45 protein-coding genes, 4 tRNA genes and 1 pseudogene are annotated in these 48,239 nt (G+C 60.4%); 12 read left to right on the top strand and 38 right to left on the bottom strand.

The window, feature by feature from the left end:
* The 17 genes from ECTHA_RS19500 to ECTHA_RS0108535 all read right to left on the bottom strand — a co-directional run.
* A partial coding sequence (locus tag ECTHA_RS19500) for a GTP-binding protein (protein WP_244875623.1) occupies positions 1-212 on the bottom strand: 212 nt, incomplete at its 3' end.
* Positions 213-264: 52 nt separating this feature from the next.
* A complete protein-coding gene (gene fusA / locus ECTHA_RS0108610) occupies positions 265-2,364 on the bottom strand; it encodes an elongation factor G (protein ID WP_025282229.1) in 2,100 nt (699 codons plus the stop codon).
* 41 nt (positions 2,365-2,405) lie between these two features.
* Positions 2,406-2,873 (bottom strand): 30S ribosomal protein S7, encoded by a 468-nt coding sequence (gene rpsG, locus ECTHA_RS0108605; protein ID WP_025282230.1) that lies wholly within the window; start codon positions 2,871-2,873, stop codon positions 2,406-2,408.
* Between the two features lie 21 nt (positions 2,874-2,894).
* Positions 2,895-3,272: a 30S ribosomal protein S12 gene (rpsL, locus tag ECTHA_RS0108600; RefSeq protein ID WP_008933192.1), complete on the bottom strand. Its 378-nt coding sequence runs from the start codon at positions 3,270-3,272 to the stop codon at positions 2,895-2,897.
* A gap of 125 nt (positions 3,273-3,397) precedes the next feature.
* Positions 3,398-7,645, bottom strand: coding sequence for a DNA-directed RNA polymerase subunit beta' (gene rpoC / locus ECTHA_RS0108595; protein WP_025282231.1), 4,248 nt, complete (start codon positions 7,643-7,645; stop codon positions 3,398-3,400).
* 1 nt (position 7,646) lies between these two features.
* Entirely contained in the window at positions 7,647-11,729 is a 4,083-nt protein-coding gene (rpoB, locus tag ECTHA_RS0108590; RefSeq protein ID WP_025282232.1) for a DNA-directed RNA polymerase subunit beta, read from the bottom strand.
* Positions 11,730-11,878: 149 nt separating this feature from the next.
* Complete coding sequence (gene rplL / locus ECTHA_RS0108585) at positions 11,879-12,256, bottom strand: 50S ribosomal protein L7/L12 (protein ID WP_025282233.1); 378 nt, start codon at positions 12,254-12,256, stop codon at positions 11,879-11,881.
* 48 nt (positions 12,257-12,304) lie between these two features.
* A complete protein-coding gene (rplJ, locus tag ECTHA_RS0108580) occupies positions 12,305-12,829 on the bottom strand; it encodes a 50S ribosomal protein L10 (RefSeq protein ID WP_025282234.1) in 525 nt (174 codons plus the stop codon).
* 246 nt (positions 12,830-13,075) lie between these two features.
* Complete coding sequence (gene rplA / locus ECTHA_RS0108575; protein ID WP_025282235.1) at positions 13,076-13,771, bottom strand: 50S ribosomal protein L1; 696 nt, start codon at positions 13,769-13,771, stop codon at positions 13,076-13,078.
* Between the two features lies 1 nt (position 13,772).
* Entirely contained in the window at positions 13,773-14,204 is a 432-nt protein-coding gene (gene rplK / locus ECTHA_RS0108570) for a 50S ribosomal protein L11 (RefSeq protein ID WP_025282236.1), read from the bottom strand.
* Positions 14,205-14,345: 141 nt separating this feature from the next.
* On the bottom strand, positions 14,346-14,879 hold the full coding sequence (gene nusG / locus ECTHA_RS0108565) for a transcription termination/antitermination protein NusG (RefSeq protein WP_025282237.1): 534 nt from the start codon (positions 14,877-14,879) through the stop codon (positions 14,346-14,348).
* Between the two features lie 17 nt (positions 14,880-14,896).
* Positions 14,897-15,268 (bottom strand): preprotein translocase subunit SecE, encoded by a 372-nt coding sequence (gene secE / locus ECTHA_RS0108560; protein ID WP_025282238.1) that lies wholly within the window; start codon positions 15,266-15,268, stop codon positions 14,897-14,899.
* Positions 15,269-15,310: 42 nt separating this feature from the next.
* Positions 15,311-15,386 (bottom strand) — tRNA-Trp (locus ECTHA_RS0108555).
* Between the two features lie 122 nt (positions 15,387-15,508).
* Positions 15,509-16,699, bottom strand: coding sequence for an elongation factor Tu (tuf, locus tag ECTHA_RS0108550; protein WP_026623654.1), 1,191 nt, complete (start codon positions 16,697-16,699; stop codon positions 15,509-15,511).
* 65 nt (positions 16,700-16,764) lie between these two features.
* Positions 16,765-16,840: transfer RNA gene (locus tag ECTHA_RS0108545), tRNA-Thr, on the bottom strand.
* Between the two features lie 46 nt (positions 16,841-16,886).
* Positions 16,887-16,960, bottom strand: a tRNA-Gly gene (locus ECTHA_RS0108540).
* Positions 16,961-17,152: 192 nt separating this feature from the next.
* Positions 17,153-17,237: transfer RNA gene (locus ECTHA_RS0108535), tRNA-Tyr, on the bottom strand.
* Between the two features lie 143 nt (positions 17,238-17,380).
* Between ECTHA_RS0108535 and ECTHA_RS0108530 the strand changes: the two genes are divergently transcribed.
* The 3 genes from ECTHA_RS0108530 (at position 17,381) to ECTHA_RS0108520 (ending at position 20,032) form a co-directional block, all read left to right on the top strand.
* Complete coding sequence (locus tag ECTHA_RS0108530) at positions 17,381-18,712, top strand: UDP-glucose dehydrogenase family protein (protein WP_025282239.1); 1,332 nt, start codon at positions 17,381-17,383, stop codon at positions 18,710-18,712.
* A 5-nt stretch (positions 18,713-18,717) separates the two neighbouring features.
* Positions 18,718-19,704: a UDP-glucose 4-epimerase GalE gene (gene galE / locus ECTHA_RS0108525; RefSeq protein ID WP_025282240.1), complete on the top strand. Its 987-nt coding sequence runs from the start codon at positions 18,718-18,720 to the stop codon at positions 19,702-19,704.
* Positions 19,705-19,831: 127 nt separating this feature from the next.
* A complete protein-coding gene (locus tag ECTHA_RS0108520; RefSeq protein ID WP_025282241.1) occupies positions 19,832-20,032 on the top strand; it encodes a hypothetical protein in 201 nt (66 codons plus the stop codon).
* Positions 20,033-20,116: 84 nt separating this feature from the next.
* Here ECTHA_RS0108520 and ECTHA_RS0108515 read toward each other — a convergent pair whose 3' ends face one another.
* The 3 genes from ECTHA_RS0108515 to ECTHA_RS19495 form a co-directional block, all read right to left on the bottom strand.
* Entirely contained in the window at positions 20,117-20,899 is a 783-nt protein-coding gene (locus ECTHA_RS0108515) for a S1C family serine protease (RefSeq protein WP_026623653.1), read from the bottom strand.
* A gap of 86 nt (positions 20,900-20,985) precedes the next feature.
* The gene (locus ECTHA_RS0108510; protein ID WP_025282242.1) at positions 20,986-21,393 is read right to left on the bottom strand and encodes a DUF2442 domain-containing protein; all 408 of its coding nucleotides are present in this window, start codon (positions 21,391-21,393) and stop codon (positions 20,986-20,988) included.
* The gene (locus ECTHA_RS19495; RefSeq protein ID WP_084306883.1) at positions 21,380-21,628 is read right to left on the bottom strand and encodes a DUF4160 domain-containing protein; all 249 of its coding nucleotides are present in this window, start codon (positions 21,626-21,628) and stop codon (positions 21,380-21,382) included. Before ECTHA_RS19495 ends, ECTHA_RS0108510 begins: the two co-directional genes overlap by 14 nt.
* Before the next feature lie 83 nt (positions 21,629-21,711).
* On the opposite strand from ECTHA_RS19495, the gene ECTHA_RS0108500 reads away from it, so the two are divergent.
* On the top strand, positions 21,712-23,298 hold the full coding sequence (locus tag ECTHA_RS0108500) for an acyl-CoA ligase (AMP-forming), exosortase A system-associated (RefSeq protein WP_025282244.1): 1,587 nt from the start codon (positions 21,712-21,714) through the stop codon (positions 23,296-23,298).
* Between the two features lie 99 nt (positions 23,299-23,397).
* Here the strand turns inward: ECTHA_RS0108500 and ECTHA_RS17755 are convergent, their stop codons facing one another.
* A complete protein-coding gene (locus tag ECTHA_RS17755) occupies positions 23,398-24,006 on the bottom strand; it encodes an RES family NAD+ phosphorylase (RefSeq protein WP_158407583.1) in 609 nt (202 codons plus the stop codon).
* A 66-nt stretch (positions 24,007-24,072) separates the two neighbouring features.
* Positions 24,073-24,735 (bottom strand): hypothetical protein, encoded by a 663-nt coding sequence (locus ECTHA_RS0108490; protein WP_128571964.1) that lies wholly within the window; start codon positions 24,733-24,735, stop codon positions 24,073-24,075.
* Positions 24,736-24,851: 116 nt separating this feature from the next.
* On the opposite strand from ECTHA_RS0108490, the gene ECTHA_RS20555 reads away from it, so the two are divergent.
* From ECTHA_RS20555 to ECTHA_RS0108470, 3 genes are all read left to right on the top strand, one after another.
* Entirely contained in the window at positions 24,852-24,974 is a 123-nt protein-coding gene (locus tag ECTHA_RS20555; RefSeq protein ID WP_275259724.1) for a hypothetical protein, read from the top strand.
* 59 nt (positions 24,975-25,033) lie between these two features.
* Entirely contained in the window at positions 25,034-26,278 is a 1,245-nt protein-coding gene (locus ECTHA_RS0108480; protein ID WP_025282877.1) for a pyridoxal-dependent decarboxylase, exosortase A system-associated, read from the top strand.
* Between the two features lie 78 nt (positions 26,279-26,356).
* Entirely contained in the window at positions 26,357-26,677 is a 321-nt protein-coding gene (locus tag ECTHA_RS0108470) for a nucleotidyltransferase family protein (RefSeq protein ID WP_025282876.1), read from the top strand.
* Position 26,678: 1 nt separating this feature from the next.
* On the opposite strand, the gene ECTHA_RS0108465 is transcribed toward ECTHA_RS0108470, so the two are convergent.
* The 3 genes from ECTHA_RS0108465 to ECTHA_RS0108460 are packed head-to-tail and all read right to left on the bottom strand — an operon-like array spanning position 26,679 to position 28,816.
* Entirely contained in the window at positions 26,679-28,235 is a 1,557-nt protein-coding gene (locus ECTHA_RS0108465; RefSeq protein ID WP_025282875.1) for an ATP-binding protein, read from the bottom strand.
* Positions 28,236-28,278: 43 nt separating this feature from the next.
* Entirely contained in the window at positions 28,279-28,563 is a 285-nt protein-coding gene (locus ECTHA_RS19490; protein WP_084306879.1) for a Txe/YoeB family addiction module toxin, read from the bottom strand.
* On the bottom strand, positions 28,544-28,816 hold the full coding sequence (locus ECTHA_RS0108460) for a type II toxin-antitoxin system Phd/YefM family antitoxin (RefSeq protein WP_025282874.1): 273 nt from the start codon (positions 28,814-28,816) through the stop codon (positions 28,544-28,546). The genes ECTHA_RS19490 and ECTHA_RS0108460 overlap by 20 nt, the downstream gene beginning before the upstream one ends.
* Before the next feature lie 260 nt (positions 28,817-29,076).
* Between ECTHA_RS0108460 and ECTHA_RS0108455 the strand changes: the two genes are divergently transcribed.
* Together ECTHA_RS0108455 and ECTHA_RS0108450 are read left to right on the top strand one after the other, a co-directional pair.
* Positions 29,077-29,301 (top strand): antitoxin MazE family protein, encoded by a 225-nt coding sequence (locus ECTHA_RS0108455; RefSeq protein ID WP_025282580.1) that lies wholly within the window; start codon positions 29,077-29,079, stop codon positions 29,299-29,301.
* Positions 29,302-29,315: 14 nt separating this feature from the next.
* Complete coding sequence (locus tag ECTHA_RS0108450; RefSeq protein ID WP_425305685.1) at positions 29,316-29,624, top strand: type II toxin-antitoxin system PemK/MazF family toxin; 309 nt, start codon at positions 29,316-29,318, stop codon at positions 29,622-29,624.
* A 240-nt stretch (positions 29,625-29,864) separates the two neighbouring features.
* Here ECTHA_RS0108450 and ECTHA_RS0108445 read toward each other — a convergent pair whose 3' ends face one another.
* Together ECTHA_RS0108445 and ECTHA_RS0108440 are read right to left on the bottom strand one after the other, a co-directional pair.
* Positions 29,865-31,430: an ATP-binding protein gene (locus tag ECTHA_RS0108445; protein ID WP_025282582.1), complete on the bottom strand. Its 1,566-nt coding sequence runs from the start codon at positions 31,428-31,430 to the stop codon at positions 29,865-29,867.
* A 126-nt stretch (positions 31,431-31,556) separates the two neighbouring features.
* Entirely contained in the window at positions 31,557-31,784 is a 228-nt protein-coding gene (locus tag ECTHA_RS0108440) for a ribbon-helix-helix protein, CopG family (protein WP_025282583.1), read from the bottom strand.
* Positions 31,785-32,130: 346 nt separating this feature from the next.
* Between ECTHA_RS0108440 and ECTHA_RS17750 the strand changes: the two genes are divergently transcribed.
* Positions 32,131-33,501, top strand: a complete 1,371-nt coding sequence (locus ECTHA_RS17750; protein WP_025282585.1) for a HipA domain-containing protein — start codon at positions 32,131-32,133, stop codon at positions 33,499-33,501.
* Between the two features lie 20 nt (positions 33,502-33,521).
* On the opposite strand, the gene ECTHA_RS0108425 is transcribed toward ECTHA_RS17750, so the two are convergent.
* The 7 genes from ECTHA_RS0108425 to ECTHA_RS17735 form a co-directional block, all read right to left on the bottom strand.
* Positions 33,522-35,084 carry an ATP-binding protein gene (locus ECTHA_RS0108425; protein WP_025282586.1) on the bottom strand — a complete coding sequence of 521 codons (1,563 nt, stop codon included), beginning with the start codon at positions 35,082-35,084 and terminating at the stop codon, positions 33,522-33,524.
* 186 nt (positions 35,085-35,270) lie between these two features.
* Positions 35,271-36,083 carry a VPLPA-CTERM sorting domain-containing protein gene (locus tag ECTHA_RS0108420; RefSeq protein WP_026623651.1) on the bottom strand — a complete coding sequence of 271 codons (813 nt, stop codon included), beginning with the start codon at positions 36,081-36,083 and terminating at the stop codon, positions 35,271-35,273.
* Positions 36,084-36,734: 651 nt separating this feature from the next.
* Positions 36,735-37,835: a nucleotidyltransferase domain-containing protein gene (locus ECTHA_RS17745; protein ID WP_025280407.1), complete on the bottom strand. Its 1,101-nt coding sequence runs from the start codon at positions 37,833-37,835 to the stop codon at positions 36,735-36,737.
* On the bottom strand, positions 37,835-38,731 hold the full coding sequence (locus ECTHA_RS19475; RefSeq protein WP_128571828.1) for an HprK-related kinase A: 897 nt from the start codon (positions 38,729-38,731) through the stop codon (positions 37,835-37,837). The genes ECTHA_RS17745 and ECTHA_RS19475 overlap by 1 nt, the downstream gene beginning before the upstream one ends.
* A gap of 38 nt (positions 38,732-38,769) precedes the next feature.
* A complete protein-coding gene (locus ECTHA_RS19910) occupies positions 38,770-39,096 on the bottom strand; it encodes a hypothetical protein (protein WP_128571829.1) in 327 nt (108 codons plus the stop codon).
* 81 nt (positions 39,097-39,177) lie between these two features.
* On the bottom strand, positions 39,178-39,789 hold the full coding sequence (locus tag ECTHA_RS0108405) for a hypothetical protein (protein WP_025282268.1): 612 nt from the start codon (positions 39,787-39,789) through the stop codon (positions 39,178-39,180).
* Between the two features lie 531 nt (positions 39,790-40,320).
* Positions 40,321-41,763 (bottom strand): VanZ family protein, encoded by a 1,443-nt coding sequence (locus tag ECTHA_RS17735; protein WP_051582628.1) that lies wholly within the window; start codon positions 41,761-41,763, stop codon positions 40,321-40,323.
* Positions 41,764-41,968: 205 nt separating this feature from the next.
* Between ECTHA_RS17735 and ECTHA_RS19905 the strand changes: the two genes are divergently transcribed.
* Positions 41,969-44,746, top strand: coding sequence for a chondroitinase-B domain-containing protein (locus ECTHA_RS19905; RefSeq protein WP_156946829.1), 2,778 nt, complete (start codon positions 41,969-41,971; stop codon positions 44,744-44,746).
* A gap of 88 nt (positions 44,747-44,834) precedes the next feature.
* Positions 44,835-45,833, top strand: a complete 999-nt coding sequence (locus ECTHA_RS0108385; protein WP_051582627.1) for a glycosyltransferase — start codon at positions 44,835-44,837, stop codon at positions 45,831-45,833.
* Positions 45,834-45,907: 74 nt separating this feature from the next.
* Here ECTHA_RS0108385 and ECTHA_RS19470 read toward each other — a convergent pair whose 3' ends face one another.
* From ECTHA_RS19470 to ECTHA_RS20045, 4 genes and pseudogenes are all read right to left on the bottom strand, one after another.
* Entirely contained in the window at positions 45,908-47,047 is a 1,140-nt protein-coding gene (locus ECTHA_RS19470; protein WP_084306873.1) for a sugar-transfer associated ATP-grasp domain-containing protein, read from the bottom strand.
* Between the two features lie 148 nt (positions 47,048-47,195).
* The gene (gene tnpA / locus ECTHA_RS0108380) at positions 47,196-47,627 is read right to left on the bottom strand and encodes an IS200/IS605 family transposase (protein ID WP_025281648.1); all 432 of its coding nucleotides are present in this window, start codon (positions 47,625-47,627) and stop codon (positions 47,196-47,198) included.
* Between the two features lie 170 nt (positions 47,628-47,797).
* Positions 47,798-48,007: a hypothetical protein gene (locus ECTHA_RS17720; protein WP_025281226.1), complete on the bottom strand. Its 210-nt coding sequence runs from the start codon at positions 48,005-48,007 to the stop codon at positions 47,798-47,800.
* A pseudogene (locus ECTHA_RS20045) lies at positions 48,004-48,239 on the bottom strand (AAA family ATPase); the annotation flags it as partial. The gene ECTHA_RS17720 and the pseudogene ECTHA_RS20045, both read right to left, overlap by 4 nt.

The following is a 48,239-nucleotide window of genomic DNA, read 5'->3' as shown; positions in this document are numbered from 1 at the left end:
TCGTATTCCACGTGTGCCGTCGCAATGGTGATACCACGGGCCCGCTCTTCCGGGGCATTATCAATCTGGTCGTAAGCACGGGACTCACCACCAAACTTCTTGGCCTGGCACACCGTCAGTGCTGCCGTCAGCGTGGTCTTGCCATGGTCAACGTGACCAATCGTCCCCACATTCACGTGCGGCTTTTTACGCTCGAACTTTTCCTTCGACACCTTTCTACCCCTTCAAAGAATTCAAATCTGGCTGGGCCACAATGGCCCTGGATCAGGACGCCTTCTTGATGACGGCTTCAGCCACGCTGGCAGGCGCTTCCGCGTACTTGCAGAACTCCATCGAGTACACGGCGCGGCCCTGAGTGGCGGAACGCAGATCGGTGGAATAACCGAACATTTCGGCCAGTGGCACCTCAGCACGCACGATCTTGCCGGCGGGGGCATCATCCATGCCCTGCACCAGACCACGACGACGGTTCAGGTCGCCCATCACATCGCCCATGTACTCTTCCGGCGTCACCACTTCCACCTTCATCATCGGCTCGAGCAGCACGGGATTCGCCTTGGCAGCACCTTCCTTGAACGCCATGGAGCCGGCGATCTTGAACGCGGACTCGGAGGAGTCCACGTCGTGGTAGGAACCATCAAACAGCGTCGCCTTGAAGTCCACCAGCGGGAAGCCACCCACGACACCGTTCTTGCAGGCCTCCTGGATTCCCTTATCCACTGCCGGGATATATTCCTTGGGCACCACGCCACCCACGATGGCGTTCACAAAGGCATAACCTTCGCCGGGCTCCTGAGGCTCAATGCGGATCCAGACATGGCCGTACTGACCGCGACCACCTGACTGGCGAACGAACTTGCCTTCCTGCTCCACCTGCTTGCGAATGGTTTCGCGGTAGGCCACCTGCGGCTTGCCCACATTGGCCTCAACCTTGAACTCACGCTTCATGCGGTCAACGATGATGTCCAGGTGCAGCTCGCCCATTCCGGAGATGATGGTCTGACCGGATTCCTCGTCAGTCCGCACGCGGAAGGACGGGTCCTCCTGAGCCAGCTTGCCCAGGGCCACGCCCATCTTCTCCTGGTCTGCCTTGGTCTTGGGCTCCACGGCCACCGAGATCACAGGCTCGGGGAATTCCATGCGCTCCAGCGTGATGACGCTGTCCATGGCGCACAGGGTTTCACCCGTGGTTACATCCTTCAGGCCCACGGCCGCAGCGATGTCACCGGCACGCACTTCCTTGATCTCCTCGCGGGAGTTGGAGTGCATCTGCACGATACGACCAATGCGCTCGCGCTTGCCCTTCACGGGGTTGTACACGGTGTCACCGGACTGCACCACACCGGAGTACACCCGGAAGAAGGTCAACGTACCCACAAACGGGTCGGTGGCAATCTTGAACGCCAGAGCGGCAAAGGGCTCATCGTCGGTGGAATGACGCAGGGCCTCGGTCTCGTTGGCATCATCCAGGTGACCCTTGATGGCCAGCACGTCCGTCGGCGACGGCATGTATTCCACGATGGCATCCAGCATGGCCTGCACGCCCTTGTTCTTGAAGGCAGAACCACACAGGGCGGGCACGATTTCGTTGTTCAGGGTGCGCTTGCGCAAACCCTGCTTGAGCTCCTCGGTGCTCAGCTCGCCATCGTTGAGATACTTCTCCATCAGCTCTTCGGAGGACTCAGCCGCTGCTTCCACCAGATGCTCGCGCCAGGTCTGGCAGTCGTCCTGCATCTCGGCGGGAATGTCCTTTTCCTGGAAGGTCATGCCATGGTTATCCGTGTCCCAGTAGATGGCCTTCATCTTGACCAGGTCCACCACACCTTCAAAGGCATCCTCGGCACCGATAGGGAGCTGCAGCGGCACGGGATTGCCGGCCAGGCGATCCTTGATCTGCTTCACCACGCGCAGGAAGTCGGCACCGGGGCGGTCCATCTTGTTGACGAACGCCATGCGCGGTACCTGGTACTTGTTGGCCTGGCGCCACACGGTCTCGGACTGGGGCTCCACACCACCCACGGCACAGAACACGGCGCAGGCGCCGTCCAGCACACGCAGACTCCGCTCCACTTCAATCGTGAAGTCCACGTGCCCGGGGGTATCGATGATATTGATGCGATGCTCCGGGAACTGCTTTTCCATACCCGGCCAGAAGCAGGTGGTCGCCGCAGAGGTGATGGTGATACCACGCTCCTGCTCCTGCTCCATCCAGTCCATGGTGGCGGCACCGTCGTGCACCTCACCGAGCTTATGGGACACACCGGTATAGAACAGAATCCGCTCCGTGGTGGTCGTCTTGCCGGCGTCGATGTGCGCCATGATACCGATATTGCGGTAGCGCTCGATGGGAGTTTTGCGTGCCACTGTAGAAATACCTCGAAGAATCTATTGCCTATGCCGCCGTCTTACCAGCGGTAATGCGAGAAGGCCTTGTTGGCTTCAGCCATGCGGTGCGTGTCTTCACGCTTCTTGACGGCCGAGCCCTTGCTGTCGGACGCATCCATCAATTCACCCGCCAGCTTCAGGGCCATGGACTTCTCACCGCGCTTGCGGGAGGCATCCACGATCCAGCGCATGGCCAGGGCGTTCTGGCGAACCGCACGAACTTCAACCGGGACCTGGTAGGTTGCGCCACCTACACGACGGGACTTCACCTCGACGCGGGGGCGCACGTTATCGAGCGCCGTCTCGAGCACTTCCAGGCCATCGCCTTTCTTGCTTTCAATCTGAGTCAGGGCGCCATACAGAACCCGCTCAGCCACGGACTTCTTGCCATCACGCATCACCGTATTGATGAACTTGGCAAGCAGTTCGCTCTTGTACTTGGGGTCGGGAAGGATATGACGTTTGGGAGCTTCGGATCTTCTTGACATGGTCTTATCTCAACAGGCCGCTTAGGCCTTCTTGGGACGCTTCGCGCCGTACTTGGAGCGAGCCTGCTTCCGATTTTGCACACCCTGGGTATCCAGGCTGCCGCGAACCGTGTGATAACGCACACCGGGCAAGTCCTTCACACGACCGCCGCGGATCAGCACCACGGAGTGCTCCTGGAGGTTATGGCCTTCACCGCCGATATAGCTGGACACTTCGTAACCATTGGTCAGGCGCACACGAGCCACCTTACGCAACGCAGAGTTCGGCTTTTTCGGCGTCGTGGTGTACACGCGGGTGCAGACACCACGCTTCTGCGGACAGGCCTCAAGGGCCGGCACATTGCTCTTTTCCGTCGGGCGCTTGCGGGGCTTGCGCACTAACTGGTTAATTGTTGCCATGAAAGCTTTTCTCCTAGCCCAAAAACAACGACAGGCCGGACCCAACCGGCCTGTCGAGGGTGCGATATGTTAGGCAGACTCAAGGCCCCTGTCAAGCAGGGGACTTGAGTCCGTGGGATTGGTGGTTATTCCTGCGACGGCTGATCACTGGAAGACGGCGGATTCTGATCCGTCTCCGAGGTGCTGGCCTCCGGATCGGCCGGCGTCTCCTCCGGGGCTTCGCTGGGCGAAGGCATCCCCAGGTTCAGCCCTTCACCGTAGCGACGGCGACGGCGTTCCTTGTGATACGCCAGCCCCGATCCCGCCGGGATCAGACGACCGACGATGACGTTTTCCTTCAAGCCACGCAAGTCGTCCCGCGCACCGCGCACGGCGGACTCGGTCAGCACGCGCGTGGTCTCCTGGAAGGAGGCTGCGGAGATGAAGGACTCCGTCACCAGCGAGGCCTTGGTAATTCCCAGCAGCACGCGCTCGTAGAGCGGCGCCTGCTTGTCGGGGCCCAGACGCTCGACCTCTTCCAGCACCCGGGAACGGTCCACCTGCTCGCCGGTGAGGAAACGCCCATCGCCAGGATAGGTGATGTCCACCTTGCGCAGCATCTGGCGGATGATCACCTCGATGTGCTTGTCGTTGATCTTCACGCCCTGCAGGCGGTACACGTCCTGGATCTCCTTGGCCATGTACTCGGCCAAAGGCGTGACGCCCAGCAGGCGCAGGATGTCGTGAGGATTGGGTTCGCCCTCGGCGATCACTTCCCCTTTCTCCACATGCTCACCCTCGAACACGCTCACCTGACGCCACTTGGGAATCAGCTCCTCATGGTTCTCACCGGTCTTCTCCTCGGTGATGATCAGGCGCTGCTTGCCCTTGGTGTCCTTGCCGAAGCTGACAGTACCGGAGCGCTCTGCCAGGATGGCTGGCTCCTTGGGCTTTCTGGCCTCAAAGAGGTCGGCCACCCGGGGCAGACCACCGGTGATGTCACGGGTCTTGGAGGACTCCTGCGGAATACGTGCCACCACGTCGCCCACTTCCACCGCGGCACCATCCTCCAGGTTCACGATGGAATTGGCCGGCAGCACATACTGCGCGGGGATATCCGTGCCCGCCAGGCACAGATCCCGGCCGTCGGGCCCCACCAGCTTCACGGTAGGCCTCAGGTCCTTGCCGGCAGAGCCCCGGGACTTGGGATCAATGATCACCGTGGAGGTCAGACCGGTCACCTCGTCCACCTGCTTGTTGACCGTCACACCCTCCGTGAACTCATGCAAGCGGATGGTACCGGCCACCTCGGTGATGATCGGGTGGGTATGGGGGTCCCAGGTGGCCACTTCCTGACCCGCCTCGACCGCTTCGCCATCCCCTACCAGAATCACGGCACCATAGGGCAGCTTGTAGCGCTCGCGCTCACGACCGGCCTCATCGATCACGCCGATCTCACCGGAACGGGATACTGCGACCAGGTTCTGGTTCTTGTTTTCCACCGTCTTGATGTTGTGCAGACGGATGGAGCCCTTGGACTTCACGGCGATGTTGCTGGCCGCAGCGGTCCGGCTGGCGGCACCCCCGATGTGGAAGGTACGCATGGTCAACTGGGTGCCCGGCTCACCGATGGACTGGGCCGCAATGACCCCCACCGCCTCGCCGATGTTCACCTGATGACCGCGGGCCAGATCACGTCCGTAGCACTTGGCACAAATCCCGTGACGGGTCTCGCAGGTGATGGCGGAACGCACCACCACCTCGTCCACGCCGGCCGCCTCCATGGCATCCACCCGGGCCTCGTCCAGCAGCGTACCCCGGGGCATGATCACCGACCCATCCAGGGCCAGCACGTCCAGGGCCGTAACGCGCCCCAGCACCCGCTCGCGCAGCGGCTCGACCACATCACCCCCTTCGATGATGGGCTTCATGACGATACCCTCTTCGGTACCGCAGTCCTCCTCCGTGACCACCAGGTCCTGAGAGACGTCCACCAGGCGGCGGGTCAGATAACCGGAGTTGGCGGTCTTGAGTGCGGTGTCCGCCAGACCCTTACGTGCACCGTGGGTGGAGATGAAGTACTGCAGCACGTTCAGCCCCTCACGGAAGTTCGCCGTGATGGGTGTCTCGATGATGGAACCGTCCGGCTTGGCCATCAGGCCACGCATCCCCGCCAGCTGACGGATCTGGGCGGCGGAACCACGTGCGCCGGAATCGGCCATCATGAAGATGGAGTTGAACGAGGGCTGACGCTGGGTGTTGCCCTCGGCATCCACCACCTCGTCGCTGCCCAGTTTTTCCATCATGGCCTTGGAAACCTGATCGTTGGTGTGCGACCAGATATCCACCACCTTGTTGTAGCGCTCACCCTTGGTCACCAGACCCGAGGAATACTGCTCCTCGATGTCCTTCACCTGGGCCTCGGCCGCGGCCAGGATCCCCACCTTCTCATCGGGGATGACCATGTCGTTGATACCGAACGATACGCCGCCCCGGGTGGAGTACTTGAAGCCGGTGTACATCAGCTGGTCAGCGAAGATCACCGTTTCCTTCAGCCCCACACGACGGTAGCAGGCGTTGATCAGGCCCGAGATGGCTTTCTTGGACAGGTCACGGTTCACCAGTTCGAAGGGCATGCCCGGGGGCAGGATCAGCGATAGCAAGGACCGACCCACGGTGGTGTCATAGCGGGTCAAGGATTCCTCATGTTCACCGGCCTCGTTGACCGTCACCTCGCGGATACGCACCTGCACCCTGGCGTGAATGTCCACGCAGCCGTTCTCATAGGCGCGATGCACCTCGTCCACGTCGGAGAAGCGCATGCCCTCGCCCTTGGCGTTGATGCGCTCGCGGGACATGTAATACAGGCCCAGCACGATGTCCTGGGACGGCACGATGATGGGCTCGCCATTGGCCGGGGACAGGATGTTGTTGGTGGACATCATCAGGGCGCGGGCTTCCAGCTGCGCCTCCAGCGACAGGGGCACGTGCACGGCCATCTGGTCGCCATCGAAGTCGGCGTTGAAGGCGGCACACACCAGCGGGTGCAGCTGGATGGCCTTGCCCTCGATGAGCACCGGCTCAAACGCCTGGATGCCCAGACGGTGCAGCGTGGGCGCCCGGTTGAGCATGACCGGGTGTTCGCGGATCACCTCATCCAGGATATCCCAGACCTCCGGACCTTCCCGCTCCACCAGCTTCTTGGCCGCCTTGATGGTGGTGGCCAGACCGCGACGGTGCAGCTTGCCGAAGATGAAGGGCTTGAACAGCTCCAGGGCCATCTTCTTGGGCAGACCGCACTGGTGCAGGCGCAGGGTGGGACCCACCACGATGACCGAACGGCCCGAGTAGTCCACGCGCTTGCCCAGCAGGTTCTGCCGGAAACGGCCCTGCTTGCCCTTGATCATGTCGGCCAGGGACTTCAGCGGGCGCTTGTTGGTGCCGGTGATGGCCCGACCGCGACGGCCGTTGTCCAGCAGCGCGTCCACGGACTCCTGCAGCATGCGCTTTTCGTTGCGCACGATGATGTCCGGGGCGTTCAGTTCCAGCAGCCGCTTGAGGCGGTTGTTGCGGTTGATCACCCGGCGGTACAGATCGTTCAGGTCGGAAGTGGCGAAGCGGCCACCATCCAGGGGCACCAGGGGGCGCAGATCCGGCGGCAGCACCGGCAGCACTTCCAGGATCATCCACTCCGGCTTGTTGCCCGACTCCAGGAACGACTCGATCAGCTTCAGGCGCTTGGCCAGACGCTTGATCTTGGTGTCGGAGTTGGTCTCGCGCACTTCCGTGCGCATGCGGGTGGCCTCGGCCTGCAGGTCGATGGAACGCAGCAGCTCGAACACGGCCTCGGCGCCCATGCGGGCGTCGAACTCATCGCCATGCTCCTCGATGGCCTCCAGGTACTGCTCATCGCTGAGCAGCTGATTGCGCTCCAGGGTGGTCATCCCCGGATCCACCACCACAAAGGCCTCGAAGTACAGCACCCGCTCGATATCGCGCAGGGTCATGTCCATGAGCAGACCGATGCGGGAGGGCAGGCTCTTGAGGAACCAGATATGCGCCACCGGGCTGGCCAGCTCGATGTGGCCCATGCGCTCGCGGCGCACTTTGGTCTGGGTCACTTCCACGCCGCACTTCTCGCACACCACGCCGCGGTGCTTGAGGCGCTTGTACTTGCCGCACAGGCACTCGTAGTCCTTGATGGGACCAAAGATCTTGGCGCAGAACAGGCCATCCCGCTCCGGCTTGAAAGTGCGGTAATTGATGGTCTCCGGCTTCTTCACCTCGCCGAACGACCAGGACCGGATCATCTCCGGCGATGCCAGCGCGATCCGGATGGCGTCGAACTCCTCCACCTGGCCCTGCTGCTTGAAGAGATTGAGAAGATCTTTCATATCAGTCCTGCTCCAGTTCGATATTGATGGCCAGCGAACGGATCTCCTTCATGAGCACATTGAAGGACTCAGGGATGTTCGCCTCCATCCGGTGATCGCCATCGACAATGTTCTTGTACATCTTGTTGCGTCCCTGAACATCGTCGGACTTCACAGTGAGCATTTCCTGCAGGGTGTAAGCGGCGCCATAGGCCTGCAGCGCCCAGACTTCCATCTCACCGAAACGCTGACCACCAAACTGCGCCTTGCCACCCAGCGGCTGCTGGGTCACCAGGCTGTAGGGGCCTGTGGAACGGGCATGCATCTTGTCATCCACCAGGTGGTTGAGCTTGAGGATGTGCATGTAACCCACGGTCACCGGGCGATCAAAAGACTCGCCCGTGCGCCCGTCAAACAGCGTGGCCTGACCCGACTCGGGCAGATCCGCCAGCTTGAGCATGGCCTTGATCTCATGCTCATGGGCACCATCGAACACCGGCGTTGCCATGGGCACACCATTCTTCAGGTTGCCCGCCAGCTCCAGGATCTCTTCATCGCTCAGCTGGGACAGGTCTTCCTTGCGGTTGTCCGGATCATGGTTGTACATCTGATCCAGGAACTGGCGCAGCTCGTCCACCTTCGCCTTGGCCTCCACCATTTGGCCGATCTTCTTGCCCAGACCCTTGGCAGCCCAGCCCAGGTGGGTTTCCAGCACCTGACCCACGTTCATGCGAGACGGCACACCCAGGGGGTTGAGGACGATATCCATAGGGGTGCCGTCCTCGGTGAAGGGCATGTCCTCGGTGGGCACGATCATGGAGACCACACCCTTGTTACCGTGACGACCCGCCATCTTGTCACCCGGCTGCATGCGACGCTTCACGGCCACATACACCTTGACCATCTTGAGCACGCCCGGTGCCAGGTCGTCACCGGCAGTGAGCTTGTCCTTCTGCTCCTTGAAGCGCTTTTCGAAGGCATCATGCTGGGCCTTGAGGGCATCGGCCATCAGCTCCAGCTGCTCGTTCACCTCTTCGCTGCGCATGCGGATCTCGAACCACTTCTCCCGGGGCAACTCCCCCAGGTAGGAACGGGTCACCTTGACGCCATCCTTCAGACCACCGGGACCACCCGCGGCCAGTTTGCCGCTGAGCAGTTTTTCCACGCGATCGTAGATGTCGTCCTCGTAGATGCGCAGCTGGTCCTTCAGGTCCTTGCGCACCGACTCCAGGGCGGCCTCTTCGATCTGCAGGGCCCGCTTGTCCTTCTCCACACCGTCACGGGTGAAGACGCGCACATCGATGACCGTGCCATCGATACCGGACGCAACGCGCAGACTGGTGTCCTTCACGTCCGAAGCCTTTTCACCGAAGATGGCTCTCAGCAGCTTTTCCTCGGGGGTGAGCTGGGTTTCACCCTTGGGCGTGACCTTGCCCACCAGGATATCGCCCGGATTCACCTCAGCGCCCACGTACACGATGCCGGACTCATCCAGCTTGGACAGCAGGCTCTCCGACACGTTGGGAATATCGGCACTGATCTCTTCCGGACCCAGCTTGGTATCCCGGGCCACGCAGGTCAGCTCCTCGATATGGATGGAGGTAAAGCGATCCTCTTCCACCACCCGCTCGGAGATGAGGATGGAGTCCTCGAAGTTGTAGCCGTTCCAGGGCATGAAGGCCACCAGCATGTTCTGACCCAGGGCCAGTTCACCCAGATCCGTGGAGGACCCGTCGGCCAGCACGTCGCCGCGGGCGATGGTGTCGCCCACGCGCACCAGCGGACTCTGGTTGATGCAGGTGTTCTGGTTGGAACGGGTGTACTTGGTGAAGTTGTAGATATCCACACCCGGCTCGCCGGCCTCGGTCTCGTCATCGTTGACGCGCACCACCACGCGCGCGGCGTCCACGGAGTCCACCACACCGCCACGGCGGGCGACGATGGAGGAGCCGGAGTCGATGGCCACGGTGCGCTCGATGCCGGTACCCACCACCGGGGTCTCGGCACGCAGGCAGGGCACGGCCTGGCGCTGCATGTTGGAACCCATGAGGGCGCGGTTGGCGTCATCGTGTTCCAGGAACGGGATCAGCGCTGCCGCCACCGAGACGATCTGCTTGGGCGAGATGTCCACGCACTGGATCTTGTCCGGCGTCGACATGGTGAACTCGTTCTGGTAACGGCAGGACACCAGTTCGTCCACCAGGCGGCCTTCCTCATCCAGGGCCACGTTGGCCTGGGCGATCACATAGTTGCCTTCCTCGATGGCCGACAGGAACAGGATCTCCTCGGTCACCTTGCCGTCCACCACGCGTCGGTACGGGGTCTCCAGGAACCCGAAGCGATTGGTGCGGGCGTACACGGCCAGGGAGTTGATCAGACCGATGTTCGGACCTTCCGGCGTCTCGATGGGGCAGACCCGACCATAGTGGGTCGGGTGCACGTCGCGCACCTCGAAGCCGGCACGCTCACGGGTGAGGCCACCCGGTCCCAGGGCCGAGATACGACGCTTGTGAGTCACCTCGGAGAGCGGGTTGTTCTGATCCATGAACTGGGACAGCTGGCTGGAACCGAAGAACTCCTTCACCGCCGCCGCCACGGGCTTGGCGTTGATGAGTTCCTGGGGCATCAGGCCCTCGCTCTCCGCCACGCTCAGGCGCTCCTTCACGGCCCGCTCCACGCGCACCAGGCCGACGCGGAAGACGTTCTCCGCCATCTCGCCCACACTGCGCACACGGCGATTACCCAGGTGATCGATATCATCCACATGACCGTTGCCGTTGCGGATGTCGATGAGCACCTTGAGCACATCCAGGATGTCCTCGTTGTTCAGCACGCCCGGCCCGGTCTCTTCCTCCCGGCCCACTCGGCGGTTGAACTTCATGCGGCCCACGGGCGACAGATCGTAACGATCCTCGCTGAAGAACAGATTGTTGAACAGGGTCTCGGCCGCTTCCTTGGTGGGCGGCTCGCCAGGGCGCATCATGCGATAGATTTCCACCTGCGCTTCCAGCTGGGAGCGGGTGGTATCGATGTTCAGGGTGCTGGAGATGTACGGGCCATGATCCAGCTCGTTGGTGTAGAGCGTGCGGAAGCTCTTCATGCCGGAGCGGCGCACCTTCTCCAGCAGATCGGCGGTGAGTTCCTCGTTGGCATTGGCGATGACCTCGCCACTGTCCTCGTCCACCACAGCATGAGCCAGAATCTTGCCAATCAGGGAATCGGCCGGCACCTGCAGGGAGTTGAGGCCGGCCTCCTCCATCTTGCGCACATGGCGAGCCGTGATGCGACGACCCGACTCCACCAGCAAATCATCGCCCAGATGGATATCGAATGCGGCGGTTTCACCGCGCAGACGCGCGGGCACCAGCTCCATCTCGAAGCCGTCGGTGAGCACGCGGTATTCGGTGGTCTCGAAGAAGGTGGAAAGAATCTCCTCCGTCTCCAGACCCAGCGCACGCAACAGCACCGTAGCCGGCAGCTTGCGGCGGCGGTCGATGCGCACGTAAATGGAATCCTTGGGGTCAAACTCGAAGTCCAGCCAGGACCCGCGATACGGGATCACCCGGGCATTGAACAGGAGCTTGCCGGAACTGTGGGTCTTGCCCTTGTCATGGTCAAAGAACACACCGGGGGAACGGTGCAACTGAGACACGATCACGCGCTCGGTACCGTTCACCACGAAGGTGCCGTTCTCGGTCATGAGCGGCAGTTCACCCATGTAGACTTCCTGCTCCTTGATGTCCTTGACGACACGGGAGCCCGCCGGGGCATCCTTGTCGTAAATCACCAGGCGCAGCAGCACACGCAGGGGCGCGGCATAATTCATGCCCCGCAGCTGACATTCCTTGACGTCGAACACGGGGTCGCCCAACCGGTAGCTGACATACTCCAGCTCCACGGAGCCGGAATAGCTCACAATCGGAAAGACCGACTTGAAAGCGGCGTGCAGACCCACCTCCTCGCGCCCGGCCTCGGGGTCGCGCATCTGGAGGAACTGCCGATAGGAATCAATCTGCGTGGCCAACAGATAGGGGACCTCAAGGATCTGGGGCCGTTTGCCGAAGTCCTTGCGGATTCGCTTTTTCTCGGTGTAGCTATAAGCCATTGTGATTCCTCACACTAGAATCGACAGAATCGACACGCCACTCACACGAACCGGTGAGCTGGGACAAGCAGAAAGAGGCCGGCGGTGCATCACCGCCAGCCCCTGTACTGACAGGACCTGGTCTTTCAACAAAGGACCAGACCAACGCCTTATTTCAGTTCGACAGTGGCGCCGGCTTCTTCCAGTTCCTTCTTCATCTTCTCGGCGTCGTCCTTGTTGGCACCTTCCTTGATGGTGGCCGGAGCGGATTCCACCATGTCCTTGGCCTCCTTCAGGCCCAGGCCGGTGAGGCCGCGCACGACCTTGATCACGCCAACCTTGTTGGAGCCGAAGCTGGACATCACCACGTCGAACTCATCCTTGACTTCTTCAGCGGCTTCGCCAGCGGCAGCGGCGGCCGGAGCAGCAGCGACGGCGGCTGCGGCGGAAACGCCGAACTTCTCTTCCATCGCGGAGATCAGGTCAACGATCTCCAGGACAGTCATGTTGCCAATGCTTTCCAGGATGTCTTCTTTCGAAACTGCCATGATTTAACTCCTAAGAGGGTGCAATACCCGATTCAGTTCAATTTTGGGTCAGGCGGCGGCCTGCTTCTGGTCCCGGATGGCGGCCACGGTACGAACCAGCTTGCCAGGCACTTCATTGACAGTGCGAGCAAACTTGTCGAGCGGGGCTTTCATCGTCGCCATGAGCATGCTGATGGCCTGATCGCGGGTCGGCATGCTGGCCAGGCGTTCAAGTTCCGCCGGTCCCAGCAATTGCCCGCTCACGGACACCATCTTGCACTCAAGCTTCTTGTGGTCCTTGGAGAAGTCCTTGACCAGACGAGCGGCTGCACCAGGATCTTCCTGGGAGAAAGCGATGATGAGCGGACCCACCATACCTTCCTGCATGCACTCGAAATCGGTCCCCTGAACCGCGCGGCGGGCCAGGGAGTTCTTCACCACCCGCAGGTAGACACCGGTGTCCCGCGCCTTCTGGCGCAGTTCGGTCATCTCCGCAACGGACAGTCCACGGTATTCGGCAGCCACAGCCGAATGTGCTTGAGCGGCCACCGCGGCGACCTCAGAGACAATCGCTTTCTTGTCTTCGAGATTCAGTGCCACGGATTACCTACCTCCTGTCTGACGACGGGGGCTTCACTACGCCTCCGACGCTGTGTGATAAAGCCGAGGAAAAATTCCCCGACCCCTTTCACGGCGTACCCTCAGCAGGAAGAACCTGAATCGGGAGACACCGTCTGCGCAGGCGAGACCGTTGTCCCATTAAGTGCCAGGCCTCCCCGGCACACCTGCGGTCTTGGACGGATGCCGGCAACCGCCGGCAGTCCTACCCAAACTTCAAAATCAGATGGACAGACTTCCCTGGTCCACGGGAACACCCGGGCCCATGGTGGTGGAGACCGTCACCTTCTTCATATACACACCCTTGGCAGCAGACGGCTTGGCCTTTTGCAGATCGCTCAACAGCGCATTGAGGTTTTCCTCCAGCGCCTGAGGCTCAAAGCCCACCTTGCCAATGGTGCAATGAATGATACCGGCCTTGTCCGTGCGGTAACGCACCTGACCTGCCTTGGCATTCTTCACTGCCGTGGCCACATCGGTGCTCACGGTGCCGACCTTGGGGTTCGGCATCAGGCCGCGCGGGCCCAGGATCTGACCCAACTGACCCACCACGCGCATGGCGTCGGGGCTGGCGATGGCCACATCGAAATCCAGATTGCCGGCCTTCACCTGCTCGGCCAGGTCGTCCATGCCGACAATATCGGCACCGGCTTCCCGGGCGGCATCAGCGTTGGCGCCCTGGGTGAACACGGCCACGCGCACGGACTTGCCGGTGCCGTTGGGCAGCACGGTGGAACCACGCACCACCTGGTCGGACTTACGGGGGTCAACGCCCAGGTTCACGCTCACATCCACAGACTCTGCGAACTTGGCGGAAGCCGTGTCCTTGAGGATCTGCAGGGCGTCATTCAGGGGATAGAACTTGCCGGGCTCCACTTTCTCGCGGATGGCCCGCATGCGCTTGCTCAGTTTAGCCATCTTAGAGGCCCTCCACGTCAAGGCCCATGGCACGGGCACTTCCAGCGATGGTGCGAACAGCGGCATCCATATCGGCGGCGGTCAGGTCAGGCCACTTGGTCTTGGCGATCTCTTCCACCTGCTCGCGGGTGACCTTGCCCACCTTGGCGGTGTTGGGGGTCGCGGAGCCGCTCTTGATACCGGCAGCCTTCTTCAGCAACACGGCCGCGGGCGGCGTCTTGGTGATGAAGGTGAAGCTGCGGTCGGAATACACGGTGATGACCACGGGAATCGGCAGACCCGGTTCCACGTCCTGCGTCTGGGCGTTGAACGCCTTGCAGAACTCCATGATATTCACGCCGCGCTGACCCAGCGCCGGGCCCACCGGAGGACTGGGATTGGCCTTGCCGGCCGCCACCTGAAGCTTGATGTAAGCTTCAATCTTCTTAGCCATGGTATGAACTCCTGAGTATGGGTATTAGCGCCTTTCGGCTCCCCTGGGGAAAAGCGGCAAATCCCGGGTCACGCCCGGGATTTGCCGCCATTCAAGGATTTGATCGCCGGCACGCCTGCCAGCATCCCGATCATTGCCTGATCAGGTCTTCTCCACCTGATGGAACTCAAGCTCCACCGGCGTGGAGCGACCGAAGATCTGCACAGCCACCAGCAGACGACTCTTGTCGTAGTTGACCTCTTCCACCACGCCATTGAAGTCGTTGAACGGACCATCGGTCACACGCACCACCTCGCCGGCCTCGAACAACACCTTCGGGCGCGGCTTGTCGACCCCCTCCTGCATGCGCTGGAGAATGGTTTCGGCCTCTTTTTCGGTGATGGGGGAAGGCTTGTCCTGACTGGCACCGATGAAACCAAGGACCTTGGGCACACTCTTGACCAAGTGCCAGCTGTCCTCGTCCATCTCCATCTGCACCAGCACATAGCCGGGGAAGAACTTGCGCTCGCTCTTGCGCTTTTGCCCATCGCGCATCTCCACCACTTCTTCAGTGGGCACGAGGATCTCGCCGAACTTGTCTTCCATGCCCATCCGGTTGACCCGCTCCCGCAGGGAGCGCTTCACCTGGTTCTCAAAACCGGAGTACGCATGTACGACATACCAACGCAGGGCCATCTTGACTTCCTAATCGCTCAACGGATGAATTCACGGATCGACCAGCCGAGCAGCATGTCGATCAGCCACAGGAAGATCGCAACCAGGATGGTGATCGCAATAACAACCAGGGCGGTCTGGAGGGTCTCGGTCCGCGAGGGCCAGACCATCTTGCGCACTTCCGTGCGGGCATCCGTCAGGAAGGCGGCCAGAGTACGACCCTTGGCCGTCGTAAAAATGATACCCACCGAAACGGCGGCGAAGGCCAGCAGGCCCAACACGCGCAGCAGGGTGGACTGATCCGCAAACCAGTAAAAGCCGGTGACGCCCGCCACCAGCAGCCCGACGGCCGCCAGCAGTTTGACGGTGTCGAAGCCGGCACCTTCTACTTCTTCCGCTTTACCTGCCATGGGATAAAGTGACCCGATTGCAACCTGAAGGGTTGCTAGAAATGGCAGGCCAGGAGGGACTTGAACCCCCAACCTGCGGTTTTGGAGACCGCTGCTCTGCCAATTGAGCTACTGGCCTGTAACAAACAGGTACGAGAGGGAGGATACAGGGACTGAGGAGCAAACGCCAGAGGCGCAGCCCCTCAATTCTTCAAATCACCCGCAGGTACCACCTACAGCACGACATGAGTCGTGAACTACTTACTCGATGATCTTGGCAACCACGCCGGCGCCGACGGTACGGCCACCTTCGCGAATTGCAAAACGCAGACCGTCTTCCATAGCGATCGGCGCAATCAGCGACACCGTCATCTTGACGTTGTCACCCGGCATCACCATCTCGACACCTTCAGGCAGATCACAGGAACCGGTCACGTCAGTGGTCCGGAAATAGAACTGCGGACGATAGCCATTGAAGAACGGCGTGTGACGACCACCCTCATCCTTGGACAGCACGTACACCTCAGCTTCAAACTTGGTGTGCGGCGTAATCGAACCGGGCTTGCACAGCACCTGACCACGCTCGACCTCGTCACGCTTGGTACCACGCAGCAGAACACCCACGTTGTCACCCGCCTGACCCTGATCCAGCAGCTTGCGGAACATCTCAACGCCGGTCACGGTGGTCTTCTTGGTGTCGTGGATACCCACGATCGCCACTTCGTCGCCCACCTTGCAGATGCCGCGCTCGATACGGCCCGTCACCACGGTGCCACGACCGGAAATGGAGAACACGTCTTCCACAGGCATCAGGAACGCACCATCCACGGCACGCTCGGGCTCAGGAATGTAGGTGTCCAGGGCCTCGATCAGCTTGTCGATGGCCGGCACGCCAATCTCGGAAGTATCACCTTCCAGCGCCTTCAGCGCGGAACCGGTGATGATCGGGGTGTCGTCACCAGGGAACTCGTAGCTGGACAGCAGATCGCGGACTTCCATCTCCACCAGTTCCAGCAGCTCCGGATCGTCAACCATGTCGGCCTTGTTCATGAACACCACAATGCACGGCACGCCCACCTGGCGGGCCAGCAGGATGTGCTCACGGGTCTGGGGCATCGGGCCATCAGCCGCAGACACCACCAGGATGGCGCCGTCCATCTGCGCCGCACCCGTGATCATGTTCTTCACATAGTCCGCGTGACCGGGGCAGTCCACGTGGGCGTAGTGACGCACGTCGGACTCGTATTCCACGTGCGCCGTCGCAATGGTGATACCACGGGCCCGCTCTTCCGGGGCATTATCAATCTGGTCGTAAGCACGGGACTCACCACCAAACTTCTTGGCCTGGCACACCGTCAGTGCTGCCGTCAGCGTGGTCTTGCCATGGTCAACGTGACCAATCGTCCCCACATTCACGTGCGGCTTTTTACGCTCGAACTTTTCCTTCGACATGGTCTAGCACCCCGGCTGATGTTCTACTTAACAGGGCCTTGAGAGCCCAGCACTGTACTGAAAGATGGAGCCCATGACCGGACTTGAACCGGTGACCTCTTCCTTACCAAGGAAGTGCTCTACCGCCTGAGCTACATGGGCAAAAACACAAAGGCGCGCCAAGCGCTGCCGAAACTTCTACTCGAACTGGAGCGGGTGATGGGAATCGAACCCACATCATCAGCTTGGAAGGCTGAGGTTCTACCGTTGAACTACACCCGCAAAAACCGCCGCCCCGGATGCGCTACCCTGAGCCATCCGAACCTGGCCGCTCAGCCCCCGGCCAACCAGCCGATGCGATGGGGCCCGGGAAGCCAACCCTGCAAGCATAACGCTCAAAACCCAAAACCGCCATATTGCAACGCCGCCGATGAAAGCCCTTGCTGTGGGCCGTGATCGACGCCGTACTGAATCTGGTGGAGGGGGAAGGATTCGAACCTTCGAAGGCTGAGCCAGCAGATTTACAGTCTGCCCCCTTTGACCGCTCGGGAACCCCTCCAGATGCGAAGGCCGGTATTATTCTTATCCAGCCCCCGCCTGTCAACCACCTTTTGCGCTTAATGATCATGACACGGGCTTTTGCTACGATCCCGGACTGACAACCATCCACCATCTCGGAACGAACCAGAGGATTTCACACCAATGAAGGTCACCATCTACGGATCCGGCTACGTGGGCCTGGTTACGGGCGCCTGCCTGGCGGAAGTGGGCAACCAGGTCCTGTGCGTGGACATCGATCAGGACAAGATCGCCCGCCTCAACCGGGGCGAGATCCCCATCTACGAGCCGGGCCTGGAGGACATGGTGGCCGATAACGTGCAGTCAGGCCGCCTGGCATTCACCACCGACGCCGCCGAGGGCGTGCGTCACGGCCTGTTCCAGTTCATCGCCGTGGGCACCCCCCCGGACGAGGACGGCTCCGCGGACCTGAGTCATGTGCTGGCGGTGGCCCGCACCGTGGCCGAGCATATGGATGAATACCGTACCGTGGTGACCAAATCCACCGTCCCCGTCGGCACCTCCGACAAGGTGCACGAGGCCATGGCCACCACCCTGCAGGGTCGCAACGCGCAGATCGACTTCGACGTGGTTTCCAATCCGGAATTCCTCAAGGAAGGCGCCGCGGTGGATGACTTCATGAAGCCCGACCGCATCATCGTCGGCACCGACAACCCACGCACCGGCGAGCTGATGCGTGCGCTCTACGGCCCCTTCAACCGCAATCATGACCGGGTCATGGTCATGGACATCCGCTCCGCAGAGCTGACCAAGTACGCCGCTAACGCCATGCTGGCCACCAAGATCAGCTTCATGAACGAGCTGGCCAACCTGGCCGAGGCCCTGGACGCCGACATCGAGCACGTGCGCCAGGGGATCGGCTCCGACCCACGCATTGGCTACCACTTCATCTACCCCGGCTGCGGCTATGGTGGCTCGTGCTTCCCCAAGGACGTGAAGGCCCTGGAGCGCACTGCCCGCCAGGTGGGTTTCAAGGCCCAACTGCTCACCGCCGTGGAGGACGTGAACGAACGCCAGAAAGAGCGCCTGTTCCAGAAGATTCACACCCACTTCAACGGCGACCTCAAGGGTCGCACCATCGCCCTGTGGGGCCTGGCCTTCAAGCCCAACACCGACGACATGCGCGAGGCCTCCAGCCGCATGCTCATGGAGGCCCTGTGGGCCGCCGGCGCCCGGGTGCGCGCCCACGACCCGGTGGCCATGGAAGAATGCACCCGCATCTATGGCCAGCGCGACGACCTGGTGCTGTGCGATCACCACGAGCAAACCCTGGAAGGCGCCGACGCCCTGGCCATCGTCACCGAATGGAATGTCTTCCGCAGCCCGGATTTCGAGTTGATCCGCAAGCAGCTCAAGGAACCGGCCATCTTCGACGGCCGCAACCTGTACGAGCCCAAGCACATGGAAGACATGGGTTTTGCTTACTATGCCATCGGGCGCGGGAGAAAGGGCTGAACCACATGGAAAAAAAAGGCATCCTCGTCACCGGCGGCGCCGGCTACATCGGCGCCCACGTGGCCCTCATGCTTGCCGAGGCCGGTGAGCGCGTCGTTGTCCTGGACAACCTCTCCACCGGCTTTGCCGAGTCCGTCATCCAGTCCGACCTCATCATCGGCGACATGGCCGACACCCCCCTGGTGTCCAGCCTGCTGCGCGAACACGACATCGACACGGTGATGCACTTTGCCGCCCACACCATCGTGCCGGAATCCGTGGCCGACCCACTCAAGTACTACCGCAACAACACCTGCGGCACCCGCAACCTTCTGCAATGCTGCCAGGAGGCCGGCATCAAGCACTTCGTCTTCTCCTCCACCGCCGCCGTCTACGGCATCCCCACCGACGGCGTCGCCCGGGAAGACACCCCCAACGCCCCCATCAACCCCTACGGCACCTCGAAACTCATGAGCGAATGGATGCTCAGGGACCTGTCCACCGCCAGCCCGATGCGTCATGTAGCGCTGCGCTACTTCAACGTGGCCGGCTCCGACCCGGAAGGGCGCATCGGCCAGTCCACGGAAAAGGCCACCCTGCTCATCAAGGTGGCCTGCGAGGCGGCGGTGGGCAAGCGTTCTCATATCTCCGTGTTCGGCACCGACTATCCCACCCCCGATGGCACCGGCGTGCGCGACTACATCCACGTGACGGATCTGGCCGCCGCCCATCTCAAGGCCCTGGATTACCTGCGCGGCGGCGGCGCCTCCGACACCTTCAACGTGGGCTACGGCCACGGCCTGAGCGTGCGCCAGGTGCTGGATACGGTGCAACGGCTCAACGGCAAGCCCCTGGACATCCGCGAAGAGCCCCGCCGCGCCGGCGACCCCCCAAGCCTGGTGGCCGCCGCCGAGCGCATCCGCGCGGTGCTGGGCTGGGAACCGCAGCACGATGACCTGGAATTCATCGTGCGCACCTCACTGGAATGGGAGCGCAAACTGGCCGACCGATAATCCCATGCCCCGGTGCCTGACCTGAGTCAGCTTTTCCCCATTCCCCGCTTGCGAGGGCGGGCCTGCCTCACGAAAAGCCCCTACCATAGCCACGACACCAACAACCAATAACGGGGATCACCACACCATGGATACACTTCTCAACATCCTGGGCACCCTCATCGGGCTGGCCGGCCTCATCGTCTGCGCCGCCGTGGGCGGCACCTGGTTCATGGGCGAATACTATTTGATGGGTCTGGAACTCCTGGTGGTCCTCACCGGCGGCGTTGCCCTCATGGTGGCGGCCGTGCTGTTCAAGGTGCAGGTGCTGGTGATGCGGTCGTTCTGAGCCCTTCGCGGGCGGGCGCATGCCACAAGCCGGCAATGTGGTCGCGCTCCGCCCCCCTCGCTGGCAGGCCAGCGAACGGGCACGTTAAAGCCCCGCCTCCCGCAACAACTCCCGCACATAATTCCCCGGGATGGCATAACTGATCCCACTGGGCCGATCCAGCGCCCGCTCACGCCCCTCCTTCACGAACACCATATTCAGCACCCCGATCACCTCACCCGTCTGCGGCCGATACAGAGGACTGCCGCTGTTCCCGGGGTAGGCCGTGGCATCCAGCTGAAACACGGTGTAAGGATCCCGCAACCGACGGATCATGGCCGGATCCAGGTTCTGGGTGGAACGCACGGGCATGGCAATGGGCGTGATGGCCGAAACGATCCCCGTGTGGGTCGCCGGCACCAGCCCCAGCACCGCACCAATGGGAAAACCGGTCAAGGCCACGGTCTCACCCTCTCGCAACCGGTCGGAATCCCCCACCCGCAGCGCCGGCAACCCGCGCCCCTCAAAGCGCAGCAAGGTCAGATCCCGCAGGGGATCGGAGGCCACCCGCCGCGCCTGGCGCATCTCTCCCGAATCCCCCCGCCCGGGAATGAAGATGGCCAGATGCTCCCGATTTTCAGAATCCAGCATGTGCGGAATCACATGATCATTGGTGATCACATGCCGCCCATCCCCCACCACGAACCCGGTACCCAGCAACTGCGCCCGGGGCGAGCGCGTAGGCTGAAACGTCCCCACCCCCACCACCGACGGCTTGATCTTCTCGATGGTATCCGCCAGCTCTGAAGCCCCCACCGACGCCAGCGGCACCCACCAAAGCGCCCAAAACAACACCACCCCTAAACCAATCCGACTCAACGCACGCATCCCAAACCTCCCACGCCCTGACGGGCAAATGTCCGTCTGCTTAACGAAACGACCTGAAGCCTCTCCACACGCTGAGCTCCGAGTCTTCAAGCATGTTTACGGGGCCGCCCACCAAGCTTTCCGTTTTCCCTTGAAGTGCTGGCTTTGCGATCCGTGCGGGCCTTTCCCCCCTGCGCCCCTAACTGCTGAGCCATCCACCGACGGGATCCGAATACGCCTTGCAGGATGGAAGGCACGTAGACATCCGCGTCCAATCGGGGCCAATGCAGCCCCAAACCGGACGGAGTAATCTCTATCTCACTCAACGCCTCCGCCGTCGCGCCGGACAATCCCTCGGCCAAATGCGGGGGGAAAGTGATTTCGACGCCAGTTTGCAGTGAAACAATGACTCGATCGCGCTGTTCGTCGTAGCGGGCCATCACGGCATGACCGGTCTGCCGAAGCGCGGTCATCCTGCCGTTGGCCTGCTCGATGTCCTGGTCAGTCATCACCATGAATTTGCCTCCACTGGCCACACAGGGCCTCTTTGTGCTGATCCAGTACCTTGCTGATACGCCTGACCTCATGGCCGGGAAAACCATGATTTTCCCTCAGCTCTGTATAACCACCCGAGCACCCAAGCACGAACACGGCCTCTCCCTGAGAGCCGATGACGTGCACATGGGCAGGCCTGTGGTCCGCCGGATAAATCACAACTCGTAGACCATCAAAACGCAAGACGGTGGGCATACGCCAAGACTAGCATAAACCTAAGCGGATAGGATTTAAGCCACACGCTGACACACCCCCCGCCCATCGGTTATAAACACCCCATGGACAACACCTACCTCCTCCACCAGCTCCTGCAGGCCTCCGCCCACCGCACGCCCGACGCGCCGGCGGTCACCTACGGCAAACACACGCAGGACTACGCCACCGCCACACAAGCGGCACAAAGCTTCGCCCATGGGCTTCAAGCATTGGGACTGGAACGGGGCGAACGGGTGGGCATCTTCCTGGAAAAGCGGCTGGAAACGGTGAGTGCCATCTTTGGCACCAGCGCCGCCGGCGGGGTATTCGTCCCCGTCAACCCGGTGCTCAAGGCCGACCAGGTGGCCTACATCCTGCGACACTGCAACGTGCGCGTACTGGTCACCTCCCCGGCCCGCTTCAATGCCCTGAAGGAAGCCCTGGAACACTGCCACGACCTGCGCCATATCATCCTTACCGACACCCCCGCGGACGAACACACCCTCCCCGGAGCCGCCGTTCATGGCTGGGCATCGCTGACCGACGCTCCCGCAGCCCCACCACCGCGCGTCATCGACACCGACATCGCCGCCATCCTCTACACCTCCGGCAGCACCGGCGGCCCCAAGGGCGTGGTGCTCTCCCATCGCAACATGGTCATGGGCGCCAAGAGCGTGGCCCAGTACCTGGAAAACCGCGCCGACGACAGCCTGCTGGCCGCCCTGCCCCTGTCCTTCGACGCCGGGTTCTCGCAACTGACCACCGCCTTCCACAGCGGCGCCCGCGTCGTGCTGCTCAACTATCTGCTGCCCCGGGACGTGATCAAGACCCTCGCCCGGGAGAGGATCACCGGCCTCACCGCCGTGCCCCCCCTGTGGATCCAGCTCACCCAACTGGAATGGCCCGAAGGCATCGACGCGCACCTGCGCTACATCGCCAACACCGGGGGACGCATGCCCCGCGAAACCCTCAACCGCCTGCGCGAACACCTGCCGCGTACACGCCCTTATCTGATGTATGGCCTCACCGAAGCCTTCCGCGCCACCTACCTGCCCCCGGAAGAAGTGGACAACCGCCCCGATTCCATCGGCAAGGCCATCCCCAACGCCGAAGTCCTGGTGCTGCGCGAAGACGGCAGCCCCTGTGCCCCCCACGAACCCGGCGAACTGGTGCAGCGCGGCGCCCTGGTGGCCCAGGGCTACTGGAACGATCCCGACAAGACCGCCCACCACTTCAAGCCCCTGCCGACCCTGGCCCCCGGCCGCCAGTCCGGCCTTGTCCTGCCCGAGATTGCCGTCTTCTCCGGCGACACGGTCAAATACGACGAAGAAGGGTATCTCTATTTCATCGGTCGGCGCGACGAGATGATCAAGACCTCCGGCTACCGGGTGAGCCCCACCGAGGTGGAAGAAATCCTCTATGCCACCCGCCAGGTGGGCGAGTGCGTGGCCTTCGGCGTCCCCGACGACACCCTGGGCCAGAGCATCGCCGTGGTGGTCACCGCCCCGGAAGGCAGCCCGGTGGACACCCAGGCCCTACTGAGTGAATGCAAAACCCGCATGCCCGCCTACATGGTCCCGGCCAGCATCCACATCCACGAGGGCCCCCTGCCACGAAACCCCAACGGCAAACTGGACCGCAAGACCCTGGCGGGGCAGTACATCGCTTGAAACACCTGTGGAAATTCATCGAAGCGCCACACCCAGCAGACCCACCCGACTCAACGCACGCATCCCAAACCTCCCACGCCCTGACGGGCGCTTCATCCGCTACCAAAGGCCCACGCCATCATCATGAACCGTGACCCCAAAATCCCACAACCAGTCGATGATGTTCCGCCCGGTGCGCGGATCCACCCAGTCGAGCAATCTGATCCGTGAAACCTCGTGAGATGACGGGCACCCGACCCGATCGGCACTCCTCTCAAACAAGGCCACAGATCGATACTCCGGCGCCGGACGGGCGGGAAACAGCAGCCCATGCACACCAGGCAAGGCCTCGTGGAGCGCATGGGACCAGGCGCGGGGGTAATCCAGTTGATCGGTCACGAGCAACTTGCCGTCATGCCTCAATCGCTTCAAGGCCGGCCCGGCGAGATCCACAAGGCAGAGCGGCTTCCCCGTGGAAAAGGTCCAAAGGGAACGCTGCTTGAGCTCACTCAACCCAATCACCCCGCCACCCTCGTCGTGGAGCAAGGTTTCTACAATCGCAGCCTCGGGCGTCGTCCCTGCATACAGCACTCCGTACTGAGGACGCGCATCCTGAGAGGGATTCCAGCGGTGATCTCCCTCGGGATCACGCCCAAAATGAAAAGGGTCGTCAAATTCGGCGTCCTGCACGCGATAAAACAGGCTACCCGCTGGATAACAGGTCGGCACCGGAGCAGTCCAGTGACATTCCCAAGGGAAACGTAGCGGGGGACGAGACATGGCGGGTCGCCGCACTCAGATCCCGGACTGCTCCAGATACAAACGCGCCGCCCGCTTCACCTCATCCATGCGATCACCGGTTCGAACCAGATCGATGGGCCGCCGACCGTCCAGGGCTGGCTTCGGAGCCAGAAAGAACACCAACTGCCCCACGGGACTCACCACATGGCGCAACTCCCCGAGCACTTCCCGAACGCCAGGATGGACGCGAGATCTGGTGATATCGAACTGGGCCAGAGGGAACCTGCGCTCCCCACCGATTCGCGCCCAAAGGATGGTACCCCGCTCAATGCGACCTTCCAGGGCCTGACGGGAAATACCTCCCAGCAACTCACACGCCTTCGGAAGGCCGCAACTGCCCCCGGCCTCACTCATCAACCGATCCAGTTGGTGCAGCGAGCGCGTGTGACTCAGTTGAAGGCTCTCCTGCAAGGTGGGCGAACGCTGGCGACCGACGAAGGACAACTCAGCCACCTTCGCAAACACCTCCGAGTCCGTCATGCCCGGCTTCTCCAGCGCGGCGAACACCTGGCGGGCGCGTTTCTCCGGCACCGCCGAAAGGTCATCCACCAGCCGGGTCAAAAGCGAGACAGCCGTACCCTGATAAGGCTCAGGGAGACTCTCCAGCAATTCGACCGCCCGCTGCACCTGGTCCGGCATCATCTCGGTCCTGCTCATCGTTTACTTACCTGAAGGTTGCATACGTGACGAGTATAGCATCGTGCATCATAAGCAACCCACCAAACGACCCTACCACCCCTGACATTCCCCCGCCCATCGGTTATAAACACCCCATGGACAACACCTACCTCCTCCACCAGCTCCTGCAGGCCTCCGCCCGCCGCACGCCCGATGCGCCGGCGGTCACTTACGGCAAACTCGATCGCAAGAGCCTGGCGGGGGAATACAGCCCATAGCCAGAGTGCATGGATAAAGCGCTTGCCCCGTCCAAGCCATACTGAGACCATTCGGGATCATGGACACGCCCAAATCATCCAAACCCACCCACACCCCCATGACCCAGTTCCCCGCCGCCAACGGCGAACTGCTCATCGGCGGCCAGCCCCTCAGCCGCATCGCTGCCCGCGTAGGCCGAACTCCCTTCTACGCCTACGACCGCGCCCTGCTGACCCGGCGCGTGGCACACCTGCGGGAACACCTGCCGCCGACCATCAAACTGCACTACGCCATGAAGGCCAACCCCATGCCCGCCCTGGTGGGCCACATGGCCGGCCTGGTGGATGGCATCGACGTGGCTTCCGCAGGCGAACTGAAAGTGGCCCTGGACGCCGGTGCCGACCCCGCCGAGATCAGCTTCGCCGGCCCCGGCAAACAGGACAACGAACTGCGCCAGGCCGTGGCCGCCGGCATCCTGGTGAATATTGAATCCTTCCGCGAAGTGGACATCCTGGCGAAGGCCGCTCAGGAACTGGGCCTGCCCGCCCGGGTGGCCGTGCGCGTGAATCCCGACTTCGAGCTCAAGAGTTCCGGCATGAAAATGGGCGGCGGCCCCAAACAATTCGGCGTGGATGCCGAACAGGTGCCGAAACTGCTGGCCCGCATCGGCGACGCCCAGCTGGCCTTCGAGGGCTTTCACCTCTTCGCTGGCTCCCAGAACCTCAAGGCAGACTCCATCATCGAGGCCCAGCGCCAGTGCTTCGACCTGGCCCTGCGACTGGCCGAAGACGCACCCGGCCCCGTCAAGTTCCTCAACCTGGGAGGGGGATTTGGCATCCCCTACTTCCCCGGCGAACAGCCCCTGGACATCGCCCCCGTGGGCGACAACCTCAAGGCCATCGTCGAAGAGGCCGCCGTCAAACTGCCCCACACCGAGATCGTCATCGAACTGGGGCGCTATCTGGTGGGCGAAGCGGGCCTGTACGTCTGCCGCGTTCTGGACCGCAAGATCTCCCGCGGCCACCCCTTCCTGGTCACCGACGGCGGCCTGCACCAGCACCTGTCCGCCTCCGGCAACTTCGGCCAGATCATCCGCAAGAACTACCCGGTGGCCATCGGCACCCGCATGGAAGACACCCCCCGGGAGACCGCCTCCGTGGTCGGCCCCCTGTGCACCCCGCTGGACCTGCTGGCCGACCGCATGGAGCTTCCCCCCGCTCAGCCCGGCGACCTGGTGGTCATCTACCAGTCCGGCGCCTACGGCCTCACCGCCAGCCCGGAGAAATTCCTGGGGCACCCAGCGGCAGTGGAAGTGCTGGTGTGAGTGAGGAAAAGGCCCGGGAGGTTTTCCAAGGCACGCGGGCATTCATCCATGATGCACGGCACCTGCTGGAGCAACTGGATGCCCGCAACCGCTGATCCACCAGTTCATATGGCGGCCTCTCACTGGGCCATCGTCCAGGACATCCTCCAGAAACACGCCTCTGAATACCAGGTGCGCGCCTTCGGCTCCCGAGCGACCGGCAAGCCCAAACCCTACTCCGACCTGGACCTGGCCATCATGACCGATCGGCCACTCACCCTGAGCCAGCTTACCGAACTCACCGACGCCTTCGCCGACTCCGACCTCCCCTGGAAGGTGGACATCGTCGACTGGGCCAGTACCGACGAACGCTTTCGCGACATCATCCGGCGCCAAAGCGTGGTCATCCAGAGGCCCTGACTCACGCCGTCTCCACCTCAAACGCCACCACCTGACGCTGCTCCCGGGAAAACTCCACGCCAATCAGATGGATCGGCTGACCCCGCCCCCGGTACTTATCCGCATAGCCCTTATCCTTGATCTGCTGCAGCGCCCGCCCCTGGGGTACCTGTTCCACCACCTTGAACTCGAACACATACACATGGCCACCGAACTCCACGGCCATGTCCACCTTGCCCATGTGGGAAGAATCCTCCACCGAAATCCGCAGCCCCAAAGCCGCAAAGTGGCTGTAGAACACACTGGCATAATGCCCCTCATACCGGGCAATGGGATTATTCCGATACCAGTCATGGGGCAAGGAAGCAAACAGCGCCTTGAAGTGAACCTCCAGGGCATCCAGGTCATGGGCCTGCAAAATCCTGAACAGACTCAACCGCTGCCGGGGTGACTCAGCCACCCCCAGGGCCGGCAACAACGCCTGATTCAGGCTCGACTCCACCTCCCGGTTGGGATAACCCAGGGTGTAGAGCCAATACCCCGTCATGGGCTCCTCCACCGCATGCACCGTGAGATACCCCGTCTGGAACAATAGCGCCTCAGTGGCAATCCCATCCACGTCGAACCGCCCCAGCAACTCCGCCTCCGTCTGCATCGCCTCCAGCCTGGGCGTGAACACCCCGCGCTCGCTCAGCAGATCCACCAGGAAAGTGGGTGTAGCCGACTCAAACCAGTAAGGCGCGAACCGGCGCTTCTGGAACAACAGCAACAGATCAAAGGGGTTATACACCGAGGGCGTATCCGCCCCACCCCACCGGTAGCCGTTATACCAGTCCCGGATCTCCGCCCGATCCAGCCCCGGCAACTCCGCCGCAAACACCGTATCCACGTCCTCATCCGTATAACCACAGATGGCCGCGTAAGGCTCGTCCAGGGTGATGTCGTTGAGATTATTCAGCCCCGAGAACAGACTCACCTTGCTGAACTTGGACACCCCTGTGAGCAGGCAGAACCTCAGGTGGGCATCCACCGTCTTCAGCACCGAGTAGAGGTTTTTCAGGCCCTCACGGAGCTCGCGAGCCTGTTCCGGCTCCGTGATGTTGTCCAGAATCGGCTTGTCGTATTCATCGATCAGCACCACCACCCGCTCACCAGAACGGGCATGCGCCCCGCGGATCAGCGCCTCAAACTCTCCCGGGATATCCGTCTGGCGGTCCAGACTCACGCCCAGCCGCTCGCGGTTCCAATGCAGTTGATCACGGATCCGCGCATCCAGCCCTTCGCGAGTGGTCACCACCCCGCCCCCGAAATCCAGGGTGATCACCGGATAACGCACACTCCAGTCCCAGCGGGACTCCACGTACAGCCCCCGGAACAGGTCCTCCCGCCCCTCGAACAGGCAACGCAAGGTATCCAGCAGCAGGCTCTTGCCAAAACGGCGGGGACGAGAGAGGAAAAAATACCCACCCTCACTCACCAACCGAAGCAGGTGCGGTGTCTTGTCCACATAGTAATGGTCACCCCGGCGGATCTTCTCGAGCGCCTGGATACCAATGGGGAGATTGCGTTTCTGGGGCATGGGCAGCTCCGGGCGGATCATGCCAGCACCGCGTGAGGTCTGGCTATACGGGGGTGACCGGACGATCGTAGTGACCACCAATAGCGAAGATATAAATGGACTTGTCGTCGAATCGATAGATCAAACGATCTTGCTGTGATATTCGCCTGGACCATAGGCCAGAGAGGTTGTGCTTGAGTGGTTCAGGTTTTCCCAGGCCAGAGGACGGATCTTCTGTTCGCAGCATTTCCTTGAGCAATTTGCACAGGGCCTTGTGTAATCGCTTGTCGTTCTCACGCATGGCCTCATATGCTTCCCAGGTATGACCTTCAAACACCAGTGATCTCATCCATTTGCTCGCCAGTGGGTTTGTAGCCTTTACCATGGGTGTGGGTTTCGAGAGAGTCGGCAATCTGCTGCATGAGATCCTTGTTTTGGAGAACGTGAAGGGTTTCCTGTTCCCGCTCCCAGTCGTCGGCGCTGATCACCACGAAATCCTGACCCGCTCGCCGTGTCACCTTGAGCGGCTCATGCCTGCTAACCACTTGCTCTACAACGCTTTTCAGGTTTTCCCTGAATTTGTTTACGCTCATTGTGTCCATGAAGGCACCTTGATGTACGGCAATTCAGTACAAGTATAGGTCGCGATCCCTAATAAGGCCAGGCACCCGGCGGCAGTGGAAGTGCTGATGTGAGGGAAGGCCTGGAATATGTGCCTCCTGCGTGTGCACGCCGACCCATTTGCTTTACTGTCGTGAACACATGGCCGTGTCGGTTGATGGGGCACCACCAACTGTTGCATGTAACAAACCCCCATGCTACACAGGTGGCATGCAACACGTTTCGAACAGAGGCACGCCACATGGCCACCACGCACGTGAACACTCGAGTGAAGAGGCATCGTGACGCCCTGCGCAAGGCGGGGCTTCGCCCCGTGCAAATCTGGGTGCCTGACACTCGGCGACCCGACTTTGCCGAGGAGTGCCGCCGTCAATGCCTTTTGACCGCCGAAGCGGACAGGGTCGACGACAATATGCAGCGCTTTATGGATGAAGCCCTTGCAGACACGGATGGCTGGACGGATTGATGCGGGGAAGCCTCGTGACCATCACCATGCAAGGCGATTTCGGCAAACCAAGGCCCGCGCTGATCATCCAGGCCGACCAGTTCAGCGACAACGCCAGCATCACGATCCTGCCCGTCACCAGCACCCTCGTGGATGCACCACTCCTGCGCGTCACAGTGCAACCGAGCGCCGAAAACGGCTTGCAAAAGCCGTCACAAATCATGGTGGACAAGACCATGACGGTAAAACGCGACAAGGTCGGCCCCACCATTGGGCAGATCGACCCCAATTCTCTGCTGGAGATTGAACGTTGCCTGGCCGTGTTTCTGGGAATCGCCAAATAGACGGGAGAGGAAAACACCCCCTTGCGTTCACCAACCGAAGCAGGTGCGGTGTCTTGTGCACATATGTAGTGGCCACCCCGGCGGACGGAGGAGGTAACGCTGGAGATGGATTGCGTTTTCTGGGGCATCAGGCAACCCGCGGCTGAACTTCCCGCTCGATGTCCTTGGCAACTGCTTGACCACCCCAAAGGCGCCAGATCCCTCCCAACCCGGCTGGTAGTGTTTCCGGGAATCGCCCAATCAGGTTGCTGGCACCGTCTCCACCTCAAACGCCACCACCTGACGCTGCTCCCGGGAAAACTCCACGCCAATCAGATGGATCGGCTGCCCCCGCCTGCGATACTTGTCCGCATAGCCCTTATCCTTGATCTGCTGCAGCGCCCGCCCCTGGGGTACCTGTTCCACCACCTTGAACTCGAACAAGTACATATGGCCACCGAACTCCACGGCCATGTCCACTTTGCCCATGTGGGACGAATCCTCCACTGAGATCTGCAGCCCCAGCGCCGCAAAGTGGCTGTAGAACACACTGGCATAATGCCCCTCATACCGGGCAATGGGATTGTTCCGGTACCAGTCATGGGGCAAGGAGGCGAACAGCGCCTTGAAGTGAACCTCCAAGGCATCCAGGTCATGGGCCTGCAGAACCCTGAACAAACTCAACCGCTGCCGTGGCGATTCCGGCACACCCAGGGCCGGCAGCAACGCCTGGTTCAGGCTCGACTCCACCTCACGATTGGGATACCCGAGGGTGTAGAGCCAATACCCCGTCATGGGCTCCTCCACCGCATGCACCGTGAGATACCCCGTCTGGAACAACAACGCCTCGGTGGCAATCCCATCCACGTCGAACCGCCCCAGCAACTCCGCCTCCGTCTGCATCGCATCCAGCCGGGGCGTGAACACCCCGCGCTCACTCAGCAGATCCACCAGAAACGTCGGCGTAGCCGACTCAAACCAGTACGGCGCAAAACGTCGCTCCTGGAACAGCAGCAACAGATCGAACGGATTATAGACTGACGGCGTGTCCACCCCGCCCCAGCGATAGCCGTTGTACCAGGCACGGATTTCCTGCCGGTCCAGACCAGACAACTCCGGCGAGAACACGCTATCCACATCCGCCTCCGTATAACCGCAGATATCGGAATATGCCGGTGACAACGTGATGTCTCGCAGATTATTCAGCCCCGAGAACAGACTCACCTTGCTGAACTTGGACACCCCCGTAAGCAGGCAGAACCGTAGGTGGGCATCCACCGTCTTCAGCACCGAGTAGAGGTTTTTCAGCCCCTCCCGAACCACCCGAGCCCGCTCCGGCTCGGTGATATTATCCAGAATCGGCTTGTCATATTCATCGATCAGCACCACCACCCGCTCACCAGAACGGGCATGCGCCCCGCGGATCAGCGCCTCAAACTCCCCCGGGATATCCGTCTGGCGATCCAGGCTCACGCCCAGCCGCTCACGGTTCCAATGCAACTGATCACGGATCCGCGCATCCAGCGCCTCGCGCGTGGCCGCCACCCCGCCCCCGAAATCCAGGATCACCACCGGATAACGCACACTCCAGTCCCAGCGGGATTCGACATACAGCCCGCGGAACAACTCTTCGCGCCCCTCGAACAGGCAGCGAAGGGTATCCAGCAACAGGCTCTTGCCAAAACGGCGGGGACGGGAGAGAAAATAGTAACGCCCCTCCGTCACCAGCCGGTGAATGTGGGGCGTCTTGTCCACATAGTAATAGGCCCCGCTGACCATGTCGGCGAAGGTCTGGATGCCAATGGGGAGATTACGTTTCTGGGGCATGGACGGCTCCGGGGGCAAGGATCAGGGTGAGCGCTTGCCGCCCGATGATAGCACTGGCCTGAGACGTTCAGTGCGTAGACCGCTGAAGGTTGCCACCCCAGACACACCTGCAACACAAGCCTCCGTCTAACTCTTCCGCTGATCCTCGGCATCGAGCCGATCCAGGATCGCCAATGCCTCCTGGACATTCCCTGTCGCCGCCATGGCGCGGAAGTGATTCTCGGTATCCCATGCCGCCAGCGCACGAGCACTGAGCTCCTCCACCAACTTGTTGGTACTCAAACCACGGCTGCGTGCCAGCAACTTCAAACGTTCGGCCGTGTCGTCTGGTAACCGGATCGTTAAAGTCGTCATTGCCATTCCTCCAGACATTGCGCAGGTGTTACCACCCGAAGTTGATCAAAGACCAATTCTCCCCGGCCAAGATCACGCACATTGTGGGTCACGATCCCTGGGTATCGATGTCCTCGTCGTTCATCTTGGCAAGCCCTTCCCAATCAGTTTTCGATACTTTCGACATACTGCTTCACCTCCTGTTTGGTGGCTTTTCGGGCGGAGATGATACGGATTACATCATCACGCCGCTCGGAACCAACGCAAAAAATCGTTTCAAAAATCCCGACAAGCAAACATACAACCACTTGATCTAAAAGCCCTACAGGCAGAAAATACCGGTTCATCATCGTTTCACTCGCCCCCCATGCGCCTGACCAGCGACGAACTCCTCTCCCGGCTGCGCGCCCTCGGAAGCGCCTCGCGGGCCGAGCTGGCCACCGCCCTGGGCGCCAGCGCACCCACCGTCTACCGGCGACTGCGAGATGCCGAAGCCCGGGGAAAGGTCGTCTCCTTTGGGCGTGGGCCCGCCACCCGCCATGCCCTTCGCGGGCCGCTGTTCAACCGCGCCGACACCACCCTCCCTATCCATCGCATGGACCCCGATGGCCATGTCCATCCCCTTGCCGAACTGGTCGGTCTCGACCAGGGCGCCATACTGGTGCGCCCCATCCAACACAGCCCGCTGCCCAGCCTGCTCCTGGGTGAGGTCGGCACAGGCCTGTTCGGTGATCTGCCATTCTTCCTACAGGACCTGCGGCCCCAGGGTTTTCTCGGTCGCATGAATGCCCGCGCCCTCCCCGCATTTCCAGACAACCCGGAGCACTGGTCCACCGATCAGATCGGCGCATGGCTACTGGATCACGCGGTCGACACCCCCGGCGACCTCCTGCTCGGAGACGCGGCCCTCGACCGTTGGCGAGCATGGCAACCAGAACGCGCCACCATCGATGACTTCCCTGTGCTGGCCCAACGTATCCTCTCCGGGGGCGCTCCCGGCTCCTCGGTGGGAGGCGAGCAGCCCAAGTTCGCCGCCCAGGTGGCGGGGCGCCCGGTACTGGTGAAGTTCTCGCCGCCGGACGACGGCAGCGCGGTGGCCCAGCGCCTGCGCGACCTCCTGGTCTGTGAATACCTGGCCCTGACCACGCTCGCGGAACACGGACTGGCGGTCGCCGAAAGTCGGCTTCTGGAACGAGAGAGGCGTTTCTTTCTGGAGTCGGTGCGCTTCGACCGAACCGCGCAGGGCGGACGTCTACCGGCCCTCTCACTGCTCGCCGTGGATGCGGAGTTCAGCGGTATCGGCCGGGGCTGGAGCCTGGCCATCCAAGCCCTCGCCCGGCAAGGACGGGTCACCGAAGACACCCCGACGACGGTCACCCTGCTTCAGAATTTCTCCAACTGGATCGAGAACAGCGACCAGCATCTGGGCAACCTGACCCTCCAACCCCACCCCGACGGACGACTGGCATTGGCCCCAGTCTATGACATGCTGCCCATGCTCCACGCACCCCGCCCTGGCGAGGTACCACCGACACCGGTCGTCAAGCCCCCACCGGCCCACGGAGGCATCGAGCCATGGCGCCAGGGCGGCGCCATGGCCCTGGATTTCTGGCGGCGAGCTGCGGCAGATGACCGCATATCCTCGGACTTTCGTGCCGTGGCAGCGGAGAGAGCGGAGGCCGTGGAAGTCGCGTTGACCACCCCCAAGGCGCCAGCCCCCTCCCAATCCGGCTGGTAGTGTTTCCGTGAATCGCCCAATCAGGTTGCTGGCACCGTCTCCACCTCAAACCCCACCACCTGACGCTGCTCCCGGGAAAACTCCACGCCAATCAGATGGATCGGCTGCCCCCGCCCCCGGTACTTGTCCGCATAGCCCTTATCCTTGATCTGCTGCAGCGCCCGCCCCTGGGGCACCTGCTCCACCACCTTGAACTCGAACACGTACACATGGCCACCGAACTCCACGGCCATGTCCACCTTGCCCATATGGGACGAATCCTCCACCGAAATCCGCAACCCCAAGGCCGCAAAGTGGCTGTAAAACACACTGGCATAATGCCCCTCATACCGGGCAATGGGATTGTTCCGACACCAGTCATGGGGCAAGGAGGCGAACAGCGCCTTGAAGTGAACCTCCAGGGCATCCAGGTCATGGGCCTGCAAAATCCTGAACAGACTCAACCGCTGCCGTGGCGATTCCGGCACACCCAAGGCCGGCAGCAACGCCTGGTTCAGGCTCGATTCCACCTCACGATTGGGATACCCGAGGGTGTAGAGCCAATACCCCGTCATGGGCTCCTCCACCGCATGCACGGTGAGATACCCCGTCTGGAACAACAGCGCCTCGGTGGCAATCCCATCCACGTCGAACCGCCCCAGCAACTCCGCCTCCGTCTGCATCGCCTCCAGCCGCGGCGTGAACACCCCGCGCTCGCTCAACAGATCCACCAGGAAAGTGGGTGTAGCCGACTCAAACCAGTAAGGCGCGAACCGGCGCTTCTGGAACAACAGCAACAGATCAAAGGGGTTATACACCGAGGGCGTATCCGCCCCACCCCAGCGGTAGCCGTTGTACCAGTCCCGGATCTCCGCCCGATCCAGCCCCGGCAACTCCGCCGCAAACACCGTATCCACGTCCTCATCCGTATAACCACAGATGGCCGCGTAAGGCTCGTCCAGGGTGATGTCGTTGAGATTATTCAGGCCCGAGAAAAGACTCACCTTGCTGAACTTGGACACCCCTGTGAGCAGGCAGAAACGCAGATGGGGATCGGCGTCCTTGAGCACCGAATACAGATTCTTCAGCCCTTCCCGAACCGCCCGCGCCCGCTCCGGCTCGGTGATGTTATCCAGGATCGGCTTGTCATACTCATCGATCAGCACCACCGCCCGCTGGCCATGAACGGCATGGGCTTGCTGGATCAACTCCCGGAAACGGCCCGGAATGCTGGTATTCGTCAGAGCCACCTCAAGCCGCGAGGCCTCTGCCCGCAACAACTCATCAATGTGGACATCCAGCGCCTCCCGCGTGGTCAGCACCCCGTCGGCAAAGCTCAGGCGAATCACCGGATGACGCACCTGCCAGTCCCATCGCTCCCGGATGAACAACCCCTCGAACAGATCCTGACGACCCTCGAACAGGCACCTGAGGGTATCCAGCAGCAGGCTCTTGCCAAAACGGCGGGGACGGGAGAGGAAAAAAGACCCGCCTTCACTCACCAACCGAAGCAGGTGCGGTGTCTTGTCCACATAGTAGTGGCCGCCCCGGCGGAGCTTGTCGAACGCCTGGATACCAATGGGGAGATTGCGTTTCTGGGGCATGGGCGGCTCCGGGGGCAAGGATCGGGGAGAGCGCTTGCCGCCCGATGATATCACTGGCCTGAGAGGTTCAGCCCGCCGCCACCCCAGACACAGCTGCAACACAGGCCCCCGTCTAACTCTTCCGCTGATCCCCGGCATCGAGCCGATCCAGGATCGCCAACGCCCCCCAGGCATCCCTAGTGCCGCCTATGACCTCCTGGCCAGCCCGACTCCCAGGATGCCCGCCAGCATCAGCCACAGGGTGGCGGGCAGAGGCACCTCGGTTGCGGTTGCAGTCTTCCACACCAGCAGGTTTTGTGAGGTCGCCGAACTCAGCACATAGAAGTCCAGACTCGCAGCAACTTGATTCGCGTTTCGGGTTTCGCCAACCCACAGTTCAACATCATTGTGCACCGCATCACCAAAACCCGAAAATGAAAGCTTGTCAGCGTCACTGACTTCCCACTCGTTGACGATTGCCCAGAGGGCCAACTGAAAAGCCGCATCCGTTTCAGCTGTTGCCCCTAGAGCAATCGACCCAGCATCCTCATCGACCAAATTGCTCCGGGCAAAAAGAGCAGATATCTCAGAAAAGGTCGCTTCTGCCCACTGCTCATCCGAACCGTGGATGGAAGAGCCCAGGTAACCTTTCAAAGACCAAAGCGAATAATCATTCCGCAGATTCTGGCTGCTAGCGAGCACTTGCCATGTCTGGATGCAAAACGCATTGAAATCACCATCTTGCCCCCAAAAGACATCCTCCTCCGGGACGCTGTCACGACCGGTGCCAAGGGTCATCCGATACATACCGGCATGTACGCCACTGACCCAACCATCCTCAGCGGCGTGTGTCTTTAACCTTGGCTCATGGATATCGCCCGTCGTGGAGCCAGCTTGAAAACCTTGGGGTACGCCTTTGAATTCGACAGATAAGTTCCCGACGATAGGAGCAGCCTGCAAGCTACCCGCCCCCATGCCTGCAAGCACCAGGACCATAAACCTAATCAGAATCTTTCGCATGGGAAGCCTCATCACCCGTTAGACTTGGCACATCCAGGGAGGACGCGCCCATAATGGGCAAATACACAAACCATGCCAGCCTTATATTTCCTCCAAATTACAATCACTTAAAAGAATAGACGATCCACACCCGGATGCGCTTGTAAACCATACCGCCATCAGTTTTCGTTTTTGAGACACCAATCACAGAATTTTCCAAAAAACTTCAGATGAGCCCCACCCTTCAGGATGCTCAAGACGTAGCCCGCCCGGTGTTTTGTGAGACTGATCTCATTATGACCACAGTATCGTAAGAATCACCGACAACCCATCAAGAACCCCGAGAAAACCAGGGCGCCCACGCCGGCTCGGTGCGCCTACCAGTTTCCCCACCTACCCACGAATAGAGCATCAGGTGCAGCGATTACAGCGAAATGGGGGGCAGGAGCGCTGATAGCTCCGTCACCAACCGGTGGATATGGGGCGTCTTGTCCACACAGCAATAGGCCCCACTAATCATGTCGGCCAAGGTCTAAAGGCCGCTGGTAAGATTACATTTTCAGGCATAGGCGGCTACGGAGGGGAGACGGGGATCATGGAGAACGCTCACCGCCCGGTGACATCACTGGCCTGAAGCTCCGAAAGTCCTCCAAGCGAGGTGAATCGAATCGATTACCTCCGCCCCGCGACGGGGTCTTTGGGGAACACCCCATACCAAGCCTTGCGGCTCAAATGCTTCATCAGCAGGGGCGTTGGCATCTTCTCTTGATGCCCACGAACGATCAAGAACCATTCCTTCAGTGTCTCCGCCAGCGTCTTCTCGTGGCTATCACGAACGGCCAGCCCCGATTGAAGGGAACTTCGCAATAACATCCCTCCAAGCCCATTTGGAAACGACGCTTCCGCCCAAGTCACCAGATCTTCAGGCAGTGGCGCCTCCAGCAAGCTGTCCAGGAAATGAACCGCCAGCACCAAGGGCTCCGTCAAACCCAATTCCATCGCTCGACTTTGAATTCTTTCCCAGAAATCGTCATGACCGAACTCCTCGGCCATGCGATATAGATCCCAGAGGTCACGAGAACCATGCATCATCTCGCCCTCCGAAAAGAAAAGATGCGTGGCACTGTGCAGGAACATGTCCTCTGGCATCAGCACGCGAAATAAGCCCCTGTCCACGTTAACCGAAGCGTCGATCAGACGCTGCGGATCCGTTTTCAATCGGGCCGTCGGCGGCAAGATAGAGTGGTGCACATCCAAGGTCGTTCCGCGCTTGATATGCTGCATGGGGGGCAACTCATGCATCCACTCTCGATAGTAACGCTGGTCATAAGGGTCGTGGTGGGAATTCACCCACCCGCGCATCATCAAGCATGCCTCGACAGCGTTTAAGCGTCCTCGATCCACTAGAATATCCACATCGCTGAACATCCTGCCGGCCGAAACCTTCAGACCCTCCACATGATAGGCAGCACCTTTCAATAACACGACAGGAGCACCCAACCCTCCCAATGCGTCTTCGATACACGACAGTTCCCACTCAAGCTCAGCATGGTAGGTTTGGGAGATCCTGCGTGCCCAATCCAGGTGGCGCCGCGGCCCCTCCGAGATCTGCTGCCACACGCCAGCCTCATTGATCCCAATGGCCAGACTGCCGAGCAAACGACTTACCCGCGCTTGACGAATCAGCAGATCCCACTCATTGAGATCGAGATCACACGCCAAGTCTGGGGCCTTGAGCACACAAAAGAGCAGCGATTCCCCCGCCTCGCCCATCACACCTTTCCTGATTCGTGAATCTCTTGAACCAACGCCATCCCATCAGCCAAGGATCCATACCTGATCTGAAAACACCGGCAATGCTCTACCAAGTCAGCCAACACGTGGAAGCCATCCTCGCGCAACACCGACAAATTAAAAGCGCTTTCCAGCAGCTGACTGAATGCCGAAGCAGGTCCCAATTCTGTCATGGAAGGTGCCGCTCCTGCAGAGAACAAAGGGAACACAACCCCAAACGGCCTCGCAGGCACTGCCGCTTTCTCCACGCTATCCAGCGGTGGACGCATCAGCGCCACATCACCCTTTGTGGTGTCCGATACCGTGGGAGAGAAAGGCTCTGCACCAGCATATTCCCGCATGACGCCGATAGAAGCATTCTTGAGGCTGATGGGTCGGCATAAGCCTTCCACCTCACCGCTAGACGGCTTCAGCAGCGCCAACTCATCGGAGAGAAGCCGCCAACCTGAATAGCAGAGGCCAGCAACCAAGGTACTCTTGCCCGAACCGGGCGGAGCCGGAATAATCAAGGCCCGCGCATCACTTTCCACCACTGCGGCATGAAGCACCAATCGGTCGTGCACATGCTCATACACGCACCAATTGAGACCCCACTCGAGTAGCGGCAAAGCCTGGGCGTATGGCAGAGGCAGGAAAGTAGCAGCGCCATTATGCCGAAAGTTCACCTGTCGGCCTAACCATCGTCGGGGAGAGCGTGGCGGCGTCACCTGAACGGAAAAATCGGCTAATCCATAAGTGACTACAGGATGATAACGATACAAATGGTGAACACCATCCGCGACCAGTCTAACATTGCTACGCAGGCGAAAGGAAAGCGACCCAGCCTGGATGACGACCCCACATCCAGCAACGAGCTTTCGGAAATTAGCCGGCAAGAAGTCCCCGACCCGAAGAAGTGGTGTGTTAGGAATGTCTATACCACTCTCTTAATGATTGCAAGGCGCTCCATGCTTTCCAATGAAGCCAGGACAAGTTGCCCCAAATCCTCTCCCTGAGGTGCACCCGTGTAGTTTTGACTCAAGCGCTCAACCAACTCACCAGACAAACGCAACACGCCGTTTACCGAGTCCATTTCACTCAGCAGTCCCCCACATAACGCCGAGAGGACATAAATGTCACCCGACTCCAGATGGAAAACCGCAACACCATCCGCCCAGTAACGAATAACAAGCCGAGAAGAATCCAAATACCACCCAGGACACAAAGCTTGCGTCACAAGATCCGCCTTCAGATCACTCAAGGACACACTTGACCACAAGAGCTGTAGCGACCAAAGTTTCCCATTAACCGTCTCATCACAACCGGGACAACGAGCGCCCGATTAATCTTCAACATCAAAATACTCGTCCTCGTTGTCCTCAGGAGGGTCTTCGTAGGTCGACCAAAGATAGGTCAGCACCTCAGGCTTGCCCCACTCAACCCCAGCTGAGACCTGATACTTGCCACCACCATCAATGGCTTCCCACATCGCCTTAACTTCCAATGTACTCAATGGATAATTATCAACGCGTAATGCATTCATATAGGCTGCGACAAAAGCCCTGGCAAGATTGCCCTCGTCACGGAAGTTCAACTGATTCGGCGTGTGATATGGCCTGACGACAACATGTCTCATCGTGAGAAGGTCTTTATCGTATCCACCCAACTGCCTGATGTGGTCATTGGAACCGAACACACGGAGAAATGTGTTCTCCTCATCAAGGAGAAAGGAGTCATGGGATCCGCCCCCCTTACCTTTGTTCCCCCAGTAACCAGGTGAACGACCACACTCCAGAGTTGTTCGATCCCCCTTCCGGCCGCTCGCCTTGGCTGAATCAAAACCCGAGGGCGTATCAGCCTCACAAGTCCCCGCCATCAAGGGCTTGTTCACCATCGCAAACAAAACTGGTGCCGAGCTAGCCGCGAGGGCAAACTTCCGGCGTCCCCGATCCATTCGCTCCCGGGACGGCCCTTCTCTAGGGCAAGCCTCGGTGCTCGCCTGCTCGTTAGTGTCAGTGATGGGAGTTCGATTGGACATGGAGTCACAGCCTCTATATAGCGTTCGAGCCTTCAGCACAGATGGACAGTAGCGAAGCGCACATGTTCAAAGCCTTCTCGGCCGAGCAGTGCCGACCTGTCATTGCCTAACCGCACCTCAAGACGTCTTAACTGAAATTAGCAAAAAACAGGCCAAAAAATGCAACCCCATGAAAACAAGGGCCCAACACAACGAAGATGTGATTCAGATCACATTGAGAGCACGCCTAACGTAAACAAATCTGACGCCACTCTCAATGGATATCCAGTCAGCAATACACACTCTGCCTGCGATGATCCCGAATAAGTTGCCCGAAAGCAATCCCGATAACACCGCTTTCCAACCAGATCCGCTCCATATGAGGGCTTCGTGAAGCGACCAAGCGGTACTGTTCGGTGCTGAAGTAGGACACAGCATCTCGTAAGAGATTCCGACACCCGCAGCCCGCTAGCGCGTGGAACCCTCGCCTCCCCGCACAAACCCCTCATCCGCCGACTCCACCCCGGGATAGGTACTCCCTGAAGCCACCGAGCGCTGCCGAGAAGCCTCGGCACGCCCTCGCGAACGATCAGCGCGAGCCATCGCGCGCGCATTCCGCTCTATAGGGCCCCGCAACCCCCACCAAACCACCCCACAAGCCTGCCACCCCAACCAAGCAGCAGCAGCCGCAATCCATACGCTAGTAGGATCTGGCCTCAACCCCGCCATGAACAGCTTACCCGCCTCCATCACCAAGGCCAGCAGAAATGCCACTCCAATCGCCAGCCACAACCCCCGCCGGGGTGTAATGCCCCTCGCCCCCCAACGCCACAGCCACACCCCGATGCCCACAGGCAAATACATCATCACATGGAAAATCAGGCTGCCAAGGGCCACCGCCTCAGGCACCGTATAGTGATACCAGAAAGGCAAAAACCGCAACGACTCCAGCTTGGCCAGCACCGACCCAGTTTCCATTGCGAAGCCCTTACCGCCCCAGTTGATGAGCACCAACAGCAACAAAAAAGGCACCACCGAAGTGGCCACCAACGGACGAGCCCAATGCCTGAGCTGGTCGGGGCCGAGGTGATGCCGCATCGCGAAGAATGCCAACCCAAGAACGATCCCAACGGCACGAGACAAGGCAGAACCGCCCTCGGCAACCCCCGAGACCGTCAAGAACTGCCCCCACTCCACAAACAGGCCAAACGCTAATGCCGGCACCGCGCCAGAAACCAGCAACCCAAAGCCTCTGAGCGCAGGCGCTCGTCTCTGTAGCCACCACCCCAAGAGAATCCCAACCGGCGCGGTGATCATCACCACCATGCTGCGAAGCACCCACCACTGGCCCACATCAGCCTCGGAAACCGGGGCACGCCACAGCCCCCACCGATCCGAATCCAGCTTGGCGGACACTTCCTGCCAGGACAACAGGAAGTCCCAAGGCAGCCAAGCGACCAGCACGTACACCACTGTGTAACTCAACAAAGCCCACCAGAGAGCGGCGAGCCCACCCTGGCGCAATAGCGACAACCACCGCCGCCCCGGCCCCGACAACCCGAACCAGGCCAGCACCCCCAGCACGCCACCACTGAGGTTGCCACTCATATCCAGCAGCGAGGGCTCACGCCGGGGCAACCAGTACTGAAGGAACTCAACTGTCGCCGTGGTCGCCAAAGCCAGTAGGGCCACGAACAGCCCCACCACGCAATGCCCCCAGACGCCACGCACATAGCCGGAAAGCCAGGCCGTCCAGAACAGCCCCAGCGGCACGAAAAGCAGGATATTCGCCACCCACTGCTGACGCGCCGAGGCACCCATCTTGGGGAACGTGAGACTGGTAAAGTGTGACCAGGCCTGGGCGACACCCTGGTTTCCGAACTCGAAAGGCATCAGGGTGGCGTAGAGCACTGCCAGCAAGGACAGCCATGCTGCAACCGCGAATCTGGTTCGATGCGAGAGCCCTCTAGCCAATGAGACCCACCCTCAAAACCCGAAAAAATGCATGCGCCACTACAATACCCAAGCATGCCGCACGGACGCGGGCACATTCCAATTGATTTCCATGCCGCCACCCGGGACAATTCTCGCACCGACCCGTACGCGAGCTCACTCAATGGACGTGCTTCGTATCAGCCTACCGGTGTTAACGCTGACCCTATCACTGCTGGCAGGTGTGAGCCATGCCAAATCCCAGGAAGTTCAGGACGCCAGCGATCTTAGAGAGGCCCTGCGGAACGCCACAGCAGGGGACACCATCACGCTCCTGCCAGGTGACTACTTCCTACCCAGCATTACCCTGAGACAATCAGGTGAGCGAGACGCTCCCATTGTTCTAGAATCGCTGATCCCTGGTGCCGCCCGCATCTGGACCGACCACACTACACAATTCAAGATCTACGGAGCCCACTGGCACATCATCGGGCTGGACTTCCAAGGCAGCCGCAATGCCAACCACGCCCTGCACATAGTGCAGGACGCGGATCATGCGCGTATAGAAGGCAACCGCTTCCAGAACTTTCACGCCGCCATCAAGGCCAACGGTGAGGGCGATCCCAGGACATTTCCTGACCATGTGCAGCTCACACGTAACATCTTCATCAACGACTACCCCCGAGACACCCGATCTTCTGTCGTCCCCATCGACATCATCGGAGGCCAGGATTGGCGAATCACCGAAAACTTCATTGCCGACATCGCACACGCACCTCACCGTGTCGGTCGCAACACCAGCGCAGCCTTCGTCAAAGGCGGGGCCCAGCGTGCTATCTTCGACCGCAATCTCGTCATCTGCGAGTGGCATCACACAGGAGGCCACCGCGTTGGTCTCTCCCTCGGGGGCGGGGGCTCTTCCCCCGCCATTTTCGACCGGAGGGGACTGGGCAATTGCGATACGGATTGCCCCGAATCACTCAATGGTCGGATGACCAACAACATCATCCTCAACTGCCCCAAGGAACCTGGAATTTATCTCAATCGCGCATCAAAAGCGCTTATCGCCAATAACACCATTTACAACGCTTTCGGCATCCAGGCACGCTTTCCGGAAACCCAGGCGCGAGTGTTCGACAATATCCTCACGGGCAACATCTGGGAGCGAGACGGTGGTGAGGCTAAGGCCGAAGACAACAAAACCACTGGGTGGTTGGCGCAGGCCAGCTACCTCCCGGTGATCCAGAGTCGCATCCAACAGGGCCAATCTGACAGCCCTACTCAGGCTCTCGCCTGGCACAAACGCCTGAGCCGAACCATGATCAACGGCCTGGAAACCTCACTGGAGCGCCTGGGGGATACCGCCGTTGGGAAGGGCGTAGGACGTTTCGATCGGTGGTTCTTGGCCCCACAAGCCGGCGACCTGAGGCTACTGAATGGACAGGATTTAGTGGCGCAAGGGAGTTGGACGAACGATGTCACACACGACTTTTGCGGCCAAGAACGATCCAACCCGGTGGATCTCGGTGCCATTGAGTACAAGGCCGGCGAGTGCGATCTGATGACGGAGCTTCAAAGACGTCATGGCCCCCTTTTCACCTCACTAACGACACCTAAGGATCCAGCGCCTCCGGACTGGACTCGGGTGCATAGTGGCAAGGAAAAACCACTTGCCCAACCCCTACCTCGTCGAGTTATCCAGGCAAACCCAGACAACTACCGGGATAAGATCCGCGCACTGCAACCAGGAGACCATCTCCAACTGTCTTCGGGCACCTATCCACGTAACCTGCGTTTGCAGAACATAAAAGGCACCCCCGAAGCCCCCATCGTGATCTCTGGACCCGAGAGCGGCGAACCAGCGATCTTTGAAGCACGCGATGGGGAAAACACCATCAGCCTGAGTCGCAGTGCACACGTCACCGTTCGGCATTTGACTCTGGATGGACGCGGCCGCAATGCCGCTGGCGTCGTCCTGGAACGCAACGGCCGCTACGCCCACCACATCACCCTCGAACATCTCACCATCAGAAACTACGACGCCTCACAAGGCCACACGGGCATCACTACCCGTGCCTCAGCCTGGGATTGGACCATCCGGAACAACCACATCCACGACATCGGCACAGGCCTATACCTGGGCCGCCCCGACGGTAGCGCTCCCTTCATTGGTGGACTCATCGAGAATAACGCCATCCGCCGTACGCTGGGCTACAACATGCAGATCAAGCATCAAGATGTCCGTGACCGACTACCCGGCATCCCCACCGAACCCAGGGAAACCATCATCCGCCACAATCTGTTCAGCAAGGCCGAACGTGCCAGTAGCGACTCCTCGGCACGCCCCAATCTGCTGGTGGGACACTGGCCAACCGAGGGGCCAGGCCGGCATGATCGCTATCTGATCTACGGCAATCTGTTTCACGAAAACCCCCACGAGCGCCTGTTCCAAGGCGAGGGCAATGTGGCGCTGTACAACAACCTGTTCTTCAACAGTCGAGGACCTGGGTTGATCATCATGCGCCACAACGACGTGCCCAAGGCCGTTTACATCCTGCAAAACACCCTGGTCACCGCTGGCACCGGCATACACATCACACATGCCGACCCGGATTACACTCAGAAAGTGACAGGGAATGCCCTTTTCTCTCCTAACCCGCTGCAGGTCATCGCCTCTATCGACACCGAACACAACTTCACCGCCTCTCTGGAATATGCCGTGCCGTACCTGCACAATGCCACCCCGCGCCTGGAGCAACTGGATCTTTATCCACGCCCCGACGCCTTGGTCCGCACCAAAGCCATCCCCCCGGTGGATCACCTACCCCATCTGGACCTTGACTACAACCACCGCCCTCGGGAGCAGGCCACCTGGGGAGCCTTCGATGGAGCCAAGCCACGCAACCCAGGGCGTGAAACCAGTATCGGACCTCCCTTCAAGCTTGACTGCCCAAATTGCTAGCGCACCATAGCCAAGGCGTACCCAACAAGCCCCGATTCTGGTAAAACACGTTGCCAACATCGTGGCACTCCTAACCCGGCGGATATCAATGATTGCCCCCCCAGCTCCCCCCAAAAGGGAAGACGAAAACACCTCCCGCCCACTCGTCTCTGTGGTCATCCCCACCCATAACGCCGAACGCTTCATAGGCGAGGCCATCGACAGCGCACTGGACCAGGACTATCCCCACAAGGAGATCATCGTGGTGGATGATGGCTCGACCGACCAAACCCTGGACATTGCCCGATCCTATCAGGATCGCATCACCCTGATTGCGCAGGCCAATCAAGGGGCGGCCGTGGCACGCAACGCCGGCCTGGACGCAGCACAAGGCGAGTTCATCGCATTTCTTGATTCCGACGACCTCTGGCTACCGGGAAAGCTAACCGCCCAGGTCCACCATCTGCTGCGCCACCCCGAAATCGACTTGGTCTTTTCCCGATGGCGTGTATGGAAACCGGATCCAGACGAGGAGTTCTCCATGCCCTCCGACGAGTTCCTGGCCTCCTCGGACGACCCGACCAAGGATTCGCCCGACATCGTCCCTGAGAAATCCGGATGGCTCTACAACCAACTGCTATTTACATCGGCCTTGCACACGATCACCGTCATGGCGCGTCGTCGCCTGATTGAGCGCGTGGGCCCATTCGATGTGGAGTTGAAGCGTGGACAGGACTATGACTACTGGATACGCGCCTCACGGCACACCCAAATCCACCAGCTAGATCGGGTGTTCGCCCTGTATCGGTTACACGGCAATGGCTGCGCCAAAAAGTGGCCCCACGAAAACTACGAACGTATCGTGGTGGAAAAGGCGCTGGCGCGCTGGGGCTTGGTTGGCCCCAATGGGGAGCGAACAGAACCTAAGGCAATCAAAAAACGACTCGCCGAGACCAGCTTCAGTTTTGGATACCGACATTATTGGGAAGGGGACCCCATGCTCGCCCTACGGGCCTTCTGGCATGCGGCAAGGAACCAACCTGAGGCCTTGGCAAACTGGCGTTATCTCGCCATGAGTCTAGTCAAATCCAAGTGGGGCCAGCCATAGTGCAACAGTCCGTATATTTCGAATATTGGCGCCCAAGCGTGGACCTACTTGGCTTCTTGCCCCTACGCCCCCTTTTACTTCTTTGACCTTAGCTCTTTTAGCAACCTAGGCCCTCTGGAACGACGCCATTGCCGAGATAGCCAACAGGTGGCAGCAGGTAATAGACCAGGCAGCGCCGTAGGAAAAACCAAGCCAAAATTCGCCAAATCCGCACGCACATCATCTGTTAAGTAGCCATTCGTATGCACTTGCGTTAGGGGCAAACTCCATACAGCATTGCCTTCAATAATCACCGGCCCCTCCGGAGTGTACGCAATGTCCCAACCCACCGACCTAACCCCAGATATTGATTTTGCTGCCCGTTCACAAACCTCTACGATGGAATTCCACCCGGGCACTTCTCTACCTTCTAAATGGACTTGGGTATCCGGGTGAAAAGCGGTCCAGCGGCCACCGTAGGATGGCTTTGACACGCCCTTGCCAAGACGCCCTCTCTTCAGATCGACCGCCACAGATAATCCACCCTTGTCCCAATTATCAGCAGAACTCCCTTGCCGCCCCAAACGTAGCGCAGCCATCTGAACCTTACAGTGCCCCGATTGGTCAATAAATGTGATAACTCGAAACGTATTAACAGTATAGGGACCAATTTCCTTCATGAAGGGATGCTGATCAATGTATTCCTGCACCAGCCATCCATCATATCCTCCCCCATAGTCGAGGAAAGCGTCTCTGGGCAACAAACCCGTGAACTCTTGTAAGCTAAACTTTTTTCCGGAAAACAAAACATGAACCGATTCACCATCACCTCGACCGACCTCACAAACGATAATATTTTGCCCTTGCCGCCCACCTCTCGGCTTGAATACCAGACGAGTCGGAAAATCACAATTTCGAATAAACGCATCTCTTAGGTCATCTGCCGTCCTCAACGGCCGCCCGCCAGCGGTCACGCCGTGCTTTTCGTGAAACATACCGTAGGTTTTAGGCACGGGCAACGATAGGGACAAAAAATATAGATGTGTAACCCACTTATCTTCGAGGACATGCCTTTGCTGACAACGATTGATTTTTGGACGAAAATAGAGGTCATTCCAACGATTAGAAAGGTATTGAGTCGCTCTAGCGGGGTCCGACAGTCCTCCAAGTCCATATAATTCATATTCCTCATCGGTAAACCCAAGACCCAAAATCCGCAATTTCTTGAACATCATCACTGCCCCCTCCACGACATGAAATCCACCTGGAGCCCCAAGAGCCTCCAAAAGAATATAAGCAGTAAGTATCCCCCGGCAAAGCCGGGGGCTTTAATTTGTGAGCCGCTCAAAGCGGCATAAACATGGAGCCACCTGAAGGTGGCTTTCAGCTCCAGAGCTTCATCTGGTCAAGGCGCTTGTCTTCGGCTTCTTGGTGACGGATGTACTCTCGTATCGTCTCCTCGTCACGCCCCACCGTCGACACAAAGTATCCCCTGGCCCAGAAACTCTGTCCCACAAAATTCCGCTTCCTCTCTCCGTACACCCGGGCAATGTGAATCGCACTCTTGCCCTTGATGTACCCCACCACCTGCGATACCGCATACTTTGGTGGGATCGAGATCAACATATGGACATGGTCCGGCATCACATACCCTTCTTCAATCCAGCTTTCCTTCTGCCTCGCCAGCCGATGGAAAACTTCCCCCAAATGTCGCCTCAATTGGCCAAAAAGGGCCCTGCGGCGATATTTCGGGATGAATACCACATGGTATTTACACTCCCACTTGGAGTGGCTTAGGCTCTCATATTCGTCCATTGGGGTTGTTGTTTCCCAGATTATTCCACGCCCCTTTCCCCACACAGATCCTGGCTACAGGCCGAGTGTTTTCCCGGATTATGCCCTCGGGTGGAAGATTCCTGGAAGGTGAACGGATGCGGGAAGCTGGGGGCGCGAGCCTTGGGTGACTCGCGCCCGGGGGCAAGGACTCAGAAGGGATCCTGCTCGTCGTCGAACAGGGAGGTCTGGCGGGTGTCGATGGAGGGCGCTCGCTCGGCGGCCAGGGCTTCCTGCAGGGCGAGGTCGTAGCGCTGGCCGATATGCTCGGTGAGGATCTCCAGCAGTTCCCACACGGCCAGAGCCTGTTCCGGGGTCCAGTGGCCTGGCAGCGGGATGGTGAGGGTGTGGTGGTGGTTCATGGTCGCAGTTCCTCCAGGGCGGTCTGCAGGTGCTCGGCACTGACCTGGCGGACCTGTTGCTGGGCGGCGCAGGTCAGGGCGTAGTGGGCCAGGCGGCCGACAGGGCGGGGCATGCCGTGGGTGGCCTGATAGAGGGCCTCGATGGCCTCCGGCTCGAACAGGGGCAGTTCGCAGCCGACCAGGCGCAGACGGTGGGCCAGGTAGTCGGGCAGTTCCTCGCGGCTCAGTCCCC

This window comes from Ectothiorhodospira haloalkaliphila ATCC 51935 (assembly GCF_000633935.1).
In the GTDB taxonomy this organism is placed as follows: domain Bacteria; phylum Pseudomonadota; class Gammaproteobacteria; order Ectothiorhodospirales; family Ectothiorhodospiraceae; genus Ectothiorhodospira; species Ectothiorhodospira haloalkaliphila.
Note: the sequence above shows the minus strand (reverse complement) of the source record. Positions and strands in the feature narration are given on the sequence as shown.

Excerpts from the sequence above, each read along its gene's own strand:
- rpsG (WP_025282230.1), bottom strand. The coding sequence starts at position 2,873 with ATGTCAAGAAGATCCGAAGCTCCCAAACGTCATATCCTTCCCGACCCC.
- rpsL (WP_008933192.1), bottom strand. The coding sequence starts at position 3,272 with ATGGCAACAATTAACCAGTTAGTGCGCAAGCCCCGCAAGCGCCCGACG.
- rpoC (WP_025282231.1), bottom strand. The coding sequence starts at position 7,645 with ATGAAAGATCTTCTCAATCTCTTCAAGCAGCAGGGCCAGGTGGAGGAG.
- rpoB (WP_025282232.1), bottom strand. The coding sequence starts at position 11,729 with ATGGCTTATAGCTACACCGAGAAAAAGCGAATCCGCAAGGACTTCGGC.
- rplL (WP_025282233.1), bottom strand. The coding sequence starts at position 12,256 with ATGGCAGTTTCGAAAGAAGACATCCTGGAAAGCATTGGCAACATGACT.
- rplA (WP_025282235.1), bottom strand. The coding sequence starts at position 13,771 with ATGGCTAAACTGAGCAAGCGCATGCGGGCCATCCGCGAGAAAGTGGAG.
- rplK (WP_025282236.1), bottom strand. The coding sequence starts at position 14,204 with ATGGCTAAGAAGATTGAAGCTTACATCAAGCTTCAGGTGGCGGCCGGC.
- nusG (WP_025282237.1), bottom strand. The coding sequence starts at position 14,879 with ATGGCCCTGCGTTGGTATGTCGTACATGCGTACTCCGGTTTTGAGAAC.
- secE (WP_025282238.1), bottom strand. The coding sequence starts at position 15,268 with ATGGCAGGTAAAGCGGAAGAAGTAGAAGGTGCCGGCTTCGACACCGTC.
- tuf (WP_026623654.1), bottom strand. The coding sequence starts at position 16,699 with ATGTCGAAGGAAAAGTTCGAGCGTAAAAAGCCGCACGTGAATGTGGGG.
- ECTHA_RS0108530 (WP_025282239.1), top strand. The coding sequence starts at position 17,381 with ATGAAGGTCACCATCTACGGATCCGGCTACGTGGGCCTGGTTACGGGC.
- galE (WP_025282240.1), top strand. The coding sequence starts at position 18,718 with ATGGAAAAAAAAGGCATCCTCGTCACCGGCGGCGCCGGCTACATCGGC.
- ECTHA_RS0108520 (WP_025282241.1), top strand. The coding sequence starts at position 19,832 with ATGGATACACTTCTCAACATCCTGGGCACCCTCATCGGGCTGGCCGGC.
- ECTHA_RS0108515 (WP_026623653.1), bottom strand. The coding sequence starts at position 20,899 with ATGCGTGCGTTGAGTCGGATTGGTTTAGGGGTGGTGTTGTTTTGGGCG.
- ECTHA_RS0108510 (WP_025282242.1), bottom strand. The coding sequence starts at position 21,393 with ATGGTGATGACTGACCAGGACATCGAGCAGGCCAACGGCAGGATGACC.
- ECTHA_RS19495 (WP_084306883.1), bottom strand. The coding sequence starts at position 21,628 with ATGCCCACCGTCTTGCGTTTTGATGGTCTACGAGTTGTGATTTATCCG.
- ECTHA_RS0108500 (WP_025282244.1), top strand. The coding sequence starts at position 21,712 with ATGGACAACACCTACCTCCTCCACCAGCTCCTGCAGGCCTCCGCCCAC.
- ECTHA_RS0108490 (WP_128571964.1), bottom strand. The coding sequence starts at position 24,735 with ATGAGCAGGACCGAGATGATGCCGGACCAGGTGCAGCGGGCGGTCGAA.
- ECTHA_RS20555 (WP_275259724.1), top strand. The coding sequence starts at position 24,852 with ATGGACAACACCTACCTCCTCCACCAGCTCCTGCAGGCCTCCGCCCGC.
- ECTHA_RS0108480 (WP_025282877.1), top strand. The coding sequence starts at position 25,034 with ATGGACACGCCCAAATCATCCAAACCCACCCACACCCCCATGACCCAG.
- ECTHA_RS0108470 (WP_025282876.1), top strand. The coding sequence starts at position 26,357 with ATGCCCGCAACCGCTGATCCACCAGTTCATATGGCGGCCTCTCACTGG.
- ECTHA_RS0108465 (WP_025282875.1), bottom strand. The coding sequence starts at position 28,235 with ATGCCCCAGAAACGCAATCTCCCCATTGGTATCCAGGCGCTCGAGAAG.
- ECTHA_RS19490 (WP_084306879.1), bottom strand. The coding sequence starts at position 28,563 with ATGAGATCACTGGTGTTTGAAGGTCATACCTGGGAAGCATATGAGGCC.
- ECTHA_RS0108460 (WP_025282874.1), bottom strand. The coding sequence starts at position 28,816 with ATGGACACAATGAGCGTAAACAAATTCAGGGAAAACCTGAAAAGCGTT.
- ECTHA_RS0108455 (WP_025282580.1), top strand. The coding sequence starts at position 29,077 with ATGGCCACCACGCACGTGAACACTCGAGTGAAGAGGCATCGTGACGCC.
- ECTHA_RS0108445 (WP_025282582.1), bottom strand. The coding sequence starts at position 31,430 with ATGCCCCAGAAACGTAATCTCCCCATTGGCATCCAGACCTTCGCCGAC.
- ECTHA_RS0108440 (WP_025282583.1), bottom strand. The coding sequence starts at position 31,784 with ATGACGACTTTAACGATCCGGTTACCAGACGACACGGCCGAACGTTTG.
- ECTHA_RS17750 (WP_025282585.1), top strand. The coding sequence starts at position 32,131 with ATGCGCCTGACCAGCGACGAACTCCTCTCCCGGCTGCGCGCCCTCGGA.
- ECTHA_RS0108425 (WP_025282586.1), bottom strand. The coding sequence starts at position 35,084 with ATGCCCCAGAAACGCAATCTCCCCATTGGTATCCAGGCGTTCGACAAG.
- ECTHA_RS0108420 (WP_026623651.1), bottom strand. The coding sequence starts at position 36,083 with ATGCGAAAGATTCTGATTAGGTTTATGGTCCTGGTGCTTGCAGGCATG.
- ECTHA_RS17745 (WP_025280407.1), bottom strand. The coding sequence starts at position 37,835 with ATGGGCGAGGCGGGGGAATCGCTGCTCTTTTGTGTGCTCAAGGCCCCA.
- ECTHA_RS0108405 (WP_025282268.1), bottom strand. The coding sequence starts at position 39,789 with ATGGATCGGGGACGCCGGAAGTTTGCCCTCGCGGCTAGCTCGGCACCA.
- ECTHA_RS19905 (WP_156946829.1), top strand. The coding sequence starts at position 41,969 with ATGGACGTGCTTCGTATCAGCCTACCGGTGTTAACGCTGACCCTATCA.
- ECTHA_RS0108385 (WP_051582627.1), top strand. The coding sequence starts at position 44,835 with ATGATTGCCCCCCCAGCTCCCCCCAAAAGGGAAGACGAAAACACCTCC.
- ECTHA_RS19470 (WP_084306873.1), bottom strand. The coding sequence starts at position 47,047 with ATGATGTTCAAGAAATTGCGGATTTTGGGTCTTGGGTTTACCGATGAG.
- tnpA (WP_025281648.1), bottom strand. The coding sequence starts at position 47,627 with ATGGACGAATATGAGAGCCTAAGCCACTCCAAGTGGGAGTGTAAATAC.
- ECTHA_RS17720 (WP_025281226.1), bottom strand. The coding sequence starts at position 48,007 with ATGAACCACCACCACACCCTCACCATCCCGCTGCCAGGCCACTGGACC.